Raw genomic sequence first — 55,822 nt, 5'->3', positions numbered from 1 at the left:
GTCGGCCCCTGGTATCACGTCCGGGTCCGGCTGCGGTGACTGGTGTCGCACCACGGATAGCGGCGGCTGCGGCGGCAAGTGCACAGGGCCACGCGGAAGCGGTCGGAGCGGACGGTGGTGCCGTCCTCCAGTTCCACCTCCACGGGGCCGTCGACGAGAATCGGGCCCTGCCGCTGCATGGTGACCCGCCGGGGCGCATCGGGCCGGGGGTTGTCAGAGGGGACGTTCGGCACGGATGACCACCAGCTCTTCCCGATCGTCGGCCGCGGCCAGCAGACCGCGCTCCCGCAGCCAGCCCTCCCTGGCCCGCAGTACCGGGCCGAAGGCGATCCAACGGCGGCGCGCCACCGCGGCCTTCAGGCCCGCACCACGCAGCAGTGACAGGCTGCGGTCGGGGGCGCTCACTGCGGAGTGCACCAGCAGCAGGACGCCCCCGGGCCGCAGCAGGGTGGGAGCGTCGTGGCAGATCCGGTCCAGGACGAGGCGCCCGTCGCGGCCGGCGTCCCAGGCGCGGGACCTGCCGCGCGGCCCGTGCCCCGTGTCGGGGGCCGGTACGTACGGCGGGTTGGCGAGGATGACGTCGAACGACCGTCCGCGCACCGGGCCGAAGAGGTTCCCACGGTGGATGCGGACCGGAAGGCAGCGCAGCCACGCGTTGAGGCGGGCCGTCCACACCGCACGCCAGGACAGGTCCACCGCGGTCACCTCGGCACCCCGCCGGGCGGCCTCCAGCGCCAGCGCACCGCTCCCGGTGCCCACGTCGAGGACCCGCGTGCCCGGTTCGCAGCGTTCGTCGGACAGGGCTTCGGCCAGCAGCGCGGTGTCGTCCTGCGGGGCGTAGACGCCCGGAAGTACCAGTCGGTTCACACGGCGCTAGTACCCTGACATTCAGGAGATATGAGCTATTTCCCCAGGAAGTGGACTGTGCAGCGAGGACCGGCCGTCGCGCCAGGCGGCCAGCAGCCGTGCCGCGAGGCGGCTCTCCAGATACTCCGTGGCGTCGATGCCGAAGGCCACGTCGGCCGCCAGGTGCGGCTCGTCGGCGAGCAGTCCGCCGATCACGTCGTGGCGCACGACCTGCTCGTGCACGGCGTCCGCCTCCACGTGCTCGTCGTAGAAGAACTCCGCGGCCGGGCCCGCGCCCGTGCGGCGCATCGCCTCGGCAAGACGCCGGGAGCCGGGGGAGGAGGTGATCTCGACCGCGGCGAAGTGACCCACCAGCGCGCCGCGCAGCTCGCGGTGCAGACCGAGGAGTGACATCAGGTTGACCGTGGCCAGGAGCTCCGCCGAGGCGGCGTCCAGGTAGCGGCCGTACGCCGTGTCCAGGCCGAGGTCCGTCATCAGGTCCGCGAAGAGGCGCGCGTGGACGCGGTCGGGGCGGCCGCCGCCGTACTCGTCGAACTCCACCGCCGCCATCGCCGCCTTGGCCCGGCCCCACAGCCGCGGCAGCACCCAGGCGTGCGGGTCGGCCTCCTTGAGGTGGTAGAGGGAGCGCTGGGCCGCGTACTCGCGCAGCTGCCACAGCTCGCCCTCGTCCCGGAGGTAGTGGCTGACACCCGTGCCCCGGACCGGTTCGACGAGCAGGTCCGCGAGCGCCTCGTCCAGGCTGTCGTGGACGGGCGTGTCCGCGCGCAGGGCGGACAGGAAGCGATGCTCCAGCCCGGCCCTGACCCGCAGCAGGTCGGGGTCCCACTCACGCTGTGCGGCGACGCCCGCGAAGCCGCGGTAGTGGAGCTCGTAGCACAGGTAGAGGGCCAGCTGGAGGTCGTCGCCGTACGCGGTCGCGCGGTCGGCCTCCTCGGCGCGGGGCAACGGGCCGGCGTCCCTCAGGTACGCCGTCACGGCTGCGGAGACCGGCCCCCGGGCGGGGGGCAGCCCGGGTCCTCGACGATCGTGTTCCATGCGGCCCGGGTACCCGGAAGGTGCGCCGGTCAACTTCTTGCCGGGTCAGTCGCCCTCGGAGTGCTCCTGGGCCCCCACGTTGGGGGTGATGGCCTCTCCGGCCTCGCCGCGGTGGGACCGCTCCCGGGAGTCGTCCACGTCCGTTTCGGCGTCCTCCACCTCGCGCAGGACTTCCTCGAACGCCGTCTTCGGGCGGTCGTGCCGCTGCGCGTTCCCGCCGGGCACCTTGTTCCGGTCGGAACCCTCGTTCTCGTCGGACACGGTGGTCTCCTCTCTCGGCTCTCTGACGTCCGGCTCAGCCGGTGGCGGTCTCTGGCGTCCGGTGCAGCTGGGTGGCGGTCTCTGGCGTCCGGTGCAGCCGGTGGCGGTCTCTGACGTCCGGCTCAGCTGGTGGCGGTCGCGACGCGCAGCGGCACCGGGGCCGGGGGTGCGGGCTCCTCGTCCAGGCGGGAGATCTCCGCCCACCAGGACGGCCCGTCCTCGATGTGCCGCAGCAGAACCCCCTCGCGAATCGCCCAGGGGCAGATGGCGACCGTCTTCATACCGGTCAGCTTCATCACCGTGTGCGCGACCAGCGCACCGGCCAGGCTCTGGGCCGCGCGCGGCGCCGAGATGCCCGGCAGCAGGGCGCGTTCGGACGCGGGCAGCGTGGCCAGCCGGTCCACCGCCATGCGCAGCTCGGCACGGCGCAACTCCCGCTCGACGAACGGGCCGTGACGACCGGGCGCCGCCCCGCACAGCCGTCCCAGCTGCTGGAAGGTGCGCGAGGTCGCCGCCGCGGTGCGCGGCCCCTCCCAGCGAATGCGCGCGGCCACGTCCCGCAGTTGGTGCCGGATCCTGCGCCGCAGCGCCTTCAGCCGCTCCGGGGACGGCGGGCCGTCGTCCGGGAAGAACTCGCGGGTCAGCCGTCCCGCTCCTAGCGGCAGCGAGGCCGCGAAGTCCGGCAACCGGCCGCGGCCGAAGGCCACTTCCAGCGACCCGCCGCCGATGTCGAGCAGGGCGAGCGGGCCGGACCGCCAGCCCATCCAGCGCCGCGCGCCGAGGAACGTGAGCTCGGCCTCGACCTCGCCCGGCAGCGTGCACAGCGCGACCCCGGTGCACGCCCGGACCGTGCGCAGCACCTCCCGCCGGTTCGGGGCACCGCGCACCACGGCGGTCGCGAAGGCCGGCGGACCGGCCGCGCCCCACCGGGTCGCGGCCCGGCTCGCCTCGCCGACCGCCTGCACGAGCTGTTCCACGGCCTCCGGCGGGATGTCCTCCCCGGGTCTGACCTGCTCGGACAGTCTGAGCCGCCACTTGGCGGTGTGGACCGGCAGCGGCAGGCCGCCCGCCGCGTCCGCCACCAGCAGCCGGACCGTGTTCGATCCGACGTCCACCACGCTGATTCGCATGCGGCGATGGGTACCCCGCCCTGCGATTCCATGCGTGTTCCGGCGGTGCTCGCCGTCCCGCTTGCGGTGGTGCTTCCTGCGCCTTCGCGCGCCGGGGCCCGCCTTTGGCCGCCACCGCCCGCGGCACCACATCCGGGCCGGCGGAACGACAACGTTTCGCCGGAGAGGGTGAGATCGTGGAGGCGTGCGTCCGAGCGGGCCGAGCAGGTCCGAGCGAGGTCGGACGACGGCACGGAACCCTCCATCCGAAGGACTGATCCCCATGTCCGCCGAGATCACCGGTACCTGTCTGACGCTGGCCGACGGCCGCCCCGCCATCCGCTTCAGCCGCGTCCTCGCCCACCCGGCCGACCGCGTGTGGCACTTCGTCACCGACCCCGGCGAACTGGCCGAGTGGTTCCCCTCCCGCGCCGAGATCGAGCTGCGTCCCGGCGGCACGATCAGGTTCACCGGCGACCCGAACATGCCGGAGTCGACCGGACGGGTGCTCGCCGTGGACCCGCTCCGGCACCTCTCCTTCGAGTGGGGCGGCGACGAAGTGCGCTTCGATCTGGAGCAGGCCCAGGACAACCGCACCCGCCTCGTCCTCACCGACGTCCTGAGCGCCGAGAACACCGCCGCCCGCAACGCCGCCGGGTGGGAGGTGTGCCTGGCCGCCCTGGACGCGAAGGCGCGCGGCGAGCGGTCCGCAGGGCCGCACACCGGGGGAAGCGCGGCCTGGAAGGAGTTCTACGAGCGATACGTCGGGGCCGGAGTGCCCTCCGGCGCGCCGGTGCCCGGACTGGGCTGACCCCTCAGGCCAGTTGCCGCCGCACCAGTTCGTGCAGGCGCCCGCCGGTGTCCGCGAGCAGTTCGGCGGGCGTGCCCTGCTGGGCCACCTTGCCGTCCTCCATCACGACGACGCGGTCGGCGTCCAGAACCGTGGACAGGCGGTGCGCGATGACGATGCGCGTGGCGTTCAGCTTGCGGGTGCTCTCGATCACCGTGCGCTGCGTGTCGTTGTCGAGGGCGCTGGTCGCCTCGTCGAAGAAGAGGATCCGCGGGCGCCGCACCAGCGCCTGGGCGATCATCAGCCGCTGCCGCTGGCCACCGGAGACGGCACCGCTGCCCGAGACGATGGTGTGCAGACCCATCGGCATCCGCTTGATGTCCTCGGCCAGCCCGGCCATCTCCGCCGCCGCCATCGCCTCCTCGGGCGTGCACGGCTCGGTGCCCCGGATCACGTCCAGGATCGAACCGGTGAACGGCTGCGCGTGCTGCAGGACGACCCCGCACTGCCGGCGCACGGCGGACTGGTCCAGCGCCGCCAGGTCCTGGCCGTCGTACAGCACGCTGCCCGCGAGCGGCTTGTCGAACCCGATCAGCAACCTGAGCAGCGTCGACTTGCCGCAGCCGCTCGGGCCGACCACGGCCACGAACTCGCCCGGCCGCACCTGGAAGGACACGTCGTCGAGGACCAGGGGCCCGTCGTCGGTGTACCGGAACGACAGCCGCCTGGCCTCGATCGCGCCGGACAGCGGTCCCGGCCGGGTACTCGCCGAGCGCACCTCCGGTGCCGCCTCCAGCACCGGCCTGATCTCCTCCAGCAGCGGCAGCGCCGCCACCGCCGAGACGAACGCGCCGGTCAGCTGGGTGACCGACGTCAGCAGCATCGTCACCGAGGTGTTGAAGGTCAGGAACGCGGCCGCCGACATCGAACCGCGGGCCGGGCCCGCCAGCAGCATGAACATCAGCAGCGTGCACACCGGCAGGTACACCGCGCCCATCACCGTGGTGAGGTTCTTGATGCGGCCGGCCTTCTGCTGCAGCTCGCGGCTGCGCGCGAACTGGGACGCCCAGGCGGCGTACGCGTAGTTCTCGGCGGCCGCCACCCGCAGTTTGGGCAGCCCGCGCAGGGTCTGGAAGGCCTGGTTGTTCAGCTTGTTGGTGAGCACCACCAGCCGCCGCTGCCAGCGCACCTGCCACAGGCCGAGCCCCAGGAACACAGCGGCGATGACGACCAGCATGCCGATCGCCGCCAGCGCCAGGGACGCGCTGTACCAGAACAGCAGCACCAGGTTCATGAGACCCACCGTCACCGACTGGGCGACGACGGGACCGACTCCCGCCAGCAGCCGGCGGATCGCGCTGATGCCCATCGCCGCGCTCGCCAGCTCGCCGGTGGACCGCTCGGTGAAGAACTTCGTCGGCAGACGCAACAGCCGGTCCCAGACGGCCGGTTGGAGGGTGGCCTCGATCCGGCCCTCCAGCCGCAGGATGGTCAGGTTCTCCAGGAGCATGAATGCCGCGGCCACCACACCGCTGACCATCACGGCCAGGCAGACCTGCGCGATCGGCCCTTGCTGGGCCCTCGGCACGTACTGGCCGAGCACCTTGCCGGTCGCGACCGGCACCAGCGCCCCGACGACGACCGTCACCAGGCCACTGAGCAGCAGGTTGAACAGGTCGCCGCCGGTACCGCGCAGGGTGAACCGCAACAGGCCGAGCAGGCTCGGTCCGCGGTCGGGCAGCGGGCGGTAGAACATCACCGCGCGCGGCTCGAACTCTTCCGCGTTCGCCTTCTCGACCGGCGTCTGCCGTCCGGTGGCCGGATGCACCGCGACATAGCCGCCGCGCCGCCACAGCAGTGCGACTGGTGCGCCCGACAGCGCCCGGTGGCCGACCAACGGGCCGATGTCCTCCCGCCACCAGCGGTCCTCCAGACGGACGGCCCGGGTGCGCACCCGGGAGGCCAGCGCGATGCGTTCGACCGGGTCGAGGCGGTCGCTCTCGGTGCCGCTCTGCGCCGGTTCGGCGAGGCTGATCCCGGCTGCCCGGGCGACCAGCCTGCAAGCCGCGTAGGTGGCGTCGGCGTCGGCGGCCGTGGTGCGCCGCGCCGAGGAGCGGCCGATGGACGCGAGCAGCGTGCGGTCGGCCTGGGCACGCACCGCCTCGCCGGCCTTGATACCGGCCGCCGTGCGGGTCTCGTGGGTCCGCTCCAGCTGCTCGATCCAGCGGTCCAGCGTGGTCAGCAGCCGGTACTGCTGGTCGACCATGCTCTGCCACACGGCCGGATCCATCAGCAGGTCTGCGGCGGCCTCCGCGCCGTACAGCGCCCCGTACTGCACACTGCCGGGCGGCACCTGCATCCACAGGACGTCGTCGTCGGTGGGGGCGGCGGTCCGCTCGTCGGCCATCGGAGCCTGGAAGAGCACGGACAGGCTGCGGCCGACACCGAGCGCCAGGGCGTACTCCAGCGGGCTGGACGTGGGCGGCACGTACTGGGGATTGCCGTACTCGTCGTACGACCAGGTCTGGGTGTTGGCCGACTGGTACAGCTCGCGCAGACCGATGCGGCGCACCACGCAGTCGCGCAGCGGCCGTGCGACCAGGGTGTGCTGCGGGCCCGCGACCGGGCCGAGCAGCAGCGAGCCGGCCTCCAGCCGGCCGAGGTGGTGCCAGTGGCCCTGCTGCGCCGCGTCGACCGCGAACAGGTCCACCGCGCCGGCCGCGACCAGCCACAGCACCTGCGGGCCTTCCAGGTCCAGCCGGTTGAGCCCGCTGCAGTCGATCGGCGTGCCCAGGGTCCCGAGCGCGCCGAGGACCAGGTCGCCGTCGTGTCCCTCGTGGACGGACGTCATCTCACCGCTCCCTGACCAGCGCCGCGTAGGCGCCACCGCGCGCCACCAGCTCGTGGTGCCGGCCGCGTTCCACCACGGTCCCGTGCTGCAGTACGACGATCTCGTCGCTGTCGCGCACGGTGCTGAGCCGGTGCGCGATCACCACACAGGCGCAGCCGCGCCGCCGCAGGTTGTCCATGACCACCAGTTCGGTCTCGGCGTCCAGCGCGCTCGTCACCTCGTCCAGGACGAGGATGCTGGGCCGGCGCACCAGCGCCCGGGCGATCTCCAGGCGCTGCCGCTGACCGCCGGAGAAGTTGCGTCCGTCCTGCTCGACCCTGCTGTGGATGCCGCCCGGGCGCCGCATGACGGCGTCGTACAGGGCGGCGTCGCGCAGCGCCTCGACCACCGCGTCGTCCGGGATCGACGGATCCCACAGGGCCACGTTGTCGCGGACGGTGCCCTCGAAGAGGAACACGTCCTGGTCGACGAAGGACACGGAGGCGGCGAGCGCGCCGCGCGGAATGTCCTCCAGACGCCGGCCGTCGATGCGGATGACGCCCTCCCAGGGTGTGTACAGGCCCGAGATCAGGCGCGAGACGGTGGACTTGCCGCTGCCCGAGCCGCCCACCAGCGCCACCTGCTGCCCGGGGCCTACGGTCAGGTCGAAGCCGGTGAGCAGGGGCTTGTCCAGGGGGCTGTAGCCGAAGCTGATGTTCTCCAGCTCGACATGGCCGTGCAGCCGGCGTGTGGACCGGTCGGCACCGGGACGGCCGTAGAGCGGGTCCGTCCGGAAGCTCTCGACGTCCTTGAGCCGGGCCACGTCGGCGGCGAAGTCCTGGATGCGGCCCGCCACGCCGTTGAGCCGGGTCAGCGGCGCGGTGAAGCGGGTCACCAGCGCCTGGAAGGCCACCAGCAGGCCGACCGAGATGTGGCCCTCGATCGCGCGCATCCCGCCGATCCACAGGATCAGCGCGCTGTTGAGGGTGGCGAGCGTCGGGGCGACCACGCCCAGCCAGGCGCTGGGCACGCCGAGCCGCTGCTGCTCCTCCAGCGTGGTGGCGTGCTGCCCGGCCCACTTGCGGAAGTAGCCGTCCTCGCCGCCGGTCGCCTTCATGGTCTCGATCAACTGCAGCCCGGTGTAGGCGGTGTTGGTGAGCCGGGCGGTGTCGGCGCGCAGTTTCGCGGTCCGGGTCGCGCGCAGGCGTACGACGACCCGCATCGCGACGACGTTGAGCAGCGCGACGCCGATGCCGACGAACGTCAGCTGCGGGTCGTAGCTGTACAGCAGGACCGCGTACAGCACGACGACGACCGCGTCCACGCCCGCGGCCGCGAGGTCACGGGCCAGGGTCTCGGCCACCTGGTCGTTGGACTGCAGCCGCTGCACCAGGTCGGCCGGGCTGCGCTGGGTGAAGAACGTCACCGGCAGCCGCAGCAGATGGCGCAGGAAGCGGGCGCTGGACAGGGTCGAGGAGATGATGCGGCCGTGCAGCAGGTTGGCCTGCTGCAGCCAGGTCAGCACGACCGTGAGCAGTACGCACGCGGCCATCGACGCGAACAGCACGCCCAGCAGGGAGGTCTGACCGCCGATCAGGAACATGTCGATGTAGGTGCGGCTCAGCGCGGGCACCGCCGCGCCGACCGCGACCAGCAGCAGGCTCGCCAGCACCGCCGCGGGCATGGTGCCCGCGGTGCCGCGCAGCCGGGCCGGCAGGGTTCCCAGGATCCCCGGTCTGCGACCGCCCCTCTCGAATCCCTCGCCCGGTTCCATCACCAGGACCACGCCCGTGAAACTGGTGTCGAAGTCCTCCATGGGCACGAAACGGCGGCCCTTGCCGGGGTCGTTGACATACACCCCGCGGCGGCCCAGACGGCGGCCCATCCCGTCGTAGACGACGTAGTGGTTGAACTCCCAGAACAGGATGGCGGGCGCCTTCACCCCGGCCAGGGCCGCGGTGTCCATCTGCATGCCCTTGGCCGTCAGGCCGTAACCGCGCGCCGCCTTCAGCAGGTTGCTGGCGCGCGAGCCGTCCCGGGAGACGCCGCAGGCGATGCGCAACTCCTCCAGCGGGACATGGCGGCCGTAGTGGCCCAGCACCATGGCGAGCGAGGCGGCGCCGCACTCCACCGCCTCCATCTGGAGCACGGTGGGGGTGCGGACGGTCTTCCCCCGCCCCTTGGGCACCGGGCGCTTGGGCGGGGCGGCGCGTCGGCGGCCGCGGGTTTCCTGGACGGTGGTCACGGCAGCAGCCAATCGAGGGGACGCTGGTCGGCCAGACGGATCGAGGCCGTGGCCAGGGTCATGGAGTCGAGCCGGTACGGGGGCCCGTCCGCGGACGACCACCGGTAGCCGCTCTTCGTGGCGGACGAGCGGTCGAGCCGTACGAGCACGGCGACCGGCCGACCCCTCCTGGTGAACTGCTCGCCCAATTGGCTGTCGCCGAGGAACGCGGCGATCTGCTGGGCCGACTGGGCGGAGCGGTCCACGGACTTCACATGGCCGCGCAGCACGCCGTAGCGCTGGGTGGGCACCGACGCGAGGGTCAGGTCGACGGAGGCGTCGGCGGGAACGGAGGCGGCGTTCTCGGCGGGGACGTACACCGTCGCGTACAGCGGGTCCGAGGTGTGGGCGACCTTCTCGACGGCGGCGACGTTCGCCCCGGTCTGGATGATCTGGCCGATCGTGGCGGCCAGAGCGGTGACCCGGCCCGCGGCGACCGCGCGGACGGCCTCCTCGCCGTGGCCGGTACGGACCTTCAGCACGGGCGCGTCGGCCGGCAGCAGTTCGCCCTCCTTGGCGAGGACCGCGGTGACCTGGCCCGCGACCGGGCTCTGCAGGAGATAGCTGCCCTGTCCGTGGGTGAGGACGGCCTGCGCGCCGACGGTGGAGGCCACCGACCCCGTCACCGCCCACACGGAGGCGACCGCCATGGCGACGAGCGTGACGGACAGGACGAGCCACCCCTGCGGGCGGGCAAGCCGCACCGGAAGATCGAGTTCTTCCGGCGACTGGAGCTTGGCGAGGGCCTGTTGGCGGAACTGCACGGGACTTCCCTCACCTGTGCGGACCTACGGGAGACTTCCTGCGGCATCCGAGAGTCCCGGAACCGGCATACGGTTCCGGGACTCAGCGGCAACGCGGTCGATCAGAGACCGGCGATCAGGCCGGTGACCGGGGCGGTGTTCAGGCCGGTCACACCCTCGACGGTGCCGACGCCCGTGCCGACCAGGCCGGTCACCGGGGCAACGCCGTCCACCAGGCCGGTGGCGGTGCCGAGCGCGTTCACGGACAGACCGCCGGAGACGTTGTCGAGGTCGGCGTCGGAGATCTCGACGGTCTCAACCTGGGGGGTGGAGTTCATGATGGAACTTCCCTTCGTATGGCTATTTCACAAGGGGGAGCGGCCCCCTCTGGGGACAGACGGACGGCCGCGACCACGGGCGCCGGACGCACGTTTCCGAACCACCCGGCGGGGCCCCGCGATGCGATGGATCAAAGCACGGGGCGGCGTGCCGTATCCAATCAACCAGGCCCCTCACCAGGGCACTTGTCTCCCCGTGACCCCCATCCGTGCAGGCGCGCGCACCGCATGTCGGCGACTTCTTCACAGCCCGGCACGGCATCGGCCCACCCGGCCTCTTGCGGGCGCCGGGGCGAATCCGGCACTCCGCGCTTAAGGCGTGGGCGGGGGCGCGCGGTTGTGCAGATCCGCCGCGCCCGGTGACTTGGTTGAGCATTCAATGTGCAGATTCGCTGAAGCCGGGATTGAACTCGGCGACCGCGACGGACCGTTGCCGACCGCTTGCGGAACGTGTCAGCCCAGCAAGGCGTAGACCGTGCTCGCCCGGGCCGCGAGTTCACCCGAAGTCCCGTCCGTCATCGTGATGTCGGCGAACGCCGTGCGGCGGCCCAGCTTGGTCACGACCGCTTCGATCAGGACATCCGAACCGGTCACCGCCCGCTGGAAGGACGTCGACTGCTGCACCGTCGTCATCGGGCCGTAGCCGCCGCGCGCGGCCGAGACCGCGAGGACGGTCGCCGTGTCGGCGGCCGCCATCAGGGCCTGCCCCGACAGCCCGCCGCCCTCCCGCGCCAGCCGCGCCGACCAGGGCAGTCGCAGGGTCGCGCGGTCCGGGCCCAGGGCTTCGACGGCGAGGCCGAGTTCGAGGACCCACGGGGCGAAGTTGTCGGTGAGGATCATGTCGGCTTCGGTGCTGGTCATCGTCATACGGGGGATTGTTCCCGGCGCCTGCCGACGGGGCCGGCGAGTTGGCCGATTCGGCGTGTCCCGGGGCCAGTTGGCAAACGGAATTGAACGCCCCGCCTGTCGTGTGCGTACCAACGGCCATCCAGGTGTCCCCAACCAGCTGCCGCTCGACGGCATCGGATCCAGCTGCCGGACGGCGGCGCAGACCCCGTCCCCAGGAGGTCGAGAAGTTTGAGTCACAAGCGAATTCCGAAGCGCAAGGCCGCGATAGCGGCAGGCGGTGTGGTGGCGCTCGGCGCGGCGGCCATGCTGCTCCCGAACGCGAACGCCTCCCAGGACGGCGCGGCGGACAACGCCACCCCCAAGACCCTCAAGGCGACGGATGCCTCGGACCTCGCCGCGCAGCTCGCCAAGAGTCTCGGCGACGCCTTCGCCGGCTCGTACTACGACAGCGCCAAGCAGCAGCTCGTCGTGAACGTGGTGGGCGGCGACAACAACAAGGTGGTCGTGAAGGCCAAGGAGGCGGGCGCGGCCATCCGCAAGGTGAACAACAGCACCGCCGACCTCAAGTCGGCCGCACGGACCCTGAAGACCAAGGCCACCATCCCGGGCACCTCGTGGGCGGTTGACCCGCGCACGAACAAGGTCGTGGTCACCGCCGACAGCACGGTCACCGGCGCCAAGTGGAACAGACTCCAGTCCACGGTGCAGGGCCTGGGCTCCGGCATGGCGACGCTCAAGAAGTCGGCCGGCACCTTCAAGACCTTCGTGTCGGGCGGCGACGCCATCTTCGCCCAGGCGGGCGCCGGTTCGGTCCGCTGCTCGCTCGGCTTCAACGTCAAGGCCAGTGACGGCAGCCCCGCCTTCCTGACCGCAGGACACTGCGGCGTCGCGGCCAAGCAGTGGTCCGACTCCCAGAACGGCCAGCCGATCGCCACGGTCGACCAGGCCAAATTCCCCGGCAACGACTTCTCCCTGGTCAAGTACAACGACCCCAAGACCCAGGCGCCCAGCGAGGTCAACGCCGGCAACGGGCAGACCGTTCAGATCACCAAGGCCGCCGACGCCACCGTCGGCGAGACGGTCTTCCGGATGGGCAGCACCACCGGTCTGCACAACGGCACCGTCACCGGACTCGACGCCACCGTGAACTTCCAGAGCGAGACCAACCCGGGCGGCGTCGACACCGTCAACGGCCTCATCCAGACCAACGTCTGTGCCGAGGCGGGCGACAGCGGCGGCTCCCTGTTCACCCAGGACGGCGGCGCCGTCGGCCTCACCTCGGGTGGCAGCGGCGACTGCACCCAGGGCGGTGAGACCTTCTTCCAGCCGGTCACCGCCGCGCTCCAGGCGACCGGCGCGACCCTCGGCGACAACGGTGCCGGCGGCCAGGCCGGTGGCGGTCAGCAGGCCGGTGGCCAGCAGGCGGGCGGTGGCCAGAGCGGTGCCGGGACGGCCAACCCGGGCGACCAGTCCGGCGCGGGCACGGCGAACCCCGGTGACCAGTCCGGCGCGGGCACGGCGAACCCGGGCGACCAGAGCGGTGCCGGGACGGCCAACCCGGGTGACCAGTCCGGCGCCGGCACGGCGAACCCGGGTGACCAGTCCGGCGCGGGGACCGCGGCTCCCGGCGGTCAGTCCGGTGCCGGCGACCAGTCGGGCGCCGGTGCGTCCGACGGCTCCGGGCTCACCCAGAGCAACTGAGCGCCAGGCCGTGAGCCGGTGACCGGCCCACCCGGAGCCGGTCGCGGCCCACTCCCCGCCGCTCCCCGGCTCACTTCACACCACTGACCGGCCTCACCAGCGGTTCCGGTCGGCCAGTGGACCGGTCCGGCCCTCCGGCGGGAGGGTCGGACCGCTCTGTCGTTCCTGCGGCGGGAGGGGCGGACCGCTTGTCGTTCCTGCCGTGGGAGGGTCGGACCGCTCTGTCGTTCCTGCGGCGGGAGGGTCGGACCGCTTGTCGTTCCCTCCGCCGCCCGCCGTTCCCTCCCGGGCGCCGCCGAGGGCGGCCCCCTGCGTCCGCCGGCTCTCAGTCGTCCCCACGGGCCCGCAACAGCAGCACCGCCACGTCGTCGACCCGCTCCCGCGCCGCCGCGCTGTGCCGTACGAGGCAGTCGGCCAGCCGGTCGAGGGGAGCGTCCCCGGCCTCGGCGAGCCGTCGGCTCAGTTCCGCGAGTGCCTCCTCTATGTCCACACCGGGCGACTCGACCAGCCCGTCGGTGTACAGGACGAGCACGGATCCGGCCGAGAGGTCCACCCGGGTCGTCGGATAGGTCGCCGCCGCGTCGATGCCCAGCAGCGGCCCCCCGGCCAGGTCGAGAACGCGCACCCGTCCGTCCGGCCGCCTGAGCAGCGGCGGCGGATGTCCCGCGCGGGACATCACGGCACACTGGTTCGCCGGATCGAGCCACAGGTACAGGCAGCTGGCGAACAGCTCGACGCCGAGGTCGATCATCAGCCGGTTGGTGCTGCGCATGACCTCCTGCGGCTCCTGGCCGACGGTCGTGTACGCGCGGACGGCGGTGCGCAGTTGCCCCATCAGCCCGGCCGCGGTCACGTTGTGCCCCTGTACGTCCCCGATCACGGCGGCCGCCGTCGGCCGGGTGGGCACCAGGTCGTAGAAGTCGCCGCCGATCTCCATGCCCTGAGTGGCCGGCAGATAGCGGGCGGCCGCGTCGAATCCGGACAGCGGTGGCAGCGTGTGCGGGAGCAACGCCTGCTGCAGACCGTGCGCGAGCCGGTGCTTGGCGTCGTAGAGCCGGGCGCGCTCCAGGGCCTGCGCGATCAGCCCGCCGAGGCTCGTCAGGACGGCCCGCTCGTCCGCGGGGAAGGGGTGCGGATCGGCGTAGGCGAGCACACAGGTGCCCACCGGGCGCCCGGACGCGATGAGCGGCAGATAGGCCCAGGCGGCGAAGCTGTCCTGGGCCGTGTGCCGCGCCGGATACAGCCGCTCCAGCTGCTCCGCGGAGTCGAAGAAGGCCGGCACCCCGGTGGACAGCACATGGGCGCCCGGTGTCTGCGCGGTCAGCGGGATCCCGTGGAGCCGCTCGACCACCTCACGGTCCGGATAGCCACGGTGCCCCAGCACGTGCAGCCGGCCGGACTGCGAGCCGAGGATGACCAGCGCCTGGCTGCCGGCGGCCGGAGCGATCTCGTCCGCGACCAGCTGTACCACGTCCTGCACACCGACCGCCTCGGTCAGCGCACCGGCCAGGCTCAGGACGTGGGAGATGGTCACCAGGTTGGAGGGCCCCGGCCCGGGGACCGGCCCGGCCCGGCCCATCTCCGCGACCGCACGGGCCCGGCTGATGCGCACGCTCAACCCGGTGGTGCTCGGATACATGCGGAACGAGAGCCAGTCGCCGGGCGGACGCAGGGCCACGAACGAGGCGACGTGCTGGCTGATCAGCGCCGCCCGGTAACGATCCTCGTACATCGGGTCGTTGAGCCACGGCACCGATGCCCACAGCCGGGTGCCGAGCAGTTCGCCCACGGGCAGGCCGAGCAGGTCGGCGGCGGCCGCGTTGGCGAAGGAGACCCGGCCGTGCAGGTCGAGCGAGACCAGTCCGTACGGCAGCCGCGCCACCAGGCGTGCCGCCTCGGCCGAGCCGAGCGTGCCGGTCACTCCGCCCGCGGGCGGCGCGGCGAGCAGATCGGGCTCCGGGAACACCGGGCGACCCTGCGTGGCGGCCCGCTCCAGCCGCGCCGTGAGCCGGTCGCAGGCCGTGGTCAGATGCTCCCGCTCCCAGTCGGCCAGCACCGGCGGATGGGAAGCGGGCCAGGTGACGAAGACCGCGCCGTACGCGGTGGTCGCGCTCGCCACGGGGAGGGCGGCGAGCGCGAACGGGTAGGGCAGGACCACCGCGATCCGCGGGTAGAGGCGTGCCATCTCCTCCTCGCCGCCGACCCAGATCAGCCTCCGCTCACGGACCGCCTCGGCGACCGGGATCGGCGCGCTCAACCCCACCCGCTCCCACGGCGCGGCGAAGGCCCGGGGCATGCCCGCCATCACGGCCATTTCCAGTACGGGCTGGTCGGGGGCCAGCAGGTACACGGCACCGGAGTGCGCGTGGACTTCCTCCAGCAGGGTGGCCAGCACCAGGGACAGCAGCGGCCGGGCCACCGGCCGGCCGGTGGCCGTCCGGGGCTGCCCGGAAGTCCGCCCGTCGGACACCCGACCACCTCCTCGCACGGCCGTGCGACTGGTCTCAGGGATAAAGGCTCCCCCCTGGCGGGCGGGCGCGCACGGCGAGCTGGCGGCACCGTGCGGTCCGGATCCCGGCTCGGCACGGGCATGTCCGTGGCCAGGGCACGGTGAAAAGACATCGTGTACCCCCCCTGCCTCGGGCCATGCCCCCCCACTCGAAGCGTGCGGCGGGGTACGGGCGCCGCGCGTGCGCCCCCGCGCACCCTGTTGGCCGGTTCTTCGCGCCCGGGGACGATCGGGCGCGCCAACAATGGGCACGCGCTCAACACCATGAACGGTCAACAGCGGCGGGCAAGCCGAAGGGGTGGGCAGTGATCCGGGTACTACTGGTGCACGACGGGTGTCTGGTGCGATCGGTTCTCGCGGAGTGGCTCCGCGGCGAGCCGGACCTGGGCGTGTACGACGCGCCGTGGCGCAGCGCGCCGGGGCGGGTGCGGTCCGTACGGCCGGACGTGTGCGCCGCGGACCTCGAGTGTGCGGAGGCCTACGGGCTGCCGCCGCTGGGCGAGCTGTGCCCGCGCGGCACGGGTTCGACGCCCCCGCGCTTACTCGTGCTGGCCACCGCCGACCGCCCGGGCCTGCTGCGGCGGGCCATCGAGGCGGGAGCGCTCGGCTATGTCGACAAGAAGGGCTCGCCCGACCGGCTGGTGCGCGGTATACGGCGCGTCGCCCAGGGGGAACGTTTCGTCGACGACTCACTCGGCTTCGGCTTCGTCAAGGCCGCCGAGATGCCGCTGACCCGCAGAGAACTGAGCGTGTTGTCCCTGGCCGCGGAGGGAGCCTCCGTCGCGGAGATAGCCGGAAGCCTGCACCTGTCCCACGGAACCGTGCGCAACTACATGGCGGCCATCACCCGCAAGACCGGGGCCCGCAACCGGATCGACGCCATCCGTATCTCCCAGGGGGAGGGATGGGTGTGACGCCGGGTGGGTCCAGCCGCCGACCAGTTCCCCATACAGCGGGCAGCCGCGCAGCAGCTCCTCGTGCGTTCCGTACGCCGTCTCCCGGCCGTCCATGACCAGGATCCGCGCCGCGCGGCGCGCCGAGCTGATGCGGTGCGCCACGACGACCAGGGTGCCGCCCGGCCGCGCCGCGAAGGCGCGCTCCGCGCGGGCCTCCGCCTCGGCGTCCAGATGGCAGGTGGCCTCGTCGAGCAGGGCGAGCGGGGCGTACGACAGATACGCCCGGGTCAGCGCGATCAGCTGCCGCTCGCCGGCCGACAGGGCAGCGGGGTCCAGCCGGGCGCCGGGTCCGCCGAGCAGATGGAGGAGCGGGGCGAGTCCCACCGCGTCGGCGGCCGCCAGCAGCTCCGCCTCGGGCACGAGATCCGGCCGGAGGTGGGCGAGGTTCTCGGCGAGCGTGCCGGAGAAAACGTACGCCTCCTGCGGGATCAGCACCCGCCGCGAGGCGGCCCCGGCACCCGGCACGGGCCACCCGCACACCCGGATCTCCCCGCGCGCGGGACGCAGCAGCCCGGCGACCAGAGCCGTGAGCGTGGACTTCCCGATCCCGCTCGGCCCCACGACGGCCAGGTGGGAGCCCTGCGGGAGTTCGAGGCAGAGGTCGCGGACGACGGGCTCGCTGTGCGGGCCGTAGGCGAAGGAGACGGCGGAGACGGCGAGGGCGGGTGCGGGGGAGGCGGAAGTGGACGGTGAGGGGCAGGGGGAGGGGGAGGGTGAGCCGGAGAGTGAGCCGGAGGCGGGGTGCGGTGTGGTCGTCGCGGTGGGAACGGCCGGGTCCGGCCGGGCGGGCGGCGGCGGTACCGATGCGGCTTCCGGCCCGATCGGCGCTGGGCCTGGGACGGCGGTCGCAGCTGCCCGCTCGTCCGGCTGGGGCTCCGGCGGGTCGGCCGTGGTGGTGGGTGGTTCGTCGTCCGGGGTGAGGCGGCGGAGGACGACGGTGAGGCGGGAGCCGCCGGTGCCCAGGCCGTGGATCAGGTTCTGCAGCGCGGGCAGGAGGGACTGGGTGACGTAGGCGAGGGCGCCGACCAGGGCGCCGGGGGTGACGCCGCGGGCGAGCAGCCAGGGAGCGGTGGCCAGCAGCAGCACGATCGGCAGCTGCCCGCCCACCGCCAGGGACGCCACCCGCACGACGCCCCACCGGGCCAGCGCACCCGCCGCCCGCCGCTCGGCCTCGACGCCCTCCCCGACATCGGCGGCGACCCGGGCCTCCGCCCCGGCCGCCGTCACGTCGCGCAGCCCCGGGCACACCTCGCCCAGCCGGCCGGCGAGCGCCTCGTCCGCGCAGAGGTACGCCTCCTGGCGCCGGGCCAGGGGCCGCAGCGTCGCCGCGAACAGGGCCACACCGGCGACCAGCGGGGGCGCGACGACCAGCAGAAGCAGCGGGGCCAGCGAGAACAGGCCGACCAGGGCGCCCACGGCGGCTACCAGGAAGGACCGGGAGACCATCACCACGCCGGCGAAGGTGTCCCGCGCGATCTCCACCTGCTGGGTGAGCCCGGACAGCGCCCCGCCGTCCGCCTCCCGCACCCCGCGCGCGACCACCCGCTCCACGAGCCGGTCCCTGAGCGGCTCGACCAGCGCGGCGACCGCCCCGTACACCCGCCCGGTCCCGTACGCCCCGACCAGCACACCGAGTCCGGCCACCGCCAGCCACCCGAGACCGGCCTGCGCACGCCCGGCCAGGAAGCCCTCGTCCAGGGCCCGGGCAGGCGCGTAGCCCAGCAGGAAGGTCTGCACCACCTCCAGCAGGGACCAACCGCCCAGCCCCAGGACGACCCGCCACCGCCCCCGCAGAAACCGAAGCCCCCGCCGGCCGAGCCCCGGCGCCGTCACCGCCGCTCCTCCTGTGCCGCGCCCGTCGGGCGGTGGCTGCTGCCGGGCGTGCCAACGGCGGGATGGCTGCTGCCGTCCGCGTCGGTGGTGGGGTGGCTGCTGCCGGGCGTGTCGGCCGCGTTGATCCTGCCGCGCGGATCGGGCGCGTGCTCCTCCATGTCGGCTGTTTCCGCGCTCTCCGCGCTCTCCGCGCTCTCCGCGCTCTCCGCGCTCTCCGTGGTCTTCGTGCCCTCCGCCGCCTCCCCCCAGGTCGTCTCCGAGGTCTCCCCGAACACCTGCCGGTACGCCGGGTCTTTCCACAGCCGGGTGTGCGGACCCACCGCTCGGATCCGGCCCGCCTCCAGCCAGGCCACCGTGTCGGCGCGGGCCGCCGTCGCCGCGCGGTGGGCGATGAGCAGGCGCGTGCAGGAGGCGTCGCCCGTCAGCAGGGCCCGGGCGATGTGATGCTCGGTGACCGTGTCGAGGCTGGAGAGCGCGTCGTCCAGGACGAGCAGGCGGCCCCCGTGCGCGAACGCGCGGGCCAGGCCCAGGCGTTGGGACTCGCCCCCGGAGCGTGGCGCGTCCTCGCAGGCGGTCGCGTAGCCGTGCGGGAGGCGCCTGACGAAGGCGTCCGCGCAGGCGAGGCGGGCTGCCTCGCGTACCCGGTCGGGAGAGGGCTCGGACAGGCCGAATCCGATCGTGTCCTCGATCGTGGTGCCGAACAGGGCCGGGCGCTCGAAGGCATAGCCCACCGCGCGCCGCAGTTCGTCGTGGGCCAGCTCGGGCAGCGGCACACCGTCCAGCGACACCTCCCCGGAGTCGGGGTCGGCCAGGCGCCCGGCCACGGCGGCCAGCAGCGACTTGCCCGCACCCGACCGGCCGACCACGGCGAGCGTCGTGCCGCCCGGCACGACGAGGTCGACACCGTCCAGCACGGTCCGGCCACCGCGGCGGGCGGTCACCCGGCGCAGCTCCAGCTGCCCGGGGCCCGGCGGCAGCCGCCGGCCGCCGTGGCCGGGCGCGGGCTCGGCCAGCACCTCGCCGAGGCGTCCGGCCGCCGCGCGGGCCCGCACCAGTGTCGCGAGCTGACCGACCAGCACGCCGACGCCGGTGGCGAGGACCGCGTAGCGGGAGGCGGCGAGCACTTCTCCCACCGACAGCCGGTGCCGGACGAGCAGCAGTCCCGCCACGGCGACGACCCCCAACTGCAGCAGCGGCGCCGTCGCGACGGCCCGCGCGGCGGCGCGTCCCTGCGCCCGCCACATGGCCTGCCCGGCCCGGGACAGCTCGGGCAGTGGCCGCAGGATCCGTGCCGTCTCCCGGTCCGCGGTGCCGGCCGCACGGATGGTGCGGGCCCCGCCGACGGCCTCGGCGAGCGCCGAGGCGATCCGGCCCTGCGTGTGCTGGTAGCGCGCGACGCACTGTGCCGAATCCCGGGCGAAGGCCCGCAGCAGCAGGGCGAGGACCGGCGCCCCGGCCAGGAAGACGGCCGCGAGCCAGGGGTCGATGAGGCCGAGCGCCACCACGCCCCCTACTGGGCCGACGAGGGCGGCGAGCGATGCGGCGAGAGCGGCGGGCGCCGTCCCGGCCTGGGCGGCGGAGCCGACGAGGCGGGCGACCAATTCTCCGGGGCCGAAGCGGGCGGTGGCCCGGGGGCCCAGCGCGAGCACGTGCCCGGTCAGGAGGCGGCGCAGCCACGCGGTGGTCCGTGCGGTGGTGGTGCCGTCGAGCAGGGCCTCGGCCATGTCGAGCAGGGCGAGCAGCAGGACCAGTCCGGCACAGGACAGCGTCCAGCGGGCAGCAGGGGCGTGCGCGATCAGCAGGTCCAGGGTCCTGCCCAGTGCGGCCGGCAGCAACAGCCCGGTTCCGGTGGCGGCCGTGCTCACCAGGCTCAGGGCAAGGCAGCGCGCCCCGCTGTACCGGGCGGCGGAGCGGAGCAGGGCGCCTGCGGCCACCGGGCCGGCGTCGGCGGTCGTCGTCATACGGCTGCGGCCTCGCATCGTGGCGCGGAACGGGCTCCGGGCGGCCCCTCCCGAGCAGGGAGGGGCCGCCCGGAGCCGTTTACGGACTCTCGTCAGAGACAGAGCGTCGCGCTCGCCGCGCTGACGCAGGACAGCAGGCTGAGCGTGCTGCCGCCGCCGTGGGTGTAGTCGTCGGACTCCATCGTCTGCAGGTCGAGAAGGGCCATGACGTGTCCTTTCTTTTGATTCCCTTGATGGGGACGGGGGTTGTGTCACGACTCCGTCAGGTTGCGGAGCCGCGTGGTGAGGGCCGCCCGTGCGGCGGCAGGAACGGCAGCTGGGCCTCGGCCTCGCCCTCGAGTGCCGCCGCGAGCGCGAGCAGACATCCGGCCGTTCCGGTGGCGAGGTCCATCGACAGCCGCATCATCTGGTGGCCGGGGAAGGCCAGCTGGCCCTGGTACGCCATCGCGTACCAGCCGAGGGCGGCGACCTGTTCGGCGAGCCGCCGCGCGGTCGCGCCCGGCACGGTGGTGCGGCTGAGGTGCAGAATCATCCCGGCGCGGCCCTGGAAGAGGCCGGGCTGCGCGTAGAAGCGGGAGGAGGCGGCGGTGAGGATCCCGGCGCGGGCCTGATCGAACTGCTCGTCGGGGGCGTGCGCGAGATAGTCGTCGAGCACCATCCCGACCCCCGCGCTGCCGTCTCCGACGTACGGCATGGTCCGCCAGCCCTCGTCGACCTCCAGCGCGCCGTTCTTCTGGACGACACAGCGCTCCAGGTCGCGGCGCAGGGCGACGGCGGCCGCATCCAGCAGTTCCCGCTCGCGGGTCCACTCGTACTGCCGCAGCAGGAACAGGGCGGTCCCGCTCGCGCCCCGCAGCAGCCCGGCCCGCCGCCGGGAGGCGTCGGGCAGCGGCTCGGCCAACCGCCGTACCAGGAGGTGTGCGGCCTCGGCGGCCCGCTCCCGCAACTCCGGCTCGCCCGTCGTACGCGCCAGGTCGCCGAGGACCAGGCCCAGCCCGGCGAGCCCGCCGTGCAGGTCGGAGGAGAGCTTTTGCCATCGCTCCCGCAGAATGCAGCCGACCAGGTCCAGCGCGCGCTGCCGGTGCCCGAGCCGGTCCAGGACATGGGCGACGCCCGCGAGACCGTCGTACAGGCCGAGCGGAGTGCCGACCGGCGCCGGGGCGGTGCGGGCGAGGAGCCAGCGTTCGCCTTCCTCGTAGCGTTCGGCGCCGGACCGCTCCAGCGCGTACAGCACTCCGGCCGCGCCGTGCGCGAGACCGAGTCCGCCGCCGTCGGAGAACTGGGTGATGTCGCCGGGGAAGAGCCGGTCCTCACGCTCCGGGGTGGCCGAGGTGAGGATCGCCTTGACCATCGAGTCGCGGCTGTAGGGCCAATCGGCCGGATCCACCAGCGAGACGGCGGCGGACGGGCCCGGCCGGGGCCCGCCGCTCACGCCCCCGGCCGGGGGCGCCGTGTCGCGCGTGATCTCGGTGACCGCCTCGTCGAGGAACGCCGGCGGTACGTCCGGGAACTGCTCGGCGATGACCTGCGCCAGGTGGGCCGCCTTGCCGCGGTCGATCACGAACAGCGTCGTCACCGGCAGGAACAGGGCGAGCCGCAGACAGGCCAGCGCGTAGTGGTCCACGTCTTTGCCCCGGCGGTCCGGCGGGGCGAAGAAGCCGGGGTGGGCGACGACCTGGCGGCCGTTCTCCTCGGCCGGGGCCGCGGCCTCGAAGTCGAGGAGGAACACCGACTCGTCGTCGGGGGCGACCATGATGTTGAACACATGCAGGTCGTTGAAGACGATCCCGCGCGCGTGCACCGCCTCGACGGCCCGTTCCACCGCCCGGTGGATGCGCACCGCCCACTGAGTGTAGGCGGCGACCGCCTCGGGATCCGGGTCGGTGGTGAGCAGCGGGTGCCGCTCGGCGAGGTAGGAGTTGAGCGGGCGCCCCTCCAGGAAGTCCATGACCAGGAAGCGGTGGTCGCCGAGGGTGAACCAGTCCCGCACCTCCGGCGCGACCCCGGTTGCGGCGACCCGCTCCAGCGCCTCCTTCTCCCGCTCCAGCCGGGCGATGGCATCCGCACCGTCGGCCGCGAGCCCCGCGTGCGGGCGTCCCTCCTTCAGCACCACGCGGCGCCCGTCGCGGGTGTCGGTGCCCGCGTAGACCCCGCCGCCGTTGGAGAAGTGCAGCGCTTTTTCGATGCGGTACGGCAGCTCGCCGACCGTGGTGCTGTTACGCGCGGCCAGATGCGGCTGGAGAAAGGACGGCAGCGTCACCCAGTCCGGGACCTGGAAGGACGGCGTCCGCCGGTCCGGCACCAGCCGCCCCTCGCCGTCGCGCACCGCGGGCACGAGCGAGCCGCGCTCGTCGACGACGAAGGTGCGCGCGAACGCGCCGTAGCGGACATAGAGCGGGCCGTCGCACCAGCGCAGGTCGGTCAGGATGTACGGCCCCTCGAAGCCCTCCAGCAGTGCGCCAAGCTCTCGCAGCACCACGTGGAGCTGCTCCTCGTCGGCCGGGTAGACGGTGGCGAACTTGCCGCTGCCGTCGCGGGCGGCGTACTTGGTGTTGCGCAGATGCAGCAGATGCGGTCCGGGAACGAACTTGAACGGGATCCGGCGCGGCACGCAGTAGTCCCACACGAGGGCGGCGATCCGCTCCGCGTTCGTCGCGGTGGCCGAGGCGTGGATCTTCCACCCCTGCGCCGGACCCGGTTCCGGCCGCCCGTCCGGGCCGAGCGGGGTCAGCGTCAGCCAGTCGCCGATCCGCGTCGCCTTCCATCCCTCGGGCACCGGGCGCCGCGCCGTCTCGTACCGGGGTGCGGCGTCGTGCCCGCCTGCGGAGAACCGGTCCGGCGTGTCGTAGAAGTGCCGGTCGGCGAGCGCGTACACCTCGTAGCGCTGGTCCATGTCCGTCCCCCTCCTGGTCGGCACCGAGCTTCCCAGCGGGGCCGACCCGCCGACAGTCACGCCTGTCACCAGGTCGCCGTGCGGAACGCACGGGTCAAGACATGTTCGAACCGTTTCGAGCACCGGCTGTGACCGGGCCGCACAGGAGCGTCACAGGGGCTGCGCACACCGCCGATACGCGCTGTAATGGCCAACGTGGTCAGTGAGGGCGCTACGGCACGCGGAACACGTACTGTGCGGGCCGAACTTGCCCTCAAGACGCTCGCTGCCGAGCCCCCCGACCCGGGGCGGCCGCGCCGCGTCCTGGAACAGGCCCTGGTCTTCACCGGCGCCACGTTCGCGGCCGTGTACACCCGCGGCGAGCGCGGCGACACGTTCTGCCTGGCGGAGGCCGTGGGTGTCCCCAGAGCGCTGTACGGGGTGCGCGACACCTACGCCCTGTCGGGGCGGTCGCCGATGGCGGACGCCGGCCGCGCCGGGCACCCCCTCTGGCTCGGGCCGGACGAGCTCGCCGGGTGCGCCGAGTACCGGCGGATGCCCACTGGGGACGTCTTCGTGGCCGCGCTGCCGCTGCGCGGCGAGGACGGCGGCTGTCTGCTCGCGGTCACCGAGAGCCCGGGCGGCTTCGACACCGAGGACCGCGAGTGCCTCGAACTGATCGCGCGGGCCGTCGCCTGCCCGGCGCCCGTCGAGACCGTCCAGGGCGAGGAGCTGCCGCCCAGCGCGTTCAGCCTCGCCATGGACTCCGGGCGGGTCGAGGTGGGGGACGACATCCTCGCCCTGTTCGGACTCGACCGCGCCGGCTTCGACGGCAAGGTCGAGACCCTGCTCGCGCAGACCGTCCCCGAGGACCTGCCGTCGCTGATGTCCGTGGTCGAGGCCGACCACATGTCCATCGGCGAGCGCGAACTGGAGTTCCGCATCCTCCGGCCCGCCGGCCCGCAGCGGTGGCTGCGGCTGCGCGGCCGGCTGCTGCCGGGCGGCGAGGGCCGCCCCGCCCGCCTGGTCGGCACCGTCGCCGACGCCTCCACGCTGCGCCACGGGGTGACCGATGTGACCCGTGTGCAGCGGCTGGCTTCCGCGCTGGCGACCGCGGGCACGGTCAAGGACGTCAGTCAGGCCGTCGTGACCGCCCTGCGCAAGCCCCTGCAGGCCGACCGGATCGCGCTCGCCGAGCTGGAGGGCGACCGGCTCGTCGTCACCGTCCTGGACCCGCCCGAACCGGAGGCCTGGCCCGAGCTGTGGCGCCGGGAGTGGCGCACCGAATGGCCCGACGCGCCGGTGCGGGCCATGCCCACCCTCGCCGCGGCCCTCCGGGAGGGGCGTGCCCAGATCTGGCCCGCGGGCACTGTCCTGGAACCGGCCCTCGCCGAGGTCGGCCCCGGCGGCCTCGCGGTGCTGCCGCTGCCTGCGGGCGGGCGGACGGCGGGCGCCTGCCTGATCGGCTGGGACCGCCCGCACGACTTCAGCCCCGACGAGCGGGCCCTGCTCACCGCGTCCGCGGGCCTGGCCGGCCAGGCCCTGTTGCGCGCCCATGCCTTCGACGCCGAGCACGAACTCGTCGGCATGCTGCAGCGCACCCTGCTGCCCCGCCGGCTGCCGAAGCTGCCCGGTGGCGAGGCCGTCGCCCGCTACCTGCCCGCCACGGCCGGTCTGGAGGTCGGCGGCGACTGGTACGACGTGATCCCGCTGCCCGACCACCACGTCGCCCTCGTCATCGGCGACGTGCAGGGGCACAGCGCGGGCGCCGCCACGCTGATGGGCCAGATGCGCACCGCGCTGCGCGCCTACGCCGCCGAGGGACACCCGCCGGACGTGGTCGTCTCCCACGCCAACCGCCTCCTGCTGGACATGGAGACGGACCTGTTCGCCACCTGCGCCTACGTCGACGTCGACATGGAGGTCGGCAGCGCCTGGTGCGTGCGTGCCGGTCACCTCCCCCCGGCCCTGCGCCACCCGGACGGCAACGTCGAGATCGTGGAGGCGGAGGGCGGCCCGCCGCTCGGCGTGACGACCCAGGCCGACTTCCCGATGACCCCGCTGCGGCTCCGCCCCGGCAGCGTGCTCACCCTGATCACGGACGGTCTCGTGGAGTCCGCCGGGGCCGACATCGACGACGGCATGGACCGGCTCGCCCGCGGACTGGCCGCCAGCGATCCCGCCCACCTCGGCCTGGTCGCCGACGCCCTGCTGCACAACGCCGGCCGCAGCGACGACATCGCACTGCTTCTGATGCGCTACGACGGCATGGACGTGTGCCCGCTCAGGGAGACCTGGACGGTGTGGCGGGTGCCGGAGGCCGCCCGGCACGCCCGCCGCTTCACCCGGCGCACTCTGCGGGCCTGGGGCGCGACGGAGCAGATGGACACCGTGCTCCTGGTGGTCTCCGAGCTGGTCACCAACGCGCTCGTGCACACCGACGGGCAGGTCCGCCTCGGGCTGACCCTCGTCGGCCACCGGCTGCGGATCGCGGTCACCGACACCTCGCCGCGGACCCCGGTCAAGCCGACGAACATCGGCTGGGAGGCCACCGGCGGCCGCGGCATCCTGCTCGTCGAGGCGGTGTCGGCGGCGTGGGGCACGCTGCCGGTCAGCGGTGGCAAACAGGTGTGGGCCGAGATCATCCTGGAGCCGTGAGACGCCGGAGGCGGCGGGCGGTCTCCGGCACCCGCCACACGGGTGCGCCGGGCACCGGTCACGGCAGGTCGCGGCGGCCGCGTGACTCCGTCGCGCTTAGGGTCCTTGGCTGTGTCACACACCTTCGAAGAGCTCGTGGCGAAGCAGCGCGCGGCCAACGAGGCGCACGCCAGGGTCGAACAGCTGCGCGAGAGCTATGGGCCGCCCGCCCAGGTCCGGTGGACCGGTGAGCAGAGCGAGACCTACGAGACGGCGTTGCGGGCCTGGCGCGACCTGGCCCGCGATCTGCAGGCCGCCCTCAACGAGTACGCGACCGACGAGGGACGGCCACGCCCCGAGGTCGAGGCAGACGTCGAACGGGCGGCACGGGCGGCACGGGGGGATGGTGACGGCGAGGGCGAAGCCTGAGGTGGCGCGGGTTGAAGTGGTGGCAGGAGTGCGGTGCGTGGGGTGGTGGTGTTGCGGGGGCTGCACGGCCGTGGGGCGGGCGGCGCGGCGAAACGGGTGCCGGCGCCGGTACGGTGCCACCCGACGCTTCCGGGCTCCGGGCCCGTCCACGAGACCCGGCATCGGCGCGAACCGGACGAGGTCCCCCGCGCGGAGGAGACCGGCAGGCGCCTCACCCCGCACGACCTGGGTTCCGCCGGCAGCAGACGCAGCGAGGAGCAGACCCGCCCGCGCTGGAAGCCCGGCTCCAGCGGCTCCTTCGGCAGCGGCGGCCCGGGCAGCTGACCGAGCCACCTGAGCCACCTGAGCCGGCCGCCGGGGCAGCTCGCCCGCAGCCACCACGGCAGGCCCAACACGGCGATCCCACGCGTGGTGTGCACGCGGAGTGCCGGTCCGTAGGCGTTCCCCCGTCAACGCCAGTGCACCGGCGATCTGTCCGCGCCCGGAGTACGCTGAGGGAAGCGCGTGACCTGGGGGAGCGGCGACGTCAGAGGGTTTGGCGGGCCGCGCGGGGGAGACCCGGCCATCGGGGCCGACGGGAAGTTCCCGGCCAAAACCCCGCACAGCAACGGACGCAGAAGGAAGATGAGGCGTCGTGACCGCGCACTCCACTGAGAAACTCGTTGTCCGGCACCCGGAGACGGGCTGGGCGCAGGCCCGCCGTCAGCGGGGGAGGGATGTGCGCACCTGTGTGCCGGCGGTGGAAGGCCGCAACGGGTCGCGCGAGTCGCGCGAGGAGCACACCGGCTCGGAGTGGAACATCGTCCGGGGCGAGGACTGACCCGCAGGAAGGCCGGGGCATCATCTACCGGGTCGGCTCCTCGACCACAGCAAGGTGCAGATCCGTTCATGAATCTCCTCGTCACCGGAGCCGCCGGGTTCGTGGGCTCGGCATACGTCCGTACCCTGCTCGCCGTCGGCGGCCCCGACGCCCCGCACGTCACCGTGGTGGACAAGCTCACCTACGCCGGCACGCGCGGCAACCTCCAACTCGGCCATCCACGGCTCGACTTCGTACAGGGCGACATCTGTGACGCCGGGCTCGTCGACAAGCTGATGGGCGAGGCGGACCAGGTGGTGCACTTCGCGGCGGAGTCCCACGTGGACCGCTCCATCCTCGGCGCGGGCGACTTCGTCCGCACCAACGTGCTGGGCACCCAGACGCTGCTGGACGCGGCCGTGCGCCACGGCGTCGGCCCGTTCGTGCACATCTCGACCGACGAGGTCTACGGGTCCCTCGAGTCCGGCTCGTGGCGGGAGGACCACCCGCTTCAGCCGTCCTCTCCCTACTCGGCCTCCAAGGCCTCCTCCGACCTCCTCGCGCTCGCCACCCACCGCACCCACGGCCTCGACGTCCGGGTGACCCGCTGCTCCAACAACTACGGGCCACGCCAGTTCCCCGAGAAGGTCATTCCGCTGTTCGTCACCAACCTCCTGGACGGCCGGAAGGTCCCGTTGTACGGCGACGGACGCAACGTGCGGGACTGGCTGCACGTGGAGGACCACTGTCACGGCGTCGAACTCGTCCGTACCAGGGGACGCCCCGGCGAGGTCTACCACATCGGCGGAGGCACCGAGTTGAGCAACCGGGAGCTCACCGGCCTGCTCCTCGACGCCTGCGGGGCCGACTGGGACCGCGTCGCGTACGTCGAGGACCGCAAGGGACACGACCTGCGCTACTGCCTCGACTGGAGCAAGGCCCGGGACGAACTCGGCTACCGGCCGCGCCGCGACTTCAGCACGGGGCTGGCCGACACCGTCGCCTGGTACCGGGAGAACCGCGCTTGGTGGGAGCCGCTGAAACGGCGGGCCGGGGCGGCTTGAGTGTCCGGCCCGCCGTTTTGTGGGCCCGGTCAGCGGCGGTTTCGGGGCCGGCCCGCCGTGTGGCCCGGTCGGCGCTTTCCGGCCCGGTCGGCCGTTTCGGGCCGGTCGGCCATCTCGGCGCCTGGCGGCGTCAGTTGTGGGTCTTGGCCAGGAGGTCGAGGACGTCGGCGGTGGTACCGGTCTCGCCGAGGCGCGGGAAGATCCGTTCCACGCTGCCCCGGTGCGCCTCCGCGTCCAGATCGCTCATGGCGTCGGTGACCAGCGTGACGTGGTAGCCGTGCTCGTACGCGGCGCGCGCGGTGGACTCCACGCCGATGCTGGTGGCGATGCCGGTCAGCACGATCTGCGTCACCCCGCGGCGGCGCAGCTGGACGTCGAGGTCGGTGCCGTGGAAGGCGCCCCAGTTGTGCTTGGTGACGGTGATGTCGCCCGGGTGGCCGGCCAGTTCGGGGACGATCACGTCCCAGCCGGCGGGGCGGCTGCCACCGGAGCGGACCGCCTCGGTGCGGCCGGGCGGCACGTCCGCGAAGTCGGGGGCGAACGAGACGCGGACCAGGACGACGGGCAGGTCCCGGGCCCGGAAGGCGTCGGCGAGTTCGGCCGTGCGGGAGAGCACCTCGGCGCCGGAGTGGGGCGCGGTGGGCGCGGCGACGATGCCCGCCTGCAGGTCGATGACCACGAGGGCGGTACGCGGGTCGAGGGTGGTGAGTGCCATGGGCTTCTTCAGGCCTTTCGGGGGGTGATCTTTGGGAACTGTCGGGCAGGGTGCTCACCAGGAGCAGCACGGGTCCGGCGAGCATGAACAGCGCCACGGCGTGCAGCCCGGCCGTGTCGGCGCCGTGTCGGGTTCAGGACGGAACCCAGGACCATGGGGGCGATCAGGCGCCGGCCGGCCCCGGGCGGCGGGGCGGAGCGCGCGGTCCGATCGCCGAGACCGGCGCGGGCGGGCCTCCGTATCACGCCTGCGTCAGCCTCTCCAGCAGGGCGAACGCCTCGATGAGGGTGCGCCGTTCGTCCTCGGTGTAGCCGTCCTCCAGGGCTCGGGCCAGCCACTCCTCGCGGACCTGACGGTCGCCCTCGATGCGTCCGCGCCCGGCTTCGGTCAGCGTGACGAGCTGCCGCCGGCCGTCGGCGGGATCGGGGCTGCGCCGGATCAGCCCGCGCTGGTCGAGAGCGGCGAGCGTGGCCGCCATCGACTGCGGCCGGACACCTTCGGCCTGCGCCAGGGCGCTGGCCGTGGCGGCTCCGTGCTTGCCGACCAGCGTGAGCGCCGACACCTGCGAGGGCGTGAGGTCGTCGTCCTGCGCGACCTCACGGATGCGGCGCCGCAGCCGGCTGAACACCACGCGCAGATCGCGCGCGGCGCGGGCGGCGGAGTCGGATATGCCCGCGGGTACCTCGGTGCGCTTGGGGTCCATGCCGCCACGGTAGGACCACCAGGTGAAACTGTCCAGCCGCAACTGAACAGTTCCACCTGAACAAGTCTGTATGACAAATATGAACAAATCTGTGTGAAAGAATCGGGGTGAATGAATCCGGGATCCGGGTAACCCGACACCCCCCACCTGGCGAAGATCACGGCAGGGTGGCGGCGGGCAGTACGCTGACGTGGTGCGTCTGCTCCTGGTGTCCGACACCCATCTGCCGAGGCGCGCCAAGGAGCTGCCCGTCCAGCTGCTCGCCGAACTGCCGCGCGCCGACGTGGTGTTCCACGCCGGGGACTGGGTGGATGTCGCGACCCTCGACCTGCTCCGGGCCCGCAGCCGCCGGCTCGTCGGTGTGTACGGCAACAACGACGGTGCTGAGCTGCGCACCCGACTCCCGGAGATCGCCCGTGCCGAACTGGGCGGGCTGCGCTTCGGCGCCGTCCACGAGAGCGGCCCCGCCCAGGGCCGCGAGGCGCGTTGCGCAGCCCGCTTCCCCGACCTGGACGTCCTGGTGTTCGGCCACAGTCACATCCCGTGGGACACCACCGCGCCCTCCGGTCTGCGCCTGCTCAACCCCGGCTCCCCGACCGACCGCCGCCGCCAGCCCCACTGCACCTACATGACCGCCACCGTCGCCGACGGCCGCCTCACGGACGTGGAACTGCACCGGCTGCCCCGGCGCTAGCCTGTTCGGGCGCTACGGGCCCGGGCACCCGGGACCGTCGACGGCGCTGCCGTCGACACGCAGTCCCCGACACCGCCGACGGAGCCGCTGACCCCCGCAGTCGTCGCGGCGGTCATCGCGGTGGCACCGGGGCACGCAACGGGCCGGCCTCCGCGGTCCGCACCGCACACGTCGTGGCCGTGGGCTCGGCCGGTCTCCACGCGGCCGCCGCGGCGCTCGTGCTGTTCCTGCTGCCCGGTGCCCTGGTGCCGGGCCGGCCGCGACCGCAGAAGAGGGCGGCCCCGTGAGGGGCCGCCCCGGAGTCACGCTTCCCTTTCTCGTTCTCCACGTCTCGGCGGGATCCGGGCCGCTTCGAGCATGGAAGCGGCCCGGGCGCTGCGAGTGTGCGCTGTCACGGACCTCCTTCCAGCAGGGATGTGCTGCACATGTGCTGCAGAGGCGATGCATGCCTCATCCGTTGATGCGGTGCGTACCCATGGTTCGGCGAGCCCACACCCCCGTGTCCGGCAAACCCCCGGCAAAGTAAACCAGCAGATCCTATGAAATTACGGAGCTGTCGGTGCGGGGACAGCGGGCCCGGGACCGGGCACCCCGCCCGCTCACCCGCGCCGCAGTCGTCGTACCCCCTGGATCAGCAGGGCGACCGCCACGGCCGCCGCGAGTACCACGGCGGCGCGCTTGGCGACCGGCACCCCGGCGGTGCGCAGCAGGTCGAGCGGCTCGGGCTCCGCGGGCCGCACGGCAGCGGGCTCGGTGGGGCCCTCGGGCCGTGCGGCGGGCTCCCCGGCCGGCTCCGCCTGCGCGGGCGTCTCCACCAGCCGGTGCGACAGACACTCCGCGAACTGCCCCACCAGCCGGTCGCCCACCTCCGCCAGCACCCCGCGCCCGAACTGGGCCGGGCGGCCGGTCACCGTCAGATCCGTCCGCACCGACACGGCCGTGGAGCCGTCCCGCTCCTGCAGCTCGCCCGTGACGGTGGCCCGGGCCGTGCCCTGTCCCCGCGTCTCCCGGCCGCTGGCGATCAGCACGATGCGGTGAGCGGCCTCGTCCTGCTCCTCGAAGACGGCGGTGCCCTTGTACGACACGGTGATCGGGCCCAGTTTGACCTTGACCGACCCGGTGACGGTCTTGCCGTCGTACTCCTCCACCGAGGCCCCCGGCAGGCACGGCGCGATGCGCTCGATGTCGAGGAGTGCCCGCCAGGCGTCGGCCACCGGGACGGGCACGGTGAACTCGTGGTGCAACTCCATGACTTCCTCCTCGAACTCAGGCGGGGCCGGTCGCGTGGATGGCCCCGGCGGTCACGGTCAGCGGCGCGCCGGTGCCGCCCCAGCGCAGCGCGACGATCTCGGCGGCGACGGACACCGCCACCTCCTCCGGGGTCCGGGCCCCGAGGTCGAGCCCGAGCGGCGAGCGCAACCGGGACAGCTCGTCCTCCGACAGACCGGTCCCGGCCAGCCGTTCCATCCGGTCGTGGTGGGTACGGCGGCTGCCCATCGCCCCGATGTACGCGGCGGGCCGGCGCAGCGCCTCCTCCAGCAGCGGGACGTCGAACTTCGGGTCGTGGGTCAGCACGCAGATCACCGTGCGCTCGTCGGTGTCCGTGGCCTGCAGGTAGCGGTGCGGCCACTCCACGACCACCTCGACGCCCGCCGGGAACCGCTTCGGCGTGGCGAAGACCGGGCGTGCGTCGCACACCGTCACCCGGTAGCCGAGGAAGTCGCCGACGCGGGCCACCGCGGCCGCGTAGTCGATCGCTCCGAACACCAGCATCCGCGGCGGCGGCGCGAAGGAGTGCAGGAACACGCTGACGGCGTCCTCGCGCCGCTCGCCGTGCGGTCCGTAGTGCCGCAGGCCGGTCGCGCCGAGGGCGAGTTCGCCGCGTGCGTCCGCGGTGACCGCCACGTCCAGCCCGGCCTCGTCCAGGGCCCCCTCCACCGCCTCCGGCCACACCGCGAGCGTCGCTCCGCGCGGTGCGGGCCCGTCCACCACCGTCGCCACGGTGACCGGTTCGCCGCTCGCGACCGACGCCGCGACCGCGCCGAAGGTGGGGTCGGACTCGGCCGTCACGGGCCGGACCAGCACGGTGATCTCGCCACCGCAGGTCAGTCCCACCGCGAACGCGTCCTCGTCGCTGTAGCCGAAGGTGGCGAGCTGCGCCTCGCCGCTCGCCACGACCTCCTGGCAGAGGTCGAAGACCGCCCCCTCCACGCAGCCCCCGGACACACTGCCCACGACCTCGTCGTCCGGGCCGACCGCCATGGCCGCGCCGGGATCGCGGGGCGCGCTGCGGCTGACCCCGACGACCGTGGCGAGACCGAACGGCACCCGCGCCGCGTACCAGCGCTGCAGTGCCGGGAAGATGTCACGCACGCTCCGCTCCTTCCTGCGGGGCACGACAGCCCCGGTCCCCGGGCCGCGGCCCGTGCCCCGCAGGGCACCTCGGCCCGCAGGCGGCGGTCGCGTCGGCGCCCTGCACCACCGCCGCCAGGCGCTCGAGCGCGGCCAGGCTGTGGCCCTCCACGAAGGCGTCCACACTCGGCAGCGCGGCCGCCATGCCGGCGGCCAGCGGCGCGTAACCGGGGCGCGCCTTGCGCGGATTGGCCCAGACCACGCGGTGTGCCAGCCGCTGCAGGCGGCGCATCTGGTCGGCGAGCAGCCGCGGATCGCCACGCTCCCACCCGTCGGACAGCACCACCACGACCGCGCCGCGAGCCATTCCCCGCTGCCCCCACCGGTCCAGGAACTCACGCAGCAGTTCGCCCAGGCGGGTGCCGCCGCGCCAGTCGGGCACGGCCTCGGCGACCGCGGCCATGGCCAGGTCGGGGTCCCGGTGCGACAGCTCCCGGGTCACCCGGGTCAGCCGGGTGCCGATGGTGAACACCTCCGTCCGCCGGCCCCGGGTGGCCGCGTGCGCGAACCGCAGCAGCGCGTCCGCGTACGGCGCCATGGAACCGCTGACGTCGACGAGCAGCACCACCCGCCGCGGCCGCCGCGCGCGTGCGTGCCGCCGCAGCAGCGCCGGCTCGCCGCCGCGGCGCAGCAGCTCGCGCACGGTGCGGTGCGGATCGACGGCTCCGCGCCGGGCCGGCCGCCGCCGCGCGGTGCGCCGCAGCTGTCCGCGCAGCGCGAAGGCGGCCAGCAGCCGCCGCACCTGCGCGCGTTCCACCGGATCCAGTTCCGCCGCGTCGCGATGGCGCAGCACCTCCGCGGAGCTCGCCAGCGATGCGGTCGGCGGGCCCTGCCGGTCCTCGTCGGGGGCGCCGGTACGGGCTCCGGCGGGCGCCTCGCGCGCGACCAGCCGCAACCGGGGCAGTGAAGGAGTCCGCGTCCGTGGCACCGCTGACCCGCCGGTGCCGAAATAGGCGGCGAACACCCGTTCGTAGCGCGCCAGGTCGTCCCGGTCGCCGCACAGCGTCAGCCGGCCCGCCCAGTACACGTCCGCCCGTGCCTCCGGCCGCAGCGAGTCCACCGCGCGCAGAAAGGCGTGCACCCGGTCGGCACTCGCCCCCACCCCGGCCGCCCGCAGCGCCCGTGCGAAGCCGAGGAGGGCGGCGTCGGCACCGGGCGGCGCAGGGTCGGCGGTGCCTCGCCGGCCCTGGCACGATGCGGTCACCTCCGGACGCCCCCCTTCTCCTCCAGCCCTCTCTGCCATACCGCTCACGCTCCTCGCTCGGCGAGTACCGCGGCGAAGTCCAGCCCCCGTGCCCGGTCCGCGTCCTCCCGGTACTTCAGCACCGACCCCAGCGTGGCCACCGCCAGCTCCGCGTCCACCTCGCTCGCGCCGAGCGCGTCCAGTGCCCGCGCCCAGTCGAGCGTCTCGGCCACGCCCGGCGGCTTGAGCAGGTCCTCCGCACGCAGCGCCTGCACCAGCGCGGTCACCTGCTCGGCCAGCCGGGCGGACACCTCCGGCAGCCGCCGCCGGACGATGGCGAGTTCACGGGCGAAGCCCGGGTGGTCGAACCAGTGGTACAGACAGCGCCGCTTCAGCGCGTCGTGCACCTCCCGGGTCCGGTTCGAGGTCAGCACGACCACCGGCGGCACCTCTGCCCGCAGCGTCCCCAGCTCCGGAATCGTCACCGAGTACTCCGACAGCACCTCCAGCAGGAACGCCTCGAACTCGTCGTCGGCGCGGTCGATCTCGTCGACGAGCAGCACCGACGGCTGTGTCTGCAGTGCCTTCAGCAGCGGCCTGGCCACCAGGAAGCGGCGGTCGTACAACTCGCGCTCCAGGCGGTCCGCGTCCCGGACCCCGGCCGCCTCGGCGGCCCGCAGGTGCAGCAGCTGACGTGGGAAGTCCCAGTCGTACAGCGCCTGCGAGGCGTCGATGCCCTCGTGGCACTGCAGCCGGATGAGCGGGGCCCCGAGGACGCCCGCGAGGGCGGAGGCGAGCGCGGTCTTGCCGACACCCGCATCGCCCTCGCAGAAGACCGGCCGGTGCAGCCTGAGTGCCAGGAAACAGGCGATGGCCAGCCCGTCGTCGACGAGGTAACCGGTCTCCTCCAGGCGGGCGCGCACCTGCTCCGGACTGTCGATGGACGTGATCGGCGCTCACCCCATTCCGGCGGCGGCCAGCACGGCCCGCCTGGTGAGCACCCGCGCGAGATGCGCCCGGTACTCGGGCGAGGCCGACGCGTCCCGCGACGGACGGGTGCCCTCGGCGGCCGCCTCCGCCGCCCGTGCCACGGCCTCGGCGTCCCCGGCGCCCGCCAGTGCCTCCTCCGCGGCCGACGCCCGCAGCGGGGTGGCGCCCATGTTGGTCAGCCCGACGCGTGCCTCGGCGATGTTCCCGTCGTCGCGGCGCACCAGCGCGGCCACGCCGACCATCGCCCAGGACTGGGCCACCCGGTGGAACTTCTCGTAGCAGAAGCCCCACCCCTCCCTCTTGGGCACCCGCACCTCCACCAGGAGCTCGTCGGGCTGCAGAGCGGTCTGCAGATAGTCGGCGAAGAACTCGCCGGCCGGGACGGTCCGCCGCCCGCCCGGCCCCGCGGCCACCAGTTCGCCGTCCAGGGCCAGCAGCACCGCCGGCAGGTCGCCTGCCGGGTCGGCGTGCGCGAGGGATCCGCCGAGGGTGCCGCGGTGCCGCACGGCCGGATCGGCGACCGTCTCGGTGGCCTGGGCCAGCAGCCCCGCGTACCGGCGTACCAGCGGATCGTGGACGACGTCGTGGTGCGTGGTCGTCGCGCCGATGGCGAGCATGTCGCCGTCCTCGCGGACACCGCGCAGCTCGGGGATCCGGCCGACGTCGACGACGAGCTCGGGGAAGGCCAGCCGCAGCCTGAGCAGCGGCAGCAGGCTCTGCCCGCCGGCGAGGACCTTCGCCTCGTCGCCCGCGTCGGCGAGCGTGCGTACCGCCTCGTCGACGCTTGCCGGACGGGCGTACTCGAATGCGGGAGGGATCATGCCGAGGCCTCCTTCCGTGCCGACCGAACGGCCTCCCAGACCCGCTCGGGGGTACAGGGCATCCGCACGTCGTGCACGCCCAGCGGGCGCAGCGCGTCCACGACCGCGTTGACCACGGCGGGCGTCGAGGCGATGGTGCCCGCCTCGCCGACGCCCTTGACCCCGAGCGGGTTGGAGGCCGCGGGCGTCTCCGTGCGGTCGGTCACGAACTCGGGCAGGTCCGCCGCCGACGGTACGAGGTAGTCGGCCATCGTGCCGGACACCAGGTTGCCCTCGGCGTCGTACACCGCCTCCTCGAACAGCGCCTGGGCGATGCCCTGCGCGAGCCCGCCGTGCACCTGCCCCTCGACGATCACCGGGTTGACCACCCGGCCGACGTCGTCGACGCAGACGTAGGACCGGATCCGGGTCTGCCCGGTCTCGGTGTCGATCTCGACCGCGCACAGGTGGGTGCCGTGCGGGTAGGAGAAGTTCTCCGGGTCGCAGATGTGTTCGGCGTTGATGGTGGGTTCCATGCCGTCCGGCACGTCATGGGAGGTGAACGTCGCGAAGGCGACCTCCTGGATGGTCTTGCGCGCCTCGGGCGAGCCCTTCACGGAGAACACGCCGTCCGCGAACTCCAGGTCGCCCTCGCTCGCTTCGAGCAGGTGGGCCGCCACCTTCCGCGCCTTGTCCACCACCTTCTCGGCCGCCCGGTGCACGGCCGCCCCGCCGACCACCAGCGAGCGCGAGCCGTAGGTGTCCATGCCCTGCGGGGCCGCCAGGGTGTCGCCGTGCACCACCTCGACGTCCTCGAACGGCACGCCCAGCACGTCGGCGGCGATCTGGCTCCAGCAGGTGACGTGGCCCTGCCCGTGCGGGCTGGTGCCGGTGACCACCTCGACCTTGCCGGTGGGCAGCATGCGGATGCTCGCCGCCTCCCAGCCGCCCGCCGAGTACTTGAGGTCGCGCAGCACCCGGCTCGGTGCCAGACCGCACATCTCGGTGTACGTGGACACGCCGATGCCGAGCCGGACGGTGTCGCCGTGCTCGGCGCGCTTGTGCTGCTCGGCGCGCAGCTCGTCGTAGCCGAACAGGGCCAGCGCCTTCTGCGTGGCGGCCTCGTAGTTGCCGCTGTCGTAGGTCAGGCCCGCGACCGTCGTGTACGGGAACTCCTCGTGCCGGATCCAGTTGCGCCGTCGTACCTCGACCGGGTCCAGGCCGACCTCGGCGGCCAGCTCGTCCATGGCCCGTTCGATGGCGTACGTGGCCTCCGGGCGTCCGGCGCCGCGGTAGGCGTCGGTCGGGGTCCGGGTGGTGAACACGCCGGTGCAGGTGAAGTCGTAGGCGTCCATCTTGTAGATCGCCGGATACATGAAGGCGCCCAGGATCGGGATGCCCGGGGTGACGAGCATCAGGTAGGCGCCCATGTCGGCGAGCAGCTCGACCTTGAGGCCGAGCAGCCTGCCCTCGCGGGTCGCGGCGATCTCGACGTCCTGGATCATCCCGCGGCCGTGGTGGGTGGCCAGGTAACCCTCGGAGCGGGACTCGGTCCACTTCACCGGCCGTCCCAGCCGCCGGGCGACCGCGAGCACGACCGCCTCCTCGCCGTACACCTGGAGCTTGGAGCCGAAGCCGCCGCCCACGTCCGGGGCGACCACGCGCAACTTGTGCTCGGGCACGCCGGTGACGACCGAGAGCATGATCCGCAGGATGTGCGGGATCTGCGTCGCCGAGTACACCGTGTACTCGCCGGAGGCGGCGATCGGGGTGACCACGACCGCGCGTGGCTCCATGGCGTTGGGAATCAGCCGCTGCTGGTGGTAGCGCCGCTTGACGACGACCTCCGCGCGCTGCTTCACCGTCTCGTAGTCCGCGCCGGTCTTCAGCGGCCAGACGTAGCAGCGGTTGGTGCCCTTGTCGGCGTGGACCAGCGGGGCGTCCTCGGCGAGGGCGGCCTCGAGGTCGAGGACCGGGGGGAGGGGCTCATAGTCGACCTCGATCGCCTCCAGCGCGTCGGCGGCCGTGTACCGGTCGCGGGCCACCACGACCGCCACCGGGTCGCCGGCGTGGCGCACCTCGTCGACCGCGATCGGCGGATGGTCCGGCAGCACCATGTCCTCGGTGACGGGCCAGCCACAGGGCAGCGAGCCGAGGTCCTCGGCGAGGTCGCGGCCGCTGAACGCGGCGACCACGCCGGGCCGCTCCAGGGCGGGGGAGACGTCGACCCGTTCGATGCGTGCGTGAGCCATGGGGCTGCGCAGGACGGCGAGGTGCAGCAGCCCGGTGACGCTGATGTTGTCGGTCCAGTTGGCCTGCCCGGTGATCAGCCGGGCGTCCTCCTTGCGCAGCCGGGCCCTGCCGACCTCGCGTTCGACTGCCTGGTCGGTCATGCCGTGACCTCCTCCGCAGGCGTGCTCCGTTGCGCGGAATCCGTCTCGTCCGCGGCGGCGAGCACCGCGCGGACGATGTTCTGGTAGCCGGTGCAGCGGCAGAGGTTGCCCTCCAGGGCCTTGCGCACCTCGTCGGAGCCGGGGTGGGGGTTCTCGCGCAGCAGATCGCGGGCGGCCATGATCATTCCGGGGGTGCAGTATCCGCACTGCAGCGCGTGGTGCTCGTGGAAGGCTCGCTGCAGCGTCGTCCACTGCCCGTCCCGGGCCAGCCCCTGGACGGTGGTCACCTCGCCCCCGTCCGCCTGCACGGCCAGCACCGCGCAGCTCTTGACGCTCTCGCCGTCCAGTTCGACCGTGCAGGCCCCGCAGTTCGAGGTGTCGCAGCCGATCGGGGTGCCGGTCAGGCCGAGACGGTCGCGCAGATAGTGGACCAGCAGGAGGCGGGGTTCCACCTCGTCCTCGTAGGCCGTGCCGTCCACCGTGACCGAGATGTGGGTCATGTGCCCTCCAGAAACCGTGCGGGCGTGAGTGGGGAAATCAGCAACCACGAATCAGCAACCACGTGATGTACGTCACTCTAGGTCCGGGTCCTGGGGGCGGCGAGCGCTACGGCGGGCTTTTGTTGAGCGTTAATCCATCGCCTGTGCCGGTCCGGCTCTGCTGCACTGCCCGTGATCCGGCCGTCACCCAGCGGGGAGCGCCGATGCACACTGCGTCCATGTCCACCCCGGTCCGACCGAGCGGCTGCTGCACTCCGCCGGGCTGATCGACGAGATCGGCAGCGTCGACGTGCTCGATGCCGTACGCCTTCTTCAAGGCGGTCGGGGCCACCGTGCGGGAGGCCCTCGGGCAGGGCCTGCACGGCCAGGGGGTGTCGTTCGGATCACCGCGGACCGGGCCGCGGCGCATGGTGCCCGAGCGGTCCCGCACCGATCACAACCCGCTGAACGGAAGGAATACCTGCTGAACGGGACGCGCCGGGTGGGCGGTGGAGAGGGCGGTCAAGGTCGTGGCTGGACCTTGTGCTGGTTGCCCGGTGCCCGGCCCGCGGAAGGTCCGGTCCAGTCGGCCTGCACATGGCCCAGGCGTACCCGCTGCGGGTGGTCGCCCACCGGCACGGACACGGTCTTCTGCCCGGTGGCGAAGTCGGTGGCGGTGACCTGGCCGGCGCCGCTCTCGGAGACGACGCAGTCCTTGCCGTCACCGCTGGCGGTGGCCCAGGAGGGCTTGGACGCGGGGACGAGCGGCCCCTCATGCAGGGTCGCGCGGTCGACGACGGTGGCGTAGTCGTCCATGGTGCCCGCCACGCACAGCCTGGTGCCCGAGGGATTCATGCACGTGCTCGTTCAGAGTGAACTTACTGAAAAGTAAGGAACGGTCGCCTTCTCCACAAGACCGCGTACACGACAAAATTGTCCGTGGGTGGACGAGGGAGGGGACCGTGACGGGCAGGCTGAGAGCGCCGACCGGCCGCTACGGGGGCAAGTCCGCCGCGCAACGGCAGGCCGAGCGGCGGTGCCGTTTCCTGCGGGCCGCGCTCCAGTTGTTCGGCGACACGCCCGGCTTCCGCTCCACGACGGTCGCGGCGCTCAGCGAGGCCGCGGGGCTGTCGACGCGTCAGTTCTACGAGGAGTTCCGCACCCTGGAGGACGTGCTGGCCGCCCTCCACCTCCAGGTCAACGACTGGGCCGAGCAGGCGGTCCTGGACGCGCTCGCCGAGGCCGGGGACCTCCTGCCCCTCGCGCAGCGGGTCGCCACGCTCTTCCGCGCCTACGCCGCCAGTGTCACCGCCGACCCGCGCCGGATCCGCATCACCTTCGTCGAGATCATCGGGGTCAGTCCACGCCTGGAGGAGCAGCGCCTGGCCCGCCGGTCGCGCTGGGTCGACCTCATCTGCGCCGAGGTGCGGGCCGCCGCCGTCCGCGGGGAGGCGGCCCGGCGCGACTACCGCATCGCCGCCACCGCCTTCCTCGGCAGCGTCAACGGCCTGCTCCACGACTGGAGCGCCGGGTGGGTGGACGCGTCCCTGGACGACGTCGTCGACGAACTCGTCCGCCAGCTCCTGGGCATCCTGCGCCCACCGGGCTGGAGTCCTTGAGCGGTCCAGGGGGTGTCCGGGGCCCGTCCGGGCCAGGGGTCCGCCCGGGCCGGATCCGGGCGTCGACTCGAACGGGGGCGACGAGCGTCACAGCGACGGGTGTGACGTTCCTACGGGTGCCGGACACGAACGGGACATGAGCAACGACGAGGACTTCGCCGCTGCCTATCGCGCGTGCTACTGGGCGGTCAGCCGCTATGTCGCGCGGCGACTGGACGGCCGGGCGAGCGAGGTGGAGGAAGTGGTGGCGGAGGTGTTCACCGTGGCGTGGCGGCGCCGGGCCGACCTGCCGCCGTCCCCGCTGCCGTGGCTGTACGGCGTGGCGCGCAACTGCCTGGCGAACGCGGTACGCGGCTACGGACGGCGCCGCCGGCTGGTCGACCGGCTGGGCCACGAGCAGACCGCACACGGCCGGCACACGGTGGCCGGCCCGGACGCGGAGCTGCCGGGCGCCTGGGTGCACGAGGCGCTCCTCCGGCTCTCCCCGGCCGACCAGGAGGTACTGCGCCTGACCGCGTGGGAGGAACTCGACGTCGACGAGGTCGCCGTCGTGCTCGGCTGCGGCCGCCGGGCGGCGGCCATGCGGCTGCACCGCGCCCGCCGCCGGCTGAGAGCGGAGATCGACCGCATGCGCCCCCCGCTCGTCACCTCCACCAAGGACCACGGCCATGACTGACGAACTCGAACTGCTGCGCCGCGCCAACCCCGTACCCGCGGACGGCCCCCACTTCGGCGACGGCCCCCTCGACCACCGTGCCGAGCGGCACCTCAACCGGCTGCTGCGCGAGGAAACCCCGAGCCGCCGTCCCCTCCGGAAGGCCGTCTGGGGGCTGGCGGCCACGGCCGTCGTCGCCGCCACAGTGTCGGCACTGCTGCTCTCCGGCCCGAGCACCGCGCCAGCCGTCGCCGCCCCCCGCCCCCTGGTGGTGCAGGCCGGCTCCACCCCCGTACCCCTGGACCGGCTCGCCGAGCGCGCCCGGGCGGCCGCCGCCGACGGCGCGCCGGGCCTGCGCAAGGGCACCCACGTGCAGTCGTGGAGCCTCGGCATGGAGGACGACAGGCCGCCGGTCACCCTGCCCGAGGAGCGCGTCGTGCGATGGCGGGCCGACGGCAGCCGCACCGAACTCGTGGTCGCGACCGACCCGCGCCACCCGGGCCGCCCGGTCCTCACCGACGAGGGCGGCGCGGCGCGCCGGGTCGCCGACGGCCATGTCCTCAGCGACCGGACCTACCCGCCGAGTTGGAGCGACGCCCCGCCCGAGTCGTCGCCGCCGCACGACCCAGCACACCTGCGCGCCTATCTCGCCGAGGTGGCGCACAGCACTTCCCCGACCACCACCGAACTGCTCGACGCCACGGCGGAGTTGCTCGACCACTGGACGCTCGGGCCGCGCGAGTCCGCCGCCCTCGCCGGGCTGCTGGCCGACGGCGGGCACCTGCGACCGGTCGGCCGGGTCACCGACCGGCTCGGCCGCCGCGGTCAGGCCTACGTCCTCGACGCCCCCGGCATTCGCCGGATGCTGATCATGGACCCGGCCACCGGGGCAGTACTGGGACTGGAGACGACCTTCACCACCGCCGGGCCCGAGTACGGCGTCCAGGCCGGGGACGTCATGCAGTACAGCGCCTGGATGCGCTGATCACACCCCGAGCTGCCGGGCGGCCGCGGTGACGGTCTGCTCCAGCAGCGTGGCGATCGTCATCGGACCGACGCCGCCCGGCACCGGGGTGATGAGCGAGGCCCGCTCCGCGGCGGAGTCGAAGTCGACGTCGCCGATGGTGCCCGGGTTGTACCCGGCGTCGATCACGACGGCGCCGGGCTTGATGTCCTGGCCGCGGACGAGCCGCGGCCGCCCCACGGCGGCGACGACGATGTCCGCCTCGCGGACGGCGGCCGACAGGTCGTGGGTGCGGGAGTGGCAGTACGTCACCGTGGCGTCGCGGGCAAGGAGCAGCATGCCGACCGGCTTGCCGAGGATGGCGCTGCGGCCCACGACGACGGCCCGCTTCCCGGCCGGGTCCACCTCGTACGCGTCGAGCAGCCGCAGGATGCCTCCGGGGGTGCAGGACACGAAGCCCGGCAGACCGAAACTCATCGTGGCGAACGAGGCGAAGGTGACGCCGTCGACGTCCTTCTCGGGCGCGATCGCCTCGAACGCGGCCCGCTCGTCGATGTGCTCGCCGACGGGATGCTGCAGCAGGATGCCGTGCACGCCGGGGTCGGCCGACAGGGACGTGAGCGTGCCGACCAGCTCCCGCGTGGTGGTCGCGGCCGGCAGTGCCACATGGCGCGAGGCGATGCCGGCCCGGCGGCAGCGGTTCTGCTTCATCCGGACGTAGGTGACGGAGGCGGGGTCCTCGCCCACCAGCACCGTCGCGAGGCAGGGCGCCGTTCCCGTGCGCTCGGTGAGGGCGGCCGCCTTCTCGGCGGTCTCCTCGACGATGCGGCGGGCGAGCGCGATGCCGTCCATGAGCCGGGCCTGGGACATGATCCACTCCCTGAGCGGTTGACGGGATCGCCCAGGCGCGCGGCATTCGACTCTGCGTGGGCCGCTCCCCGGTGGTGCTCCACCTCAGCGCCAGTCACGACCCCGGCCCACCTTAACCGAGCAGGCGCCCCGATCAGGACGCACGTTCGGGGTCGCGGGGCCGTCGCAGGTCCTGACCGCAGGGCCCGGTCATGGTCAACGCGCAGGCAGAGTCGGGTGGTTGGCCGGTCTTCTGGGGCGCCGGTCTTCTTCTGGGGCGCCGGTCTTCAGGGGCGCCGGTCTTCAGGGACGTACGGGCGGATCCGGTTCAGCGATGCCGGCCATGGCGCGGTCTCAGCGCGCGCGGCGTCAGAGCACGTGGCGTCCGAGTACTCGGCGTCAGAACGCGTGGCGTCAGAGCGCGCGGACGGGGCCGCGCCGCCCGCAGCATCGCCCGCAGCACAACGGCGGACGCCAGCCGGCGTGCCGCGGTGGCCGGCCCCGGCCGCCCGAGCAGTGCGGAGCGCGATCGTCCCAGGCCCGCCCGGGCGGAGAAGGACCAGGTCAGCCGGGAACTGACCTGGAACCTTGCCGCCTTCCTGCCTACTCGTCCCATGCCTGGATCAGAATCTGGTCGGTGATCTTGCCGTTGCGCAACGAGATCATGGACTCGGCGAGGACACGGACGCCGTCGGGGTATTCGCAGGACTCGACGTACGCGGCGTGGTCGCCCTGTACGACGCAGGTCTCCAGCTTGTGCCTCATGTCGCGGCTGTAGACGTCGTCGAGCAGGGAGCGGATCTCGTTCCGGCCCTGCAGGATCTTCGGGTGACTGGGCTGGGTGTTGCGGTCCACTATGCGTATCTCCGCGTCGTCCGCGTACAGCGACAGGAGCGTGGACGCCGTGTCTGCCTCGATGCCGCGGCGCAGCGTTTCGGTGTTGAAGGCGGGGCTTGCCGGGGTAGCCATGGTGACCTCCTACGAGGGCCGCGGGCCCGGGGAGGAACGGGCCGCGACAGCCTCACCTTCGAGGCTCCTCCGCCCCGGCGGGCTCGGCAAGCGCAGCCCGGGCGTCAGTCCGCCGTCGCCAGGAACTGTGTCGCGGCCAGCTCCGCGTACAGCGGGTCGGCGGCCACCAGGTCGCGGTGAGTGCCCACCGCGCGGACGCGGCCCGCGTCCATGACCACGATCCGGTCGGCCATGGTCACCGTCGACAGCCGGTGCGCCACCACGAGGACGGTCGTCGCACGGGCCACGTCGGCCACGGTGTCGCGCAGCGCCGCCTCGTTCACCGCGTCCAGCTGCGAGGTCGCCTCGTCCAGGAGCAGCAGCCGCGGGCGGCGCAGCAGGGCGCGGGCGATCGCGACCCGCTGGCGCTCCCCGCCCGACAGCTTGGTCCCCCGGTGCCCGACGAGCGTGTCCAGGCCGCTCGGCAGCCGCGCCACCAGACCGTCCAGGCGCGTCGTCTTCAGCAACCGTTCCAGGGCGCCCTCGTCCGCATCCGGGTTGCCCAGCAGCAGGTTGTCCCGCAGCGAGCCCGACAGGACCGGCGCGTCCTGCTCCACGTAACCGATGGCGGAGCGCAGTTGGGGCAGGTCCCAGTCGGCCAGGCTCCGGCCGTCGAGGGTGATCGCTCCGGACTCGGGCTCGTAGAACCGTTCGATCAGCGAGAAGACCGTGGTCTTGCCCGCCCCGGACGGTCCGACGAACGCCGTCATGCCCTGGGCGGGCACCGAGAAGGTCACACCGTGGTGGACGTACGGCAGGTCGACGGCGTAACGGAAGCGGACGTCCACGAAGGCGAGCGCGGCCGGCCGGGCGCCGGGGGAGGGCAACGGCGCGGGCCGGCACGGGGGTTCGGCGGGCAGCCGCAGCGCCTCCTGGATGCGCGCCAGCGCCGCGGCGCCCGTCTGGTACTGCGTGACGGCGCCGACCACCTGCTGGATCGGCGACATCAGATAGAACACGTACAGCAGGAACGCCACCAGGGTGCCCACGCCGATGGCTCCGGTCGCCACCCGCGCCCCGCCCACCGCGAGCACCGTGATGAACGCGATCTGCATCGCCAGACCGGCCGTGTTGCCCGCCGCCGCCGACCACTTGGCGGCGCGCACGCTCTGCCGCCACGACTCCTCGGCCGCCGCGTGCAGCGTGTGCTCCTCGCGGTGCTCGGCGCCGGACGCCTTCACGGTGCGCAGGGCGCCCAGCACCCGCTCCAGCGAGGCGCCCATGACGCCCACCGCGTTCTGCGCCTGCCGGCTCGCCCGGTTGATGCGCGGCACGATCACCCCGAGCACCGTGCCCGCGAGCAGGATCACCGCCAGGGTGACCCCCAGCAGCACCACGTCGACCAGGCCCATCATCACCACCGTCGCGACCAGCGTGAGCCCGCCGGTACCGAGTCCGACCAGCGACTCCGTGGTGACCTCCCGCAACAGCGTGGTGTCCGAGGTGATCCGGGCCATCAGGTCGCCCGGCTCGCTGCGGTCGACCGCCGGTATGCGCAGCCGCAGCAGATACGACGACAGGGCGCGCCGGGCGCCGAGCACCACCGACTCGGCGGTGCGGCGCAACACGTACGAACCCAGCGCACCGATCGCCGCGTTGGCGACGACCAGGGCCGACATCGCCACCAGCGCACCCGTGACGGCGCGGTCGTGCGCGAGGTCGTCGACCAGTCCCCGCGCCACCAGCGGCAGCAGCAACCCGGTGGCCCCGGTGACCAGCGAGAGCAGCGCCCCCGCCAACAGGGCCCAGCGGTGGGGCCGTACGTAGTCCAGGAGCAGCCGCCAGGCGGGCGGATCGCTCGTCTCGCTGTCTGCGCCGCTCACAACGCTCCCTGTCCGGAGTGGGTCGGAGCAATCAGGCTACGTCGCCCACCGGGTGGCGGCGCCAGTGGTTTCAGGCGCTGCGGGCGGCGCCGAGGACCCGTCAGGAAGCGTGCGCAGCGGCGGCACGGGCGGTACCTCGGTGGCGTCGCCGATGTGCAGACGGTCGTGGTGTCTGGTATGTCCGTTCTCCTCGGTGGAAGCCGGGGTGATCAGCGGCGGGCGGCGAGGGCCCGCATCCGGGTGCGACGCCCTTCGCACCGGAACGCCGCACTCGATCACCACCTGGCTGCCACACGGCACGGGCATGACGTCGTAGGTCGGTCTTCACCCGGTCCTTCCGGCGCCGGCGGGCGAGACCCGGCCGCGTGCCGAGCCGAGCCCGGCTCCGGACCCGGCCCCGAGCCCCAGCCCGGCTCCGAGCCCGAGCCCGAGCCCCAGCCCGAGCCCGGCCCCGGGCCCCGGGCCCCGGCCCCGGCCCCGAGCCCCAGCTCGGCTCCGAGCCCGAGCCCCAGCCCGAGCCCGGCCCCGGGCCCCGGGCCCCGACCCCGGCCCCGAGCCCCAGCTCGGCTCCGAGCCCGAGTCCCAGCCCGGCCCCGAGTCCCAGCCCGGCTCCGAGCCCCAGCCCGGCTCCGAGCCCGAGTCCCAGCCCGGCCCCGAGCCCCAGCCCGGCTCCGAGCCCGAGCCCGAGCCCGGCCTCGGCCCCGGCCCCGGCCCCGGCCCCGAGCTCGTGCCCCGGACGCGGCCCCGAGCCCGAGCCCCAGCCCGAGCCCGTGCCCGAGCCCGTGCCCGAGCCCGGGTCCGGGGGCACGGCGCCCTGACGGGTGCCCTCGCCGTCGCCGGGCTGCATGGCGAGGACCGGCCCGCGCCACCGCGCGTGCTCACCCGTACGGCGGAAGCCGCGCCGCCCGGGCCCGACCGGAGTGGCAAGTGACCTGCCCGGATGCGTGCCGTCACCGATCATTGACGCGTAGGGTCGAGGGGACGGACAACGGCCGATGGAAGGGGCCACCACCATGGCGCAGGAAGTTCGCGGCGTGATCGCGCCCGGAAAGAACGAACCCGTGCGGGTCGAGACGATCGTCGTGCCGGACCCGGGCCCGGGCGAGGCCGTCGTGCGCGTCCAGGCCTGCGGCGTCTGCCACACCGATCTGCACTACAAGCAGGGCGGCATCACCGACGACTTCCCCTTCCTGCTCGGCCACGAGGCCTCCGGCGTGGTGGAGTCGGTCGGCGAGGGCGTCACCGACGTCGCACCCGGCGACTTCGTGATCCTCAACTGGCGTGCGGTGTGCGGCAAGTGCCGGGCCTGCCGCCGTGGCCGGCCCTGGTACTGCTTCGACACGCACAACGCCGCGCAGAAGATGACCCTCACCGACGGCACCGAACTCGCCCCGGCCCTCGGTATCGGCGCCTTCGCCGAGAAGACGCTGGTCGCGGCCGGCCAGTGCACCAAGGTCGACCCCGCCGTGTCCCCGGCGGTCGCCGGGCTGCTGGGCTGCGGGGTGATGGCGGGCATCGGCGCCGCCATCAACACGGGCAACGTCGGGCGCGGCGACTCGGTCGCCGTCATCGGCTGCGGCGGTGTCGGCGACGCGGCCGTCGCCGGGTCCTTCCTGGCGGGCGCCGGGAAGATCATCGCCGTGGACATCGACGACCGGAAGCTCGAGACCGCCCGCACGATGGGAGCCACGCACACCGTCAACTCCCGCGAGACCGACCCGGTCGAGGCGATCCGTGAGCTGACCGGGGGCTTCGGCGCCGACGTCGTCATCGAGGCCGTCGGTCGCCCCGAGACCTATCGGCAGGCCTTCTACGCCCGCGACCTGGCCGGCACGGTCGTCCTGGTCGGCGTGCCCACCCCGGAGATGAAGCTGGAACTGCCCCTGCTGGACGTCTTCGGGCGCGGCGGAGCCCTCAAGTCCTCCTGGTACGGCGACTGCCTGCCCTCCCGGGACTTCCCGATGCTCGTCGACCTGCACCTGCAAGGACGGCTGCCGCTGGAGAAGTTCGTGACGGAGACCATCCAGCTCGACGAGGTGGAGAAGGCGTTCGACCGGATGCACCAGGGCGACGTGCTGCGCTCGGTGGTGGTGCTGTGATGACCGCGCGCATCGAACGCCTCGTCACCTCCGGCCGGTTCACGCTCGACGGCGGCACCTGGGACGTCGAGAACAACGTGTGGATCGTCGGCGACGACCACGAGGCGGTCGTCATCGACGCCGCGCACGACGCCGCCGCCATCGCCGCCGCGGTCGGCGACCGCCGGCTGACCGCCATCGTGTGCACCCATGCGCACAACGACCACGTGAACGCCGCACCGGCCCTCGCCGACCTCACCGGCGCGAGGATCTGGCTGCACCCCGACGACCTGCCGCTGTGGAAGCTGACCCACCCGGACCGGGAGCCCGACGCCCATCTGGCCGACGGTCAGGTGATCGAGGCGGTGGGCGCCGACCTGACGGTCCTGCACACCCCCGGGCACGCGCCGGGCGCGGTCTGCCTGTACGACCCGGGGCTCGCCACCGTCTTCACCGGCGACACCCTCTTCAAGGGCGGCCCGGGCGCCACCGGCCGCTCCTACTCCCACTTCCCGACGATCATCGCCTCGATCCGCGACCGTCTCCTCACCCTGCCCTCCGAGACGAAGGTCCTCACCGGCCACGGCGACGCCACCACGATCGGAGCGGAGGGCCCGCACCTGGAGGAGTGGATCGCCCGCGGCCACTGACGGGAGCGGCCACGCGACCTTGAACAGGCCGGCCACAGCGAAGGACCGGACTCCGCGGGTGTGACGGCCGGAGCCGGGCCGCACGGGACGAAAAGCGTTCGCGGGGCCCGGCGTTGGTCATTACGCTCACCGGCCATGGCCTCGGACGAACTCGTGAACCTGCACGGCGTGCGCGTCCTGCGCTGCGCTCCCGGCGGACCGCCGCTCGACGGCGAGAGCGCGGCGCTGGATCTCATCGGCGACGCGATGGGACGGGACGCGGAACTGGTCGCGGTGCCCGTGGAGCGGGTCTGTGAGGAGTTCTTCCGGCTGAGGTCGGGCGTCGCGGGCGCGATCGTGCAGAAGTTCGTGAACTACCGCCTGCGCCTGGTCGTCATGGGTGACATCTCGCGCCACGTGGAGAGCAGTGCGGCGCTGCGCGACTTCGTGTACGAGTCGAACGGCGGCCATCAGCTGTGGTTCCTGGCGGACGCCGACGCCCTCGACGCCAGACTGACCCCGACCGGCTGATCCGCCGTCGGCACCGCCGGCCGACCGGTCCGGCGGGCCGCTCAGCCCTGTGCCACCGGCGGCAGCGGCCAGCGCGCGGCATGGCCCGGCGGCAGCGCCAGATCCGCCCGTACGGCCGTGTAGTAGCCCTCGCGCGCGGCGCGCTGACGTTCCAGCAGGCCCTGCCAGGCCTCCGGTTCGCGCCGACCGTCCCGCAGGAACCGCTCCATCTCCATCACCAGTACCACCCACGTCCGGGCCTTTTCCACCACGTCGGGACTGCCCAGCATGATCAGGGCCTCCCCCGACGGATCCCGGGCGGCGGTCGCCTCGGCCAGCAACGGTTCCGCCTCCGGCAGGGGCAAGGGGTGCGGATGCGGGTCGTTGCCGAGGTGGGCGGCCACCCGGTAGGTCAGGGTGACCGACTTCTTCAGCGACCGCGCGTAGTCGGCGTACACCGCGAGCCGTCGCTCCTCCCAGCGTGCCGCCTGCTCCCGGCGGAACCGGTCCCGGTCGCTCCGCACGACCGCCAGGTACGAGCCGAGGGCACCGATCACGACCCCGACCAGCGCGGGCAGCTGTTGTATGAACGAGGACATGTACGCACGCTATCGGTCGGCACGTCCGGGAGGGGCTCGCGGTCGGGGCCTTGCCGAGCCGGACGACCGGCCGCTCGGACAGGCCGCTCACCTCCCGTGCGGCGAGGTCACGGGCGGACTGCAGGAGTTGCGGAAGCCGGTCCGGATCGTCGGCGAGTGCGGGGTGCACGGTCGGCAGTGTAGGCCGCGGCCCTTGCCGGACACCGGGTCCAATTCGAAGGAACTGGCATCGGAGCGCCGGGTCCGGCGGGGCGGTGCCGACTTGCCGATTGTCACCGTTTCGTATCGGCGTGACCGGCTTTACAACCGACGTCCCCGGGCAAAGGTCTAGCTCTCCGAGAGCGCAGGGACCGCATCGAGGGGGAAAGAGCCGTAATGGGGAACATAGGCAGACTGGGCAGCCTGGGCAGCCTGGGCGGACGAGGGGCCGTAGCCCTGGGGGTCACGGGACTCGTGGCGCCGCTCACGCTGGCACTCGGCGCCGCTCCGGCGCAGGCCGCGAGCTGCACGACGCAGTCCGGGCCGTACCAGAAGCAGGTGGAGAAGTTCCTCGGCCGCCCGGTCGACGGCCGGCAGTCGCCGGCCGACTGCAAGGCCATCCAGGCCTTCCAGAACAGGCACGGCATCACGCCTGCCATCGGCTACGCGGGTTCGGTCACCTGGGGCGTGATGGACCTGATGGACAAGCAGAAGGCCGTCGGGAACAACCCGAACAGGGACGGCCGGTGCCCCGTCAACAAGGGCCGCATCGCCTGTGTCAACCTCACGCTCCAGCTCAGCTGGATCCAGGACGGCAGCCGTCTGGTCTACGGGCCCGTCCCCGTGCGTACCGGTCGCGACGGATACGAGACCCGTACCGGCCTGAAGAAGATCTACTGGCGGGACAAGAACCACGTCTCGAACATCTACGACGTGCCGATGCCCTACAGCCAGTTCTTCGACGGCGGCCAGGCCTTCCACGCGGTCGGCCTGAGCATGTGGAACCCGCCGGGCTCGCACGGCTGTGTGAACATGACCACGACCGTCGCGCAGAAGTACTGGTCGCTGCTGAAGACCGGCGACGACGTGTTCGTCTACGGCCGCAAGCCGGGCACCTGAGGTACCCACCCGGCGCTCGGCCGCGGTGAACTCCCTCGTCGCCCTGCCTAATTGACGTGATGAGCAACACGGTCCGAAATGTCCCGTATCGATCGTTCTTACTCACAACGTCTTCACGTCGGGCGGCATATGCTTCACAGCATGTCCACCACTGTTGAAGCCGCCTCCGAGCGATCGGCCGCGGAGGTCAACGAGGAGATCCGGGCCCTGTGGCTCCGGTCGGGCGGGACACTGACCACCGAGCAGCGCGAGGAGTACCAGCGCCTCGTGATGGAGTGGGCCGCGGCCGCTCCGCAGCAGGTCAGGGCGGCCTGAGCCACCGCCGGGCAGCGCACCACCGATCCGGGGCACCCCTGGGCGAACGGGGTGCCCCTCTCACCTTGATCACTCTCCCGCCGACGTCTCCCGGGCCCACCGCTCAGCCCCGGGTGGCGGAGCCCACCCCTCAGCCCCAGGTGGCGGAGTAGTACTCGCGGTAGGCCTTGCGGTCCTGTTCCGAGCGGATCCACCGGGTCGCGACCAGCGCGATGAGACTGCCCGCGATCACCAGCAGACCGGGACCGACGTTCCTCGGGTCGGCGAGCCGGGCCAGCAGCGTCGACGCCTGGGTGCCACTCGTCACGGGCGCCGACGACCCGGGGGAGACGGCGCCGGGCGCCATGGCGCTGTGGGGAGCCGAGGACGACGGGGCCCCAGACGGTGCCGCACCCTGGCCGGCGCCCTGCTGCGCCGACACGAGCAGCTTCACCCCCAGCGCGGACAGTGCCTTGGTCGCCGGCTGGAAGAACGTCGTACCGCCCGTGGTGCAGTCGCCGCTGCCTCCCGAAGTCACCCCGAGGGCGATCCCCTCGGAGAACAGCGGGCCGCCGCTGTCACCCGGTTCGGCGCACACCGTGGTCTGGATCAGTCCGGTGACGGTGCCCTCGGGATAGTTGACCGTGGCGTTCAGCCCGGTCACCTGGCCGTCGTGCAGGCCGCTGGTGCTGCCGCTGCGGAACACCCGCTGTCCCACGGCCGCATCGCCCACTCCGGTGATCCGCACGCCCTTGCCGCCCCCGATCGCCACCACGTCGGCGCCCTGGCCGGCGTGACCGGAGGCGTACTGCACCAGCGAGAAGTCATTGCCCGGGAAGGCACTGCTGACCGTCTTGCCCAGCTGCTGGTTGCCCTGGTTGTCCGCGAACCAGATGGAACCGGCGGGCCCGCAGTGGCCGGCGGTGAGAATGAAGTCGCTCTGCCCGTTGGTCACGTTGAAGCCCGCCGAGCACCGTCCGCCGGTCGACAGGATCGGCTGCGCCCCGTTGAGACGTGTGGTGAACGTGCCCCTGGTCCGCTGCATACGGACGAAACCGCCGATGCCGTCGGCGACCTTGGTCATCCGGGACCAGTCGGCGGCGGAGACGGTGCTGTCGGCCTCGACGACGACCTGGTTGGTCCGGTAGTCCATCGCCCAGGCCGTGCCCGCCACCCGCGGCGCGCCGCGCAGGGTCGCCGTCGCCGACTTCAGCTCGTTCATGCTGTGCCGCACGACCTTCGCCTCGGCGCCCGCGCGCCGCACCTCGGCCGCCGTCTCCTCGTCGGTCACCGCGACGACCGTACGCCCGTCGCCGCCGATCCAGCTGCCCGCCGTACGCGCCGTACCGAGCCGGGACACCAGGTCGGCGCCGGTGGCGGTGGCCGACGGCGGCGCACTGAGCGGCACCGCGCTCCTGCCGGGAGTCTCGTCGGCCATCGCCGCCTGCGTGACCATCGCTCCTCCCAGAAGGAGTCCCGCGACAGCGGTCAGCCGTGTCACCCGCCGGACGACCCGTCGTCGTGCGTGCCTCATGCATGGCTCCCGAACACCGAACTCACGGTTTCAACACCGCGAGGCACTCCGGTCGTTGAGCGCCCTATCTCCATACGTGGCGCGGCCCGGCCATGTTCAGCGCACGGGTGGTCTTCCGGCGCGGCGCCCGGTCAGCAGCCGATCCGAGCCGCGCGGCCGGCCTGCTTCCCCCGGCCCTCGCGATCCGCCGACGGACCGAGACGACCCCAGCTCGGTGCGTCGCCCCACACGGACATCGCGCCGACGTAGGGCCGCAGCAGGGCGGTGAGGGGCGGGTCGCCGCGCCGGTTCAGCTCGTCGGAGGCGATCTTGCGCGCGATACCGGCGAGGAAGTCGGCGAGCTGCACCCGCGAGTCCTGGCGCGAGTCGACGAGGTCCAGCCCGGCCAGCCCGATTCCGTCCCGTCCGGCCGTCTGCACGAGCCAGGCGATACGTCCCGGGGTGAGCATGTTCTGCTGGTCGTGCACGAGCCGTACGGTGCCCCCGTCGGCACTCCAGTGGGCGGCCGTACGCAGAATCGCCGGCACCAGCGGATTGAGCACCGGAATCAGGCCACCACCGGCCAGTTTCCTGGCCCGGAGGGCATCGGCGCGCTCACGGGCCCCGGCCAGCCGTTCCAGGACTCCCGTGACCTCCGCGGGAGCGGGCAGCTCCCGCAGGGCCCGGACCGTGCGCAGGAAGTCGTCCACCGGCGCGGCGGGGCCGCCGCTGTTCCTGGCCCGCAGCAACTGGTTGGCCGCTTCCAGGAATTGCCGCCACCGCTGCGTGCCGAAGACCTCGGGCCCGGCGCCGAACAGGACGCGAGCCTCGGCGCAGTCGCCGAGCAGCATGTCCAGGGCCCGGTCCACCACGAGGAACGCCTTCTCGGTGAGGTCCACATGGGCGTGCCCGTACAGCGGACCGGCGGGGCAGAGCACCCACTCCAGCACCGCCCGGTGCTTCTCGCGCAGCAGATGCGTGGCCTTGTACTCCTCCGCGGGCGAGCGGATCCGGTCCCGTATCTCCCGCACGCACTGCGCGGCGCACTTCCCGGACAGCCGCACACTGGCATGGGCGAAGACGTCCGTGTTGCCGCTGGTGAGGTTCTCGCTGTCCGACCCCGACTCGTCGCAGGCGACCTCGACCGGACCTGCCCGCGTCGTCCGCCGTGCCCCGTCCTCGTCGTTCCCGGTCACGCCCGAGCCCCCTATCTTGTGCTCATGAACAGGATCCCGCACGAACCGTTCGGTGAACCGAATCCGCTGCGCGTCCTGGACCTCGACGCCCTCCGGCGCCGCACCAGCCAGAAGTGGCGAGCGCATCCCGGCGACGTGCTGCCGTTGTGGGTGGCCGAAATGGACGTACCGATCGCCGAACACCCGTCGTCCGGGCGGTGACGGACGCGCTGGCGCTGGGTGACACCGGGTACCCGGCGGGCACCGCCTACGCCGAGGCCCTGGCCGGCTTCGCCGCGAAGCGGTGGGGATGGGACGGGCTCGCCGTGCAGCGCACCGCGATCGTGCCCGACGTGATGACGGGCGCCGTCGAAATGATCAAACTGGTGACCGGGCCCGGGGACCCCGTCGTCGTCAATCCGCCCGTGTATCCGCCGTTCTTCCAGTTCGTCGAACACATGGACAGGCGCATCGTCGAAGCCCCGCTCGGCACCGACCGGCGCCTCGACCTCGACGCACTGGAGGAGGCGTTCCAACGCGCCGTCGCGGGCGGCCGACGGGCCGTCCACCTGCTGTGCAGCCCGCAGAACCCGACCGGCACCGTGCACACCGCCGACGAACTGGCCGCCGTCGCAGCCCTGGCCGACCGCTACGGCGTCCGAGTCGTGGCCGACGAGATCCACGCGCCGCTCACGGCCTGCGGCGAGCGCTTCGTGCCGTATCTCGGCGTGCCGGGCGCGGAGAACGGGCTGTCGCTGATGTCGGCGACCAAGGGATGGCACCTGGCCGGTCTCAAAGCCGCGCTCGCCCTCGCGGGACCCGCGGCCGCCGCCGACCTCGCCCGGCTGCCCGAGGAGGTCGCCGACGGCCCCAGCCACCTCGGCGTCATCGCCCACACCGCCGCACTCCGCGACGGCATCCCCTGGCTGGACGCGCTGCTGGCCGGCCTCGACGACAACCGCCGCCTGCTCGCAGGCCTGCTGGCCGAACACCTGCCGGCGATCTCGTACCACCCCGGCCGGGCGACCTACCTCGCCTGGCTGGACTGCCGCGCCCTCGGCCTGGGCGACGACCCGGCCCGGACCTTCCTCGACCGCGGCCGGGTCGCGCTCAGCTCGGGCATCCCCTTCGGCACGGGGGGCGCCGGACACGCACGCCTGAACCTGGCCACGTCGCCGGAGCTGGTGACCGAGGCGGTCCGGCGGATGACGGTCGCGGTGGCGGATGCGGCGGCGTCGAGCGGAGGTGTGGACGGTCGCCGAGGTGTCGGCGGTCGCAGTGGCACGGGCGGAGGTGGCCGAGGCCGTGCGCCGAGGCAGTGACGGCGTCGGCAACGGTGACGTGGGCGGGGGCGGGGCCGTGACGGCGACGGCAACGGTGACGTGGGCGGGGCCGTGACGGCGACGGCAACGGTGACGTGGGCGGGGGCGGGGCCGTGACGGCGACGGCAACGGTGACGTGGGCGGGCCCGTGACGGCGACGTGGGCGTGTCCGGCCGCAAGCAGGGTCCCTCGTGGGAACGTCAGGCGAGGATCCGGCGCTTCTGGGCCTCGAACTCCTCGTCCGTCAGCACTCCCTGTGCCTTCAGCTCGCCCAGCTGCTTGAGCTGGTCGATCTTGCTGCTCATGTCGTCGGCGGTCGTGGTCTGGGCGCTGGGGGCCGGTGTGGGTGGCGGCGGCGGTGCGCTGGGAGCGGGCGCCGCCTGCTGCTGGTACGCCTGTTGCCGCTCGTAGTCCTGCTGGGCCCATCGCCCCGCCTGGCGCCGCGACACGCGGTTGGACACCGCGGTGGCGGTTCCCGCGACGACGGCGGTGCGCGCGACACCGCGAAGAAGTCCGGGCATGTTCCCTCATCTCCCTGTCGAGTGCAGACGGCCGGCGACCGGTGCGGTCACGGCCGGCAGGGTCCGGCGATTCAGGCGGCCGCCGGGCCGCCGGAGGGTGCCGTCCCCTCCACGGCGTCCAGCGAGGCCAGTAGGTCCTGAACCGGGATCCGCCCGCTCGCGACCAGTTGGGCCCCACTGCGTCGCAGCGCGGCCGCCAGGGGCGCGGCCCACAGGTTCTCGTACACCAGGACCGCGGCGGAGTTGCCGGGCTCGAGCGCCACACCGGCCTCGTCGATGTCGCCTTGGTCCAGCAACCCGGACGACGCACCCTCGAAGACCGACACGTCGATCTCGTCCCCGAGGTCCTGCATTTCCAGCGCGGTGACCGACCCGTCCGTGTCCTTGCGGACGAAGACCAGGTCGAGGATCCGGACGATGCCGCGCTCGACGAGGTCGATGAGCAGGGGGAACGCCTCGCCCGTCATGCGGTTGCCGGGAAACTCGATGACCAGGTAGTCGACAGGGCCCATTTCTTCGACATCGTTCATGGCCCCTCCTCAAGGGCGGGATGGGCGTCGGGGCCGGTGGCCCGACCGCTTGGTCCCCGGGGGCTGCATCGCGGCGCGGTCCGCGGGGGCAGGCGGTCCTCGTTCATTGCAACACGCGGCGGGAGTCCTGGCACGTTCGGCCGGTCCGGTGCCACCGGCCCGGCGGCCGTACGACGTGTGCCGTGTGCCGTGCGAGCCTGCGGGGCGCGTGCTGGAATGGGCCGGGGGCCGCGCCGCGGACCGGCCGGACGAGACAGCGAGGAGTGCACCATGCTTCCCGGCCCCGAGCCAGGTCCCGGTTCCGGCCCCGAGCCAGGTCCCGGTTCCGGCCCCGAGCCAGGTCCCGGTTCCGGCCCCGAGCCAGGTCCCGGTTCCGGCCCCGAGCCAGGTCCCGGTTCC

The 55,822-nt window shown here is 73.3% G+C and carries 49 protein-coding genes, 3 pseudogenes and 1 riboswitch; of the genes and pseudogenes, 18 read left to right on the top strand and 34 right to left on the bottom strand.

Annotated elements, in window-relative coordinates; genetic code table 11:
• Nucleotides 1-14 precede the first annotated feature (14 nt).
• The 5 genes from AB0A61_RS14190 to AB0A61_RS14170 all read right to left on the bottom strand — a co-directional run bounded on the left by AB0A61_RS14190 (nt 15) and on the right by AB0A61_RS14170 (nt 3,293).
• A complete protein-coding gene (locus tag AB0A61_RS14190; protein ID WP_361291261.1) occupies nt 15-233 on the bottom strand; it encodes a CDGSH iron-sulfur domain-containing protein in 219 nt (72 codons plus the stop codon).
• Entirely contained in the window at nt 214-867 is a 654-nt protein-coding gene (locus AB0A61_RS14185) for a HemK2/MTQ2 family protein methyltransferase (RefSeq protein ID WP_361291258.1), read from the bottom strand. The genes AB0A61_RS14190 and AB0A61_RS14185 overlap by 20 nt, the downstream gene beginning before the upstream one ends.
• 21 nt (nt 868-888) lie before the next feature.
• Complete coding sequence (locus AB0A61_RS14180; RefSeq protein WP_361291255.1) at nt 889-1,902, bottom strand: iron-containing redox enzyme family protein; 1,014 nt, start codon at nt 1,900-1,902, stop codon at nt 889-891.
• 45 nt (nt 1,903-1,947) lie between these two features.
• Nucleotides 1,948-2,127, bottom strand: coding sequence for a hypothetical protein (locus tag AB0A61_RS14175; protein WP_361291550.1), 180 nt, complete (start codon nt 2,125-2,127; stop codon nt 1,948-1,950).
• A 158-nt stretch (nt 2,128-2,285) separates the two neighbouring features.
• Nucleotides 2,286-3,293 carry a Ppx/GppA family phosphatase gene (locus tag AB0A61_RS14170; protein WP_361291252.1) on the bottom strand — a complete coding sequence of 336 codons (1,008 nt, stop codon included), beginning with the start codon at nt 3,291-3,293 and terminating at the stop codon, nt 2,286-2,288.
• A 262-nt stretch (nt 3,294-3,555) separates the two neighbouring features.
• Between AB0A61_RS14170 and AB0A61_RS14165 the strand changes: the two genes are divergently transcribed.
• Nucleotides 3,556-4,083 (top strand): SRPBCC family protein, encoded by a 528-nt coding sequence (locus AB0A61_RS14165; RefSeq protein WP_361291249.1) that lies wholly within the window; start codon nt 3,556-3,558, stop codon nt 4,081-4,083.
• A gap of 4 nt (nt 4,084-4,087) precedes the next feature.
• On the opposite strand, the gene AB0A61_RS14160 is transcribed toward AB0A61_RS14165, so the two are convergent.
• From AB0A61_RS14160 to AB0A61_RS14140, 5 genes are all read right to left on the bottom strand, one after another.
• A complete protein-coding gene (locus AB0A61_RS14160; RefSeq protein WP_361291246.1) occupies nt 4,088-6,913 on the bottom strand; it encodes an NHLP bacteriocin export ABC transporter permease/ATPase subunit in 2,826 nt (941 codons plus the stop codon).
• A 1-nt stretch (nt 6,914) separates the two neighbouring features.
• Nucleotides 6,915-9,137 (bottom strand): NHLP family bacteriocin export ABC transporter peptidase/permease/ATPase subunit, encoded by a 2,223-nt coding sequence (locus AB0A61_RS14155; RefSeq protein ID WP_361291243.1) that lies wholly within the window; start codon nt 9,135-9,137, stop codon nt 6,915-6,917.
• Nucleotides 9,134-9,940: an HlyD family efflux transporter periplasmic adaptor subunit gene (locus AB0A61_RS14150; protein WP_361291240.1), complete on the bottom strand. Its 807-nt coding sequence runs from the start codon at nt 9,938-9,940 to the stop codon at nt 9,134-9,136. Before AB0A61_RS14150 ends, AB0A61_RS14155 begins: the two co-directional genes overlap by 4 nt.
• Nucleotides 9,941-10,041: 101 nt before the next feature.
• Complete coding sequence (locus AB0A61_RS14145; protein ID WP_361291237.1) at nt 10,042-10,257, bottom strand: type A2 lantipeptide; 216 nt, start codon at nt 10,255-10,257, stop codon at nt 10,042-10,044.
• A 453-nt stretch (nt 10,258-10,710) separates the two neighbouring features.
• Nucleotides 10,711-11,124 carry a PaaI family thioesterase gene (locus AB0A61_RS14140; protein ID WP_361291234.1) on the bottom strand — a complete coding sequence of 138 codons (414 nt, stop codon included), beginning with the start codon at nt 11,122-11,124 and terminating at the stop codon, nt 10,711-10,713.
• Between the two features lie 210 nt (nt 11,125-11,334).
• Here AB0A61_RS14140 and AB0A61_RS14135 point away from each other — a divergent pair, with 210 nt between their 5' ends.
• Nucleotides 11,335-12,807: a S1 family peptidase gene (locus AB0A61_RS14135; protein ID WP_361291231.1), complete on the top strand. Its 1,473-nt coding sequence runs from the start codon at nt 11,335-11,337 to the stop codon at nt 12,805-12,807.
• 325 nt (nt 12,808-13,132) lie between these two features.
• Here AB0A61_RS14135 and AB0A61_RS14130 read toward each other — a convergent pair whose 3' ends face one another.
• Nucleotides 13,133-15,277 (bottom strand): SpoIIE family protein phosphatase, encoded by a 2,145-nt coding sequence (locus AB0A61_RS14130; protein WP_361291228.1) that lies wholly within the window; start codon nt 15,275-15,277, stop codon nt 13,133-13,135.
• A 344-nt stretch (nt 15,278-15,621) separates the two neighbouring features.
• Here AB0A61_RS14130 and AB0A61_RS14125 point away from each other — a divergent pair, with 344 nt between their 5' ends.
• Nucleotides 15,622-16,230 carry a response regulator transcription factor gene (locus tag AB0A61_RS14125; RefSeq protein ID WP_361291225.1) on the top strand — a complete coding sequence of 203 codons (609 nt, stop codon included), beginning with the start codon at nt 15,622-15,624 and terminating at the stop codon, nt 16,228-16,230.
• 231 nt (nt 16,231-16,461) lie between these two features.
• Here AB0A61_RS14125 and AB0A61_RS14120 read toward each other — a convergent pair.
• The 4 genes and pseudogenes from AB0A61_RS14120 to lanKC form a co-directional block, all read right to left on the bottom strand.
• Nucleotides 16,462-17,718 (bottom strand): annotated as a pseudogene (locus AB0A61_RS14120) (ATP-binding cassette domain-containing protein); the annotation flags it as partial.
• Nucleotides 17,719-18,101: 383 nt separating this feature from the next.
• Nucleotides 18,102-20,066, bottom strand: coding sequence for an ABC transporter ATP-binding protein (locus AB0A61_RS14115; protein WP_361291222.1), 1,965 nt, complete (start codon nt 20,064-20,066; stop codon nt 18,102-18,104).
• Between the two features lie 92 nt (nt 20,067-20,158).
• Nucleotides 20,159-20,272, bottom strand: a complete 114-nt coding sequence (locus AB0A61_RS14110; RefSeq protein WP_361291219.1) for a SapB/AmfS family lanthipeptide — start codon at nt 20,270-20,272, stop codon at nt 20,159-20,161.
• Between the two features lie 56 nt (nt 20,273-20,328).
• Nucleotides 20,329-22,959, bottom strand: a complete 2,631-nt coding sequence (lanKC, locus tag AB0A61_RS14105) for a class III lanthionine synthetase LanKC (protein WP_361291217.1) — start codon at nt 22,957-22,959, stop codon at nt 20,329-20,331.
• A 186-nt stretch (nt 22,960-23,145) separates the two neighbouring features.
• Here lanKC and AB0A61_RS14100 point away from each other — a divergent pair, with 186 nt between their 5' ends.
• The 5 genes from AB0A61_RS14100 to rfbB all read left to right on the top strand — a co-directional run bounded on the left by AB0A61_RS14100 (nt 23,146) and on the right by rfbB (nt 27,867).
• On the top strand, nt 23,146-25,596 hold the full coding sequence (locus AB0A61_RS14100; protein WP_361291214.1) for a SpoIIE family protein phosphatase: 2,451 nt from the start codon (nt 23,146-23,148) through the stop codon (nt 25,594-25,596).
• Between the two features lie 111 nt (nt 25,597-25,707).
• Nucleotides 25,708-26,004, top strand: coding sequence for a hypothetical protein (locus tag AB0A61_RS14095; RefSeq protein WP_361291211.1), 297 nt, complete (start codon nt 25,708-25,710; stop codon nt 26,002-26,004).
• A 60-nt stretch (nt 26,005-26,064) separates the two neighbouring features.
• On the top strand, nt 26,065-26,328 hold the full coding sequence (locus AB0A61_RS14090) for a DUF6479 family protein (protein ID WP_361291548.1): 264 nt from the start codon (nt 26,065-26,067) through the stop codon (nt 26,326-26,328).
• A 310-nt stretch (nt 26,329-26,638) separates the two neighbouring features.
• Nucleotides 26,639-26,824, top strand: coding sequence for a hypothetical protein (locus AB0A61_RS14085; protein WP_361291208.1), 186 nt, complete (start codon nt 26,639-26,641; stop codon nt 26,822-26,824).
• A 68-nt stretch (nt 26,825-26,892) separates the two neighbouring features.
• Nucleotides 26,893-27,867 (top strand): dTDP-glucose 4,6-dehydratase, encoded by a 975-nt coding sequence (gene rfbB, locus AB0A61_RS14080; RefSeq protein ID WP_361291205.1) that lies wholly within the window; start codon nt 26,893-26,895, stop codon nt 27,865-27,867.
• 130 nt (nt 27,868-27,997) lie between these two features.
• Here rfbB and AB0A61_RS14075 read toward each other — a convergent pair whose 3' ends face one another.
• Together AB0A61_RS14075 and AB0A61_RS14070 are read right to left on the bottom strand one after the other, a co-directional pair.
• Nucleotides 27,998-28,582 (bottom strand): hydrolase, encoded by a 585-nt coding sequence (locus tag AB0A61_RS14075; RefSeq protein ID WP_361291202.1) that lies wholly within the window; start codon nt 28,580-28,582, stop codon nt 27,998-28,000.
• Between the two features lie 241 nt (nt 28,583-28,823).
• Nucleotides 28,824-29,285: a MarR family transcriptional regulator gene (locus tag AB0A61_RS14070; protein WP_361291199.1), complete on the bottom strand. Its 462-nt coding sequence runs from the start codon at nt 29,283-29,285 to the stop codon at nt 28,824-28,826.
• Nucleotides 29,286-29,478: 193 nt separating this feature from the next.
• Here AB0A61_RS14070 and AB0A61_RS14065 point away from each other — a divergent pair, with 193 nt between their 5' ends.
• Nucleotides 29,479-29,979, top strand: coding sequence for a metallophosphoesterase (locus tag AB0A61_RS14065; RefSeq protein ID WP_361291196.1), 501 nt, complete (start codon nt 29,479-29,481; stop codon nt 29,977-29,979).
• A gap of 599 nt (nt 29,980-30,578) precedes the next feature.
• On the opposite strand, the gene AB0A61_RS14060 is transcribed toward AB0A61_RS14065, so the two are convergent.
• The 9 genes and pseudogenes from AB0A61_RS14060 to AB0A61_RS14020 form a co-directional block, all read right to left on the bottom strand.
• Nucleotides 30,579-31,229: an SRPBCC family protein gene (locus AB0A61_RS14060; RefSeq protein ID WP_361291194.1), complete on the bottom strand. Its 651-nt coding sequence runs from the start codon at nt 31,227-31,229 to the stop codon at nt 30,579-30,581.
• Between the two features lie 16 nt (nt 31,230-31,245).
• The gene (locus AB0A61_RS14055; RefSeq protein ID WP_361291191.1) at nt 31,246-32,352 is read right to left on the bottom strand and encodes an XdhC family protein; all 1,107 of its coding nucleotides are present in this window, start codon (nt 32,350-32,352) and stop codon (nt 31,246-31,248) included.
• Nucleotides 32,345-33,595 (bottom strand): VWA domain-containing protein, encoded by a 1,251-nt coding sequence (locus AB0A61_RS14050; RefSeq protein ID WP_361291188.1) that lies wholly within the window; start codon nt 33,593-33,595, stop codon nt 32,345-32,347. The genes AB0A61_RS14055 and AB0A61_RS14050 overlap by 8 nt, the downstream gene beginning before the upstream one ends.
• A 44-nt stretch (nt 33,596-33,639) precedes the next feature.
• The gene (locus AB0A61_RS14045) at nt 33,640-34,497 is read right to left on the bottom strand and encodes a MoxR family ATPase (protein WP_361291185.1); all 858 of its coding nucleotides are present in this window, start codon (nt 34,495-34,497) and stop codon (nt 33,640-33,642) included.
• A 33-nt stretch (nt 34,498-34,530) separates the two neighbouring features.
• Nucleotides 34,531-35,385: a xanthine dehydrogenase family protein subunit M gene (locus AB0A61_RS14040; protein ID WP_361291182.1), complete on the bottom strand. Its 855-nt coding sequence runs from the start codon at nt 35,383-35,385 to the stop codon at nt 34,531-34,533.
• Nucleotides 35,382-37,757 (bottom strand): molybdopterin cofactor-binding domain-containing protein, encoded by a 2,376-nt coding sequence (locus tag AB0A61_RS14035; RefSeq protein ID WP_361291179.1) that lies wholly within the window; start codon nt 37,755-37,757, stop codon nt 35,382-35,384. The genes AB0A61_RS14040 and AB0A61_RS14035 overlap by 4 nt, the downstream gene beginning before the upstream one ends.
• Complete coding sequence (locus tag AB0A61_RS14030; protein WP_361291176.1) at nt 37,754-38,257, bottom strand: (2Fe-2S)-binding protein; 504 nt, start codon at nt 38,255-38,257, stop codon at nt 37,754-37,756. The genes AB0A61_RS14035 and AB0A61_RS14030 overlap by 4 nt, the downstream gene beginning before the upstream one ends.
• A gap of 106 nt (nt 38,258-38,363) precedes the next feature.
• On the bottom strand, nt 38,364-38,573 hold the full coding sequence (locus tag AB0A61_RS14025; protein WP_361291173.1) for a hypothetical protein: 210 nt from the start codon (nt 38,571-38,573) through the stop codon (nt 38,364-38,366).
• 185 nt (nt 38,574-38,758) lie between these two features.
• Nucleotides 38,759-39,091, bottom strand: a pseudogene (locus AB0A61_RS14020) (hypothetical protein); the annotation flags it as partial.
• A 107-nt stretch (nt 39,092-39,198) separates the two neighbouring features.
• Between AB0A61_RS14020 and AB0A61_RS14015 the strand changes: the two are divergent.
• The 3 genes from AB0A61_RS14015 to AB0A61_RS14005 all read left to right on the top strand — a co-directional run bounded on the left by AB0A61_RS14015 (nt 39,199) and on the right by AB0A61_RS14005 (nt 41,495).
• On the top strand, nt 39,199-39,855 hold the full coding sequence (locus tag AB0A61_RS14015) for a TetR/AcrR family transcriptional regulator (protein ID WP_361291170.1): 657 nt from the start codon (nt 39,199-39,201) through the stop codon (nt 39,853-39,855).
• 136 nt (nt 39,856-39,991) lie between these two features.
• Nucleotides 39,992-40,531 (top strand): sigma-70 family RNA polymerase sigma factor, encoded by a 540-nt coding sequence (locus tag AB0A61_RS14010; protein WP_361291167.1) that lies wholly within the window; start codon nt 39,992-39,994, stop codon nt 40,529-40,531.
• A complete protein-coding gene (locus AB0A61_RS14005; RefSeq protein WP_361291164.1) occupies nt 40,524-41,495 on the top strand; it encodes a CU044_5270 family protein in 972 nt (323 codons plus the stop codon). The genes AB0A61_RS14010 and AB0A61_RS14005 overlap by 8 nt, the downstream gene beginning before the upstream one ends.
• Here the strand turns inward: AB0A61_RS14005 and AB0A61_RS14000 are convergent, their stop codons facing one another.
• The 3 genes from AB0A61_RS14000 to AB0A61_RS13990 form a co-directional block, all read right to left on the bottom strand.
• Nucleotides 41,496-42,344 carry a bifunctional 5,10-methylenetetrahydrofolate dehydrogenase/5,10-methenyltetrahydrofolate cyclohydrolase gene (locus AB0A61_RS14000; protein WP_361291161.1) on the bottom strand — a complete coding sequence of 283 codons (849 nt, stop codon included), beginning with the start codon at nt 42,342-42,344 and terminating at the stop codon, nt 41,496-41,498.
• 22 nt (nt 42,345-42,366) lie between these two features.
• A riboswitch (ZMP/ZTP riboswitch) is annotated at nt 42,367-42,452 on the bottom strand.
• Nucleotides 42,453-42,926: 474 nt separating this feature from the next.
• Nucleotides 42,927-43,292 (bottom strand): nuclear transport factor 2 family protein, encoded by a 366-nt coding sequence (locus AB0A61_RS13995; protein ID WP_361291158.1) that lies wholly within the window; start codon nt 43,290-43,292, stop codon nt 42,927-42,929.
• Nucleotides 43,293-43,396: 104 nt separating this feature from the next.
• On the bottom strand, nt 43,397-45,154 hold the full coding sequence (locus tag AB0A61_RS13990; RefSeq protein ID WP_361291155.1) for an ABC transporter ATP-binding protein: 1,758 nt from the start codon (nt 45,152-45,154) through the stop codon (nt 43,397-43,399).
• 1,013 nt (nt 45,155-46,167) lie between these two features.
• On the opposite strand from AB0A61_RS13990, the gene AB0A61_RS13985 reads away from it, so the two are divergent.
• The 3 genes from AB0A61_RS13985 (at nt 46,168) to AB0A61_RS13975 (ending at nt 48,392) form a co-directional block, all read left to right on the top strand.
• Nucleotides 46,168-47,253 (top strand): S-(hydroxymethyl)mycothiol dehydrogenase, encoded by a 1,086-nt coding sequence (locus tag AB0A61_RS13985; RefSeq protein WP_361291152.1) that lies wholly within the window; start codon nt 46,168-46,170, stop codon nt 47,251-47,253.
• Nucleotides 47,253-47,882: an MBL fold metallo-hydrolase gene (locus tag AB0A61_RS13980; RefSeq protein ID WP_361291149.1), complete on the top strand. Its 630-nt coding sequence runs from the start codon at nt 47,253-47,255 to the stop codon at nt 47,880-47,882. The genes AB0A61_RS13985 and AB0A61_RS13980 overlap by 1 nt, the downstream gene beginning before the upstream one ends.
• A gap of 135 nt (nt 47,883-48,017) precedes the next feature.
• Nucleotides 48,018-48,392 carry a DUF4180 domain-containing protein gene (locus AB0A61_RS13975; protein ID WP_361291146.1) on the top strand — a complete coding sequence of 125 codons (375 nt, stop codon included), beginning with the start codon at nt 48,018-48,020 and terminating at the stop codon, nt 48,390-48,392.
• Between the two features lie 41 nt (nt 48,393-48,433).
• On the opposite strand, the gene AB0A61_RS13970 is transcribed toward AB0A61_RS13975, so the two are convergent.
• Nucleotides 48,434-48,970 carry a hypothetical protein gene (locus tag AB0A61_RS13970; RefSeq protein WP_361291143.1) on the bottom strand — a complete coding sequence of 179 codons (537 nt, stop codon included), beginning with the start codon at nt 48,968-48,970 and terminating at the stop codon, nt 48,434-48,436.
• 402 nt (nt 48,971-49,372) lie between these two features.
• Between AB0A61_RS13970 and AB0A61_RS13965 the strand changes: the two genes are divergently transcribed.
• Together AB0A61_RS13965 and AB0A61_RS13960 are read left to right on the top strand one after the other, a co-directional pair.
• The gene (locus AB0A61_RS13965) at nt 49,373-50,068 is read left to right on the top strand and encodes a L,D-transpeptidase family protein (protein WP_361291546.1); all 696 of its coding nucleotides are present in this window, start codon (nt 49,373-49,375) and stop codon (nt 50,066-50,068) included.
• A gap of 129 nt (nt 50,069-50,197) precedes the next feature.
• Nucleotides 50,198-50,383, top strand: coding sequence for a hypothetical protein (locus AB0A61_RS13960; RefSeq protein ID WP_361291140.1), 186 nt, complete (start codon nt 50,198-50,200; stop codon nt 50,381-50,383).
• A gap of 130 nt (nt 50,384-50,513) precedes the next feature.
• Here the strand turns inward: AB0A61_RS13960 and AB0A61_RS13955 are convergent, their stop codons facing one another.
• A complete protein-coding gene (locus AB0A61_RS13955; RefSeq protein WP_361291137.1) occupies nt 50,514-51,896 on the bottom strand; it encodes a S1 family peptidase in 1,383 nt (460 codons plus the stop codon).
• Nucleotides 51,897-52,027: 131 nt separating this feature from the next.
• The gene (locus tag AB0A61_RS13950) at nt 52,028-53,071 is read right to left on the bottom strand and encodes a hypothetical protein (protein WP_361291134.1); all 1,044 of its coding nucleotides are present in this window, start codon (nt 53,069-53,071) and stop codon (nt 52,028-52,030) included.
• A gap of 24 nt (nt 53,072-53,095) precedes the next feature.
• On the opposite strand from AB0A61_RS13950, the pseudogene AB0A61_RS13945 reads away from it, so the two are divergent.
• Nucleotides 53,096-54,258 (top strand): annotated as a pseudogene (locus AB0A61_RS13945) (aminotransferase class I/II-fold pyridoxal phosphate-dependent enzyme); the annotation flags it as partial.
• A gap of 314 nt (nt 54,259-54,572) precedes the next feature.
• Here AB0A61_RS13945 and AB0A61_RS13940 read toward each other — a convergent pair.
• Both AB0A61_RS13940 and AB0A61_RS13935 read right to left on the bottom strand, forming a co-directional pair.
• Nucleotides 54,573-54,893: an SHOCT domain-containing protein gene (locus tag AB0A61_RS13940; RefSeq protein ID WP_361291131.1), complete on the bottom strand. Its 321-nt coding sequence runs from the start codon at nt 54,891-54,893 to the stop codon at nt 54,573-54,575.
• Nucleotides 54,894-54,964: 71 nt separating this feature from the next.
• A complete protein-coding gene (locus AB0A61_RS13935; RefSeq protein ID WP_361291128.1) occupies nt 54,965-55,423 on the bottom strand; it encodes a DUF6325 family protein in 459 nt (152 codons plus the stop codon).
• Between the last annotated feature and the right edge of the window lie 399 nt (nt 55,424-55,822).

Source organism: Streptomyces sp. NPDC046197 (assembly GCF_040646295.1).
Taxonomy (GTDB): Bacteria; Actinomycetota; Actinomycetes; order Streptomycetales; family Streptomycetaceae; genus Streptomyces.
This window is presented reverse-complemented; position numbering and strand designations above follow the sequence as displayed.

What these genes read in the sequence shown, in the direction of transcription:
- AB0A61_RS14180 (WP_361291255.1), bottom strand. Translation starts at nt 1,902, where the DNA reads ATGGAACACGATCGTCGAGGACCCGGGCTGCCCCCCGCCCGGGGGCCG.
- AB0A61_RS14170 (WP_361291252.1), bottom strand. Translation starts at nt 3,293, where the DNA reads ATGCGAATCAGCGTGGTGGACGTCGGATCGAACACGGTCCGGCTGCTG.
- AB0A61_RS14165 (WP_361291249.1), top strand. Translation starts at nt 3,556, where the DNA reads ATGTCCGCCGAGATCACCGGTACCTGTCTGACGCTGGCCGACGGCCGC.
- AB0A61_RS14160 (WP_361291246.1), bottom strand. Translation starts at nt 6,913, where the DNA reads ATGACGTCCGTCCACGAGGGACACGACGGCGACCTGGTCCTCGGCGCG.
- AB0A61_RS14145 (WP_361291237.1), bottom strand. Translation starts at nt 10,257, where the DNA reads ATGAACTCCACCCCCCAGGTTGAGACCGTCGAGATCTCCGACGCCGAC.
- AB0A61_RS14140 (WP_361291234.1), bottom strand. Translation starts at nt 11,124, where the DNA reads ATGACGATGACCAGCACCGAAGCCGACATGATCCTCACCGACAACTTC.
- AB0A61_RS14115 (WP_361291222.1), bottom strand. Translation starts at nt 20,066, where the DNA reads ATGACGACGACCGCCGACGCCGGCCCGGTGGCCGCAGGCGCCCTGCTC.
- AB0A61_RS14110 (WP_361291219.1), bottom strand. Translation starts at nt 20,272, where the DNA reads ATGGCCCTTCTCGACCTGCAGACGATGGAGTCCGACGACTACACCCAC.
- lanKC (WP_361291217.1), bottom strand. Translation starts at nt 22,959, where the DNA reads ATGGACCAGCGCTACGAGGTGTACGCGCTCGCCGACCGGCACTTCTAC.
- AB0A61_RS14100 (WP_361291214.1), top strand. Translation starts at nt 23,146, where the DNA reads ATGGCCAACGTGGTCAGTGAGGGCGCTACGGCACGCGGAACACGTACT.
- rfbB (WP_361291205.1), top strand. Translation starts at nt 26,893, where the DNA reads ATGAATCTCCTCGTCACCGGAGCCGCCGGGTTCGTGGGCTCGGCATAC.
- AB0A61_RS14075 (WP_361291202.1), bottom strand. Translation starts at nt 28,582, where the DNA reads ATGGCACTCACCACCCTCGACCCGCGTACCGCCCTCGTGGTCATCGAC.
- AB0A61_RS14070 (WP_361291199.1), bottom strand. Translation starts at nt 29,285, where the DNA reads ATGGACCCCAAGCGCACCGAGGTACCCGCGGGCATATCCGACTCCGCC.
- AB0A61_RS14060 (WP_361291194.1), bottom strand. Translation starts at nt 31,229, where the DNA reads ATGGAGTTGCACCACGAGTTCACCGTGCCCGTCCCGGTGGCCGACGCC.
- AB0A61_RS14040 (WP_361291182.1), bottom strand. Translation starts at nt 35,385, where the DNA reads ATGATCCCTCCCGCATTCGAGTACGCCCGTCCGGCAAGCGTCGACGAG.
- AB0A61_RS14035 (WP_361291179.1), bottom strand. Translation starts at nt 37,757, where the DNA reads ATGACCGACCAGGCAGTCGAACGCGAGGTCGGCAGGGCCCGGCTGCGC.
- AB0A61_RS14030 (WP_361291176.1), bottom strand. Translation starts at nt 38,257, where the DNA reads ATGACCCACATCTCGGTCACGGTGGACGGCACGGCCTACGAGGACGAG.
- AB0A61_RS14010 (WP_361291167.1), top strand. Translation starts at nt 39,992, where the DNA reads ATGAGCAACGACGAGGACTTCGCCGCTGCCTATCGCGCGTGCTACTGG.
- AB0A61_RS14005 (WP_361291164.1), top strand. Translation starts at nt 40,524, where the DNA reads ATGACTGACGAACTCGAACTGCTGCGCCGCGCCAACCCCGTACCCGCG.
- AB0A61_RS14000 (WP_361291161.1), bottom strand. Translation starts at nt 42,344, where the DNA reads ATGTCCCAGGCCCGGCTCATGGACGGCATCGCGCTCGCCCGCCGCATC.
- AB0A61_RS13995 (WP_361291158.1), bottom strand. Translation starts at nt 43,292, where the DNA reads ATGGCTACCCCGGCAAGCCCCGCCTTCAACACCGAAACGCTGCGCCGC.
- AB0A61_RS13985 (WP_361291152.1), top strand. Translation starts at nt 46,168, where the DNA reads ATGGCGCAGGAAGTTCGCGGCGTGATCGCGCCCGGAAAGAACGAACCC.
- AB0A61_RS13980 (WP_361291149.1), top strand. Translation starts at nt 47,253, where the DNA reads ATGACCGCGCGCATCGAACGCCTCGTCACCTCCGGCCGGTTCACGCTC.
- AB0A61_RS13975 (WP_361291146.1), top strand. Translation starts at nt 48,018, where the DNA reads ATGGCCTCGGACGAACTCGTGAACCTGCACGGCGTGCGCGTCCTGCGC.
- AB0A61_RS13970 (WP_361291143.1), bottom strand. Translation starts at nt 48,970, where the DNA reads ATGTCCTCGTTCATACAACAGCTGCCCGCGCTGGTCGGGGTCGTGATC.
- AB0A61_RS13960 (WP_361291140.1), top strand. Translation starts at nt 50,198, where the DNA reads ATGCTTCACAGCATGTCCACCACTGTTGAAGCCGCCTCCGAGCGATCG.
- AB0A61_RS13955 (WP_361291137.1), bottom strand. Translation starts at nt 51,896, where the DNA reads ATGAGGCACGCACGACGACGGGTCGTCCGGCGGGTGACACGGCTGACC.
- AB0A61_RS13940 (WP_361291131.1), bottom strand. Translation starts at nt 54,893, where the DNA reads ATGCCCGGACTTCTTCGCGGTGTCGCGCGCACCGCCGTCGTCGCGGGA.
- AB0A61_RS13935 (WP_361291128.1), bottom strand. Translation starts at nt 55,423, where the DNA reads ATGAACGATGTCGAAGAAATGGGCCCTGTCGACTACCTGGTCATCGAG.